32 protein-coding genes and 1 pseudogene are annotated in these 43,350 nt (G+C 50.2%); 16 read left to right on the top strand and 17 right to left on the bottom strand.

Annotated elements, in window-relative coordinates:
• The first annotated feature begins 196 nt into the window (after nt 1-196).
• The gene (locus Q0R57_RS11680) at nt 197-310 is read left to right on the top strand and encodes a smalltalk protein (protein WP_294745044.1); all 114 of its coding nucleotides are present in this window, start codon (nt 197-199) and stop codon (nt 308-310) included.
• Nucleotides 311-532: 222 nt separating this feature from the next.
• Nucleotides 533-688 (top strand): hypothetical protein, encoded by a 156-nt coding sequence (locus Q0R57_RS14765; RefSeq protein ID WP_366516858.1) that lies wholly within the window; start codon nt 533-535, stop codon nt 686-688.
• A 55-nt stretch (nt 689-743) separates the two neighbouring features.
• Here Q0R57_RS14765 and Q0R57_RS11675 read toward each other — a convergent pair whose 3' ends face one another.
• From Q0R57_RS11675 to Q0R57_RS11655, 5 genes are read right to left on the bottom strand one after another with little or no spacing between them, the layout of a single operon-like run.
• A complete protein-coding gene (locus Q0R57_RS11675) occupies nt 744-2,501 on the bottom strand; it encodes a leucine-rich repeat domain-containing protein (protein ID WP_294747799.1) in 1,758 nt (585 codons plus the stop codon).
• Nucleotides 2,502-2,517: 16 nt separating this feature from the next.
• A complete protein-coding gene (locus Q0R57_RS11670; RefSeq protein WP_294747796.1) occupies nt 2,518-3,999 on the bottom strand; it encodes a family 10 glycosylhydrolase in 1,482 nt (493 codons plus the stop codon).
• 3 nt (nt 4,000-4,002) lie between these two features.
• Nucleotides 4,003-6,843, bottom strand: coding sequence for a homocysteine S-methyltransferase family protein (locus Q0R57_RS11665; protein ID WP_294747793.1), 2,841 nt, complete (start codon nt 6,841-6,843; stop codon nt 4,003-4,005).
• Nucleotides 6,840-7,322: an SsrA-binding protein SmpB gene (smpB, locus tag Q0R57_RS11660; RefSeq protein ID WP_294747790.1), complete on the bottom strand. Its 483-nt coding sequence runs from the start codon at nt 7,320-7,322 to the stop codon at nt 6,840-6,842. The genes Q0R57_RS11665 and smpB overlap by 4 nt, the downstream gene beginning before the upstream one ends.
• Nucleotides 7,319-7,825, bottom strand: a complete 507-nt coding sequence (locus Q0R57_RS11655; protein ID WP_294747788.1) for a DMP19 family protein — start codon at nt 7,823-7,825, stop codon at nt 7,319-7,321. The genes smpB and Q0R57_RS11655 overlap by 4 nt, the downstream gene beginning before the upstream one ends.
• A gap of 226 nt (nt 7,826-8,051) precedes the next feature.
• Between Q0R57_RS11655 and Q0R57_RS11650 the strand changes: the two genes are divergently transcribed.
• The 7 genes from Q0R57_RS11650 to Q0R57_RS11620 all read left to right on the top strand — a co-directional run bounded on the left by Q0R57_RS11650 (nt 8,052) and on the right by Q0R57_RS11620 (nt 16,201).
• Nucleotides 8,052-9,227 carry an aldose epimerase family protein gene (locus tag Q0R57_RS11650; protein WP_294747785.1) on the top strand — a complete coding sequence of 392 codons (1,176 nt, stop codon included), beginning with the start codon at nt 8,052-8,054 and terminating at the stop codon, nt 9,225-9,227.
• Nucleotides 9,228-9,250: 23 nt separating this feature from the next.
• Nucleotides 9,251-10,720, top strand: a complete 1,470-nt coding sequence (gene xylE / locus Q0R57_RS11645) for a D-xylose transporter XylE (RefSeq protein WP_294747782.1) — start codon at nt 9,251-9,253, stop codon at nt 10,718-10,720.
• Nucleotides 10,721-10,749: 29 nt separating this feature from the next.
• Nucleotides 10,750-12,429, top strand: a complete 1,680-nt coding sequence (locus Q0R57_RS11640; RefSeq protein ID WP_294747780.1) for a sodium:solute symporter — start codon at nt 10,750-10,752, stop codon at nt 12,427-12,429.
• Nucleotides 12,430-12,443: 14 nt separating this feature from the next.
• Nucleotides 12,444-13,118, top strand: coding sequence for an NUDIX domain-containing protein (locus Q0R57_RS11635; RefSeq protein WP_294747777.1), 675 nt, complete (start codon nt 12,444-12,446; stop codon nt 13,116-13,118).
• Between the two features lie 5 nt (nt 13,119-13,123).
• A complete protein-coding gene (locus tag Q0R57_RS11630) occupies nt 13,124-13,834 on the top strand; it encodes an L-ribulose-5-phosphate 4-epimerase (protein ID WP_294747773.1) in 711 nt (236 codons plus the stop codon).
• 28 nt (nt 13,835-13,862) lie between these two features.
• Nucleotides 13,863-15,401 (top strand): L-arabinose isomerase, encoded by a 1,539-nt coding sequence (gene araA, locus Q0R57_RS11625; RefSeq protein WP_294747770.1) that lies wholly within the window; start codon nt 13,863-13,865, stop codon nt 15,399-15,401.
• 248 nt (nt 15,402-15,649) lie between these two features.
• Nucleotides 15,650-16,201, top strand: coding sequence for an outer membrane beta-barrel protein (locus Q0R57_RS11620; protein WP_294747766.1), 552 nt, complete (start codon nt 15,650-15,652; stop codon nt 16,199-16,201).
• Between the two features lie 73 nt (nt 16,202-16,274).
• Here Q0R57_RS11620 and Q0R57_RS11615 read toward each other — a convergent pair whose 3' ends face one another.
• The 8 genes from Q0R57_RS11615 to ligA form a co-directional block, all read right to left on the bottom strand.
• Complete coding sequence (locus tag Q0R57_RS11615; protein WP_294747763.1) at nt 16,275-16,943, bottom strand: SGNH/GDSL hydrolase family protein; 669 nt, start codon at nt 16,941-16,943, stop codon at nt 16,275-16,277.
• Nucleotides 16,944-16,982: 39 nt separating this feature from the next.
• On the bottom strand, nt 16,983-18,134 hold the full coding sequence (locus Q0R57_RS11610; protein ID WP_294747761.1) for a sodium ion-translocating decarboxylase subunit beta: 1,152 nt from the start codon (nt 18,132-18,134) through the stop codon (nt 16,983-16,985).
• Nucleotides 18,135-18,174: 40 nt separating this feature from the next.
• Nucleotides 18,175-18,621: a biotin/lipoyl-containing protein gene (locus Q0R57_RS11605; protein WP_294747758.1), complete on the bottom strand. Its 447-nt coding sequence runs from the start codon at nt 18,619-18,621 to the stop codon at nt 18,175-18,177.
• 35 nt (nt 18,622-18,656) lie between these two features.
• Nucleotides 18,657-19,685 (bottom strand): OadG family transporter subunit, encoded by a 1,029-nt coding sequence (locus Q0R57_RS11600; RefSeq protein WP_294747755.1) that lies wholly within the window; start codon nt 19,683-19,685, stop codon nt 18,657-18,659.
• Nucleotides 19,686-19,721: 36 nt separating this feature from the next.
• Nucleotides 19,722-21,440 (bottom strand): putative transporter, encoded by a 1,719-nt coding sequence (locus Q0R57_RS11595; RefSeq protein ID WP_294747753.1) that lies wholly within the window; start codon nt 21,438-21,440, stop codon nt 19,722-19,724.
• A gap of 10 nt (nt 21,441-21,450) precedes the next feature.
• Entirely contained in the window at nt 21,451-24,159 is a 2,709-nt protein-coding gene (locus Q0R57_RS11590; protein WP_294747750.1) for a valine--tRNA ligase, read from the bottom strand.
• Between the two features lie 110 nt (nt 24,160-24,269).
• Complete coding sequence (locus tag Q0R57_RS11585; RefSeq protein ID WP_294747748.1) at nt 24,270-24,935, bottom strand: phenylalanine--tRNA ligase beta subunit-related protein; 666 nt, start codon at nt 24,933-24,935, stop codon at nt 24,270-24,272.
• On the bottom strand, nt 24,932-26,929 hold the full coding sequence (gene ligA / locus Q0R57_RS11580; RefSeq protein ID WP_294747744.1) for an NAD-dependent DNA ligase LigA: 1,998 nt from the start codon (nt 26,927-26,929) through the stop codon (nt 24,932-24,934). Before ligA ends, Q0R57_RS11585 begins: the two co-directional genes overlap by 4 nt.
• A 125-nt stretch (nt 26,930-27,054) precedes the next feature.
• On the opposite strand from ligA, the gene Q0R57_RS11575 reads away from it, so the two are divergent.
• Nucleotides 27,055-27,525, top strand: a complete 471-nt coding sequence (locus Q0R57_RS11575; RefSeq protein WP_294747741.1) for a hypothetical protein — start codon at nt 27,055-27,057, stop codon at nt 27,523-27,525.
• Nucleotides 27,526-27,562: 37 nt separating this feature from the next.
• On the opposite strand, the gene Q0R57_RS11570 is transcribed toward Q0R57_RS11575, so the two are convergent.
• From Q0R57_RS11570 to Q0R57_RS11555, 4 genes are all read right to left on the bottom strand, one after another.
• Nucleotides 27,563-29,716: a peptidylprolyl isomerase gene (locus Q0R57_RS11570; protein WP_294747738.1), complete on the bottom strand. Its 2,154-nt coding sequence runs from the start codon at nt 29,714-29,716 to the stop codon at nt 27,563-27,565.
• A gap of 91 nt (nt 29,717-29,807) precedes the next feature.
• Nucleotides 29,808-31,088, bottom strand: coding sequence for a hemolysin family protein (locus Q0R57_RS11565; RefSeq protein ID WP_294747735.1), 1,281 nt, complete (start codon nt 31,086-31,088; stop codon nt 29,808-29,810).
• Entirely contained in the window at nt 31,085-31,699 is a 615-nt protein-coding gene (gene lptC, locus Q0R57_RS11560) for an LPS export ABC transporter periplasmic protein LptC (RefSeq protein WP_294747732.1), read from the bottom strand. The genes Q0R57_RS11565 and lptC overlap by 4 nt, the downstream gene beginning before the upstream one ends.
• A gap of 26 nt (nt 31,700-31,725) precedes the next feature.
• Nucleotides 31,726-33,033, bottom strand: a complete 1,308-nt coding sequence (locus Q0R57_RS11555; RefSeq protein WP_294747730.1) for a hypothetical protein — start codon at nt 33,031-33,033, stop codon at nt 31,726-31,728.
• Nucleotides 33,034-33,120: 87 nt separating this feature from the next.
• Here Q0R57_RS11555 and Q0R57_RS11550 point away from each other — a divergent pair, with 87 nt between their 5' ends.
• The 6 genes and pseudogenes from Q0R57_RS11550 (at nt 33,121) to Q0R57_RS11525 (ending at nt 42,318) form a co-directional block, all read left to right on the top strand.
• A complete protein-coding gene (locus Q0R57_RS11550) occupies nt 33,121-34,290 on the top strand; it encodes a DUF4105 domain-containing protein (RefSeq protein ID WP_294747727.1) in 1,170 nt (389 codons plus the stop codon).
• Nucleotides 34,280-35,860, top strand: coding sequence for an alkaline phosphatase family protein (locus Q0R57_RS11545; protein WP_294747724.1), 1,581 nt, complete (start codon nt 34,280-34,282; stop codon nt 35,858-35,860). The genes Q0R57_RS11550 and Q0R57_RS11545 overlap by 11 nt, the downstream gene beginning before the upstream one ends.
• Nucleotides 35,861-35,964: 104 nt before the next feature.
• Nucleotides 35,965-39,336 carry a preprotein translocase subunit SecA gene (secA, locus tag Q0R57_RS11540; RefSeq protein ID WP_294747722.1) on the top strand — a complete coding sequence of 1,124 codons (3,372 nt, stop codon included), beginning with the start codon at nt 35,965-35,967 and terminating at the stop codon, nt 39,334-39,336.
• 58 nt (nt 39,337-39,394) lie between these two features.
• Entirely contained in the window at nt 39,395-40,093 is a 699-nt protein-coding gene (locus tag Q0R57_RS11535; RefSeq protein ID WP_294747719.1) for an ABC transporter ATP-binding protein, read from the top strand.
• Nucleotides 40,094-40,213: 120 nt separating this feature from the next.
• A pseudogene (locus Q0R57_RS11530) lies at nt 40,214-40,495 on the top strand (HU family DNA-binding protein); the annotation flags it as partial.
• 245 nt (nt 40,496-40,740) lie between these two features.
• A complete protein-coding gene (locus Q0R57_RS11525) occupies nt 40,741-42,318 on the top strand; it encodes an Rne/Rng family ribonuclease (protein ID WP_294747716.1) in 1,578 nt (525 codons plus the stop codon).
• Nucleotides 42,319-43,350: the final 1,032 nt, after the last annotated feature.

The following is a 43,350-nucleotide window of genomic DNA, read 5'->3' as shown; positions in this document are numbered from 1 at the left end:
GTGAGCAGACTAGACCGTAGGTCAAAGAGAATAGACCAAGGGGCCCCGAAGGGGTTAAATAACCTAGCATAGGGGCTTGCCCCTATGATTAAAGGGGCCCCACCCGCCCACCTATATCCAATAACCATTCTTGGACGAGCCAAGCGGCGAAGCCGAGCGACCATGAATCATGAACCATTAAAAAATTTAGTAAGCTATGAAGAAAGAAAGTTGGAAGACCATTATTCAGGTGATTGTGAGCATCCTCACAGCAGCGCTAACTGCGCTGGGTACAACCTCTTGCATGGGGCATGGACCTATTGCAATGTAAGAGGGAAACAGAAATGAAGTGCATCAGAAATGGTGCACTTCATTTTTTTATAAGAAACGAATTAGAATAATTAGCCATAATTATAATAATGTATATGTATTGTCACCCCCTCAAAAATAACATCAAAAATAAAAATACTCCTCCTTTTATTTGTTATAAGCGAAATTTTCTATATCTTTGCAGAAAAATATAACTTAAGTAAAACCTAAAACGAAAGAAATTATGACTAAATGGGAATACTCTCGTGTTTTTATTAATAGCGAACAAGAAGACGGTATAGACGTGCTTAATCGCCATGGTTATGATGGTTGGGAACTTGTAAGTGTTATAGAACAGTACTCCGGTTGTTATGCATGTTACTTCAAGAGGCCAATGTAAAATATAATGTACCCGGATTCTTAAGTCACACAGATAGCACAGATAGCACAGATTTCTACTTCACCACTGTCTTGCGACCTCCGTGGATATAGAGTCCCTTCTTCGTGGGCTTGCCTTGGAGCTTGCGTCCATCGAGGCTATGCCAGGAGTCGATGGAATTGAGAATCGAGAATTGAGAATTTAGAATTGAGAATTTAGAATTGAGAATTCCGGTTTCGTCTAATTCCACGATTTCCTTGAACTCATACCAATAATCGGCGTTGAGATAGGCTTGCTTGGCGCTCTTAAGCACATAGAGCGTGGCGTGCATTCGGTTGGAGAACACATCGCGGGTAATGGCGACTGGCGTAGGATTAAGAACGGTGACGGAGGTAAGATGAGTACAGCTGAAGAAGGCATAGTTGCCAATGGCGGTGACGCTGTGGGGGATGGTGACGGAGGTGAGGGCGAAACATTTCCAGAAAGCGCCCTCGCCTATGCTATCAACGCCATGAGGGATGTCGATGGAGGAAAGACCATAACAGCCGCAGAAAGCTTCCTCGCCGATGATCCTCACGCTATTGGGGATGGTGACGGAGGTGAGACCATAACAGCCCCAGAAGGCGTAACTGCCAATGGTGGTCACGCCGTCAGGGATGGTGACGGAGGTAAGGGCGGCGCAATCCTGGAACAGATGGTCGCCAATAGTGGTAATGCCATTGGGGATGGTGACGGAAGCGAGGGCGGCGCAGCCATCGAAAACGCCAACGCCAAGATGCGTCACGCTATTGGGGACGACAGCGGAGGCAAGGCTATAACTGCCTGAGAAGGCCCAGTCGCCAATGCTCGTCACGCTGCTGGGTATGGTGACGGAGGTGAGACCTGCGCAATAGCCGAAGGCCCACTCGCCAATGGTGGTCACGCCGTCGGGGATGGCGATAGAGGTGAGGTCTGTGCAATAGCCGAAAGCCCAGTCGCTGATGCTGGTCACGCCGCTGGGGATAGTGGTGTTCTTGCAACCAGTCATCAACTTATTGCTGCCCGTGAGGATGATGGCATTACAATCATCGCGGGAGTCGTATCTCGTATTACCCGCCGTCACCTGGATAGAAGCCAGGCCGGAGCAATGCAGGAACGCCCATTCACCAATATTCATGACGCTTTGGGGAATGGTGAGCGAGGTAAGACCAGTACACCAGGTGAAGGCACTATTGCCAATATTGGTGACACCCTCGGGGATGGTGATGGAGGCAAGGTCGGCGCAATAGCCGAAGGCCCAGTCGTCGATAATGGTCACGTCGCTGGGGATAATGGTTTCCTTACATCCCTTAATCAACTTATTGCTGGCCGTGAGGATGATGGCATTACAATCATTGCGCGAGTCGTAACGCTCATTCCCCTGCTCCACCGCTATCGAGGTAAGACGTTCGCAATGCAGGAACGCCAGATAGCCAATGTTCACCACGCTGGCGGGGATGGTGATAGAGGCGAGGGTGTCGCAATGCCAGAAGGCATAGTCGCCAATGGTGGTGACACTGTTGGGGATGGCGATAGAGGTGAGCTTAGAACAGCCATCGAACGCCTTGCTGCCAATAGCTGTCACCTTCAGGGTCTTGTTATCAAAGGTCACCTCCTCGGGGATGACGAGGTCGCCCGAGTATTTCCTTTCTTCGGAACTGATTCTTTCATCACAGAGCGTAACCGCCAACTCGGTACTATCATTTATAAAGTTGTAAAAGATAGTATCGCCATCAGCATTCCTTGCCTCAATATCGTAGGCGCTCGCTGCCAGAGGCAACAAGGTGGTTAATAGTAAAAGGATTAGTTTTTTCATAAGCTTTTATGATAGATCACAACTTGATAGTCTTCTTCACAGGCTTGCTCTCGTTTTGCAGGCGGTTGAGAGCGGTAACCACATAGACGTATTTCTGAGAACCGTCCTTATAGGGCAGCTTCATATACGTGTTGGAGGTCACGCCGACAATCTTAGAGGGGTTGTCGAGGTTGACACGCTCGCCCTTGTCGAAACGATAGACGACATAACTGGTGGCGACTTCGTTCCATTGCTTGCCACGAGGGGCTGTCCAGAACAGGATATAGCCGTCGCTGGTCCACACGGGCTTCACCTTGCGGGGCTTCTTGGTGGTCTTCTTGTCGATGAAGGGCATCTCGGGCTGCAGGGCGGGATAGCGCCAGTAGTTGTTGCGCAGCATGGTGCCGTAGTTGCCGGTATTGTCGACAGCGGCCTTAGCATACCACAGCACGGTGCCCTTGACATGCGGCATCTGCTGGTGAAGCTGGTGCTTGGCAGGCTGCTGGTTCTGGCTGGGGTTCTTGGGGTCGGTGGCCTTCACCGTGCGCTCAATGTCCTCGCCGATAAAGAGGGGACGACCGCCAGCATACTGGTCCCACCAGCGGATAAGGGTGTCGTAGTCGGCTGCCTTGTTGCCTATCTCCCAATAGATCTGAGGCACGCAGTAGTCGAGCCAGCCGTTGTTGACCCACAGCAGCACGTCGGCATAGAGGTCGTCGTAGTTCTGCAGGCCGTTGGTATTGCTGCCAATGGCCGAGCTCTTCTTGTTGCGATAGATGCCGAAGGGCGAGATGCCCACCTTGACCCAAGGCTTGGCGGCGTGGACGGTCTCGTAGAACTGCTTGATGAAGAGGTTGACGTTATAGCGGCGCCAGTCGCCACGATTCTGAATGCCGTTATTGTAAAGGCGGTACTGCTGGTCATCGGGGATGGTCTGTCCCGCTGCGGGATAGGGATAGAAATAGTCGTCCATGTGGATGCCGTCGACATCGTAGCGTGTGACGATATCCTTGGCCACAGCGCAGATATAGTCGCGGTTCTCGGGAATGCCGGGGTTGAGGATGAGCAGGTCGTCGTAGGTGAAGCAACGCTCAGGATGCTGGATGCCCACATGACTGGTGGCCAGCATGGTGGTGCCCTTGGTCTTGGCGCGATAGGGGTTGATCCATGCGTGCAGCTCCATGCCACGCTGGTGACATTGCTCAATCATCCATTGCAGAGGGTCCCAATAGGGCGACGGCGCCTTGCCCTGCTGTCCTGTGAGAAAACGGCTCCAGGGCTCAAGACTGCTCTGATAAAGGGCGTCGCACTCTGGACGCACCTGGAAGATGATGGCGTTGACACCATCTTTCTGCAGCTCGTCGAGCTGATACAGCAGGGTCTGCTGCATCTTCTGTGTTCCCATGCCCTGAAACTGTCCGTTGACGCATTGTATCCACGCGCCACGAAACTCTCTCTTAGGTTGTGCGCTGACGCTCATCGTCAGCAGCAAGGCTAATAATAAAAACAGTTTTCTCATATTCTAGTTATTCGTATTTTTCTTTCGTTTTCGGGCTTCTTCGAGCGACACCAGCTGGCGTTGCTCTTCTTGATAATGTTTGCGCATCTGCGCATATTCCTGACTAAGCTCCTCGGAGTAGAGAGCGGCGTCGGCCATGAGGCGCTGGGCCACCAACGGGTTCTGCGAGGCATCTTTCAGCCACACCACAGGACCGCCATAGACGGGCGCAATCTTCAGGGCCACATGCAGCTCGCTGGTGGTGGCACCGCCTATCATGATGGGGATATTGAGTCCGGCCTTCTCTAATTCTCGCGCTACGTTGACCATCTCCTCAAGACTGGGAGTGATGAGTCCTGAGAGCCCAATCATATCGACCTGCTCCTCACGTGCTTTCTGAACAATCTGCTCAGCAGGCACCATCACGCCGAGGTCGATGACCTGGTAACCGTTGCAGGCCATGACCACACCTACGATATTCTTGCCGATGTCGTGAACGTCGCCCTTGACGGTGGCCAGGAGGATTTTCTTGCCTGAAGAGCCAGATTGTGCGGTTTCATCGGTCTTACCGGCTTCTATGGCAGGCTGCAGAATCTCGACGGCCTGCTTCATGGTGCGTGCCGTCTTCACCACCTGCGGCAGGAACATCTTACCCTCGCCAAAACGACGGCCCACCTCGTTCATGCCTGCCATCAAGGGACCCTCGATAATATCGACAGCACGGGGGTATTTCTCAAGGGCTTCATGGAGGTCGGCCTCGAGGTTGGTACCTATTCCTTTAATCAGAGCCTCCTGCAGTCGCTCCTCGAGACTAAGCACTCTGATTTCGCCCGTTTCATCGGTCTTCTGGGTAGTATCTTCCAGTTCCATAAGCTGGTCGGCAGACTCAGGGTGGCGGTTCAGAACAACATCCTCAATAAGTTGAAGCTGTTCTTTCGGAATATCATCATAAGTAACTTTCGATGAAGGATTTACAATACCGAAGTCCATGCCTTTCTGAATGGCATGATAGAGGAAAACGGCATGCATGGCCTCGCGCAGATAGTTGTTGCCTCGGAACGAGAACGACAGGTTGCTGACGCCTCCGCTGACATGAGCGCCAGGCAGGTTCGTGCGAATCCATTCGGTGGCTCGGATAAAGTCGAGGGCATAGGCATTATGTTCCTCCATACCCGTGGCGATGGCAAGCACGTTAGGGTCGAAAATGATATCCTGTGGTGGGAAGCCCACCTGCTCGGTCAGCAGCTTATAGGCACGCTGCGCAATCTCGATGCGACGCTCGTAGGTAGTGGCCTGTCCCTGTTCATCGAAACACATCACCACTACGGCAGCACCCATGCGCAGCACGTCGCGAGCATGACTAAGGAACACCTCCTCGCCCTCTTTCAGCGAGATGCTGTTGACGATGCTCTTGCCCTGCACGCACTTCAGTCCTGCCATGATGACATCCCACTTGCTGGAGTCGATCATCACTGGCACACGGGCTATCTCGGGCTCTGAGGCGATGAGGTTGAGGAACGTCACCATCTCGGCCTTGGCATCGAGCAGACCATCGTCCATATTGATGTCGATGACCAATGCGCCATCATCCACCTGTTTGCGGGCTATCTGCAGCGCCTCCTCGTAGTTGCGCTCCTTGATGAGTCGCAGGAACTTGCGCGAGCCAGACACGTTGCAGCGTTCGCCTATATTGGTGAAGGGTGAAGGGTGAAGGGTGAAAGGTGATTGGTGAAGGGTGAAGGGTGAAGGGTGAAGGCTGCGATTAAGCGAGAGCAATGACAAACTCGTTTGGTCATTGTCGAGCGTGAGCAGACTAGACCGTAGGTCAAGGGTGAAGGGAGATTTGATCTCTAATAAGTCGAGGCCGCTCAACAGCATGCTTTCAGACTTCGGCGCTGGCTGGTGAGGCTGCTTGCCTACCGTCAGCGGCACATATTTTGCGATGAAATCGGGCGTTGTGCCACAGCAACCACCCACGACATTCACCAGTCCTTCGTCGATGAATTCGGCAATTTGCGGCGCCATCGTCTCAGGCGTCTCGTCGTAGAGTCCTAACGAGTTGGGCAGTCCGGCATTGGGATGAGCGCTGATATAATAGGGGGCCCTGCGGGCCAGCTCTTTCAGGTAGGGTTTCATCTGACGGGCTCCGAACGAGCAGTTCAGGCCGATGCTGAAGATGGGGAACGACGACACGCTGGCCAGGAAGGCATCGAGGGTCTGACCACTCAGCGTGCGACCAGCAGCATCGCTGATGGTAACACTCAGCATGATGGGAATATCGCGCTCACCACGGGCATGGACGGCTGCATCGACAGCTACCTTCGCGTTGAGCGAGTCGAAGATGGTCTCGATGAGGATGACATCCACCCCACCCTCTATCAGGCCTTCCATCTGCTCGAGATAGGCGTCGTAGAGCTCGTCGTAGGTCAGCTCGCGGCGGGCAGGGTCTGACACGTCGGGCGACATAGAACAGGTCTTATTGGTGGGGCCCACAGAACCTGCCACAAAACGTGGACGGTCGGGTGTGGAATAGCGGTCGGCAGCCTCGCGAGCCATTCGGGCCGAGGCGATGTTCATCTGCTTGGCAAAGTCCTGAAGATGATAGTCGGCCTGCGAGATGCGCTGAGCATTGAATGTGTTGGTAGAGATAATGTCGGCACCAGCCTTCAGATAGCGTTCGAAGATATCCTGAATCACATCAGGGCGCGTCAGGTTCAGGGCGTCGTTGTTGCCTTTCATCTGACCAGGCATATCTTCAAAAAGACCTTTCCTGAAGTCTTGTTCCTGAAGGCCATATTCCTGGATGACGGTGCCCATGGCACCATCCAACACTAGTACTCGTTTTTGTATTTCGTTGCGTATCATTTGTAAACCTTCATGGCGCGATCCATCTCGCGGCGGTCTTCTTTTTCCTTCAACGTCTGACGCTTGTCGAAAGCTTTCTTACCCTTGCAAAGCGCCAAATCCATCTTGGCTCGCCCGTTTTCATCGATAAAAACCAGCGTTGGAACGATGGTGTAGCCCGTCTGCTTCGTGGCACTCTCCAGACGGTTGATCTCGCGACGGGTGAGCAGCAGCTTACGGTCTCGCTTCTGTTCGTGGTTGTTGTACGAGCCGTAGAAATAAGGACTGATGCTCATGCCCTTGACCCACAACTCGCCACGGATAATGGTGCAGTAGGTATCGACCAGCGAAGCCTTGCCGGCACGGATAGACTTTATCTCTGTACCCGTGAGCACGAGGCCTGCCGTGAACTCCTCGATGAAGAAGTATTCGAACGACGCCTTCTTGTTTTTTATCTGTACGGGACTCTTCTTACGGAGCTCCTCTTGCTGTTTGTTCATTCTATTACTGCAAATTTTTCAATGTTGTTGTCCACATAACGGGCTATCTGCTCCGTCCATTGCTCTTCGTTCTCAACGAACATATCGTCGTAGTCGTCGAACTGCGGATACTGCTCGAAGAGTGCCATGAAAGCCTCATCAGAGCATTCGGCCTCAAGCGCCTCACGATGTTCGAGCCACAGGGTGTGAACCTCGTAGAGCATCTTGGAGAGGTCGCGCATGTGCCATAATTTGTTCAAAGCCTTGGCAAAGGGATTCTTGAAGATAAAGGGGCCATACCCATTGTGTATCAGCTGGATAAAACCACCATCCATCACCTCCTGATGCAACGTATCCCAGCAGAGCAGCGTCATCTGGTCGGCATTCAATTCCTGCATCGTCTCGGCTGTCGGCTCACCACCCACAGCCTGGCGAAGGGCGTCGATAAACACCTGAAGGAAGGCGTCCATACCCTCCATCGCAGCACGGCTCAATTCACTATCTTTGACTACAATCTGTTTCATACGCCTGCAAAGGTACAACTTATTTTTCATTCCACCAAATGTTGATAGCGTTGACATGCATTTTTTCTACTCAGCAAGACAACGAAAGGCCTCTTTTGTGTTAAAATTACACCTTAACGCAAAATACTTATTAATTAATTTGGTAGTTTCAGGGAAAAGTTGTAACTTTACACCCAAATTTCGAAGCAATAACTAAAAGTTTAATTTTTTAACCCAAAAAACTACAATGAAAGCATTAAAAGCATCTTTCTTGGGACTGAGTGCCATGATGGCATTCACAATGATGTCGTGCGACCCCATGCCTGCCGCACAAGAATTAACGGCTTCGGGCCTTAACCCTGCCAAGTTTGACACTGTTGTCAATGGTGACACCGTGAAGCTCTACACGCTGAAAGGCGACAAGGGCATGGAGGTTTGCATCACCAATTACGGCGGACGCGTGGTATCGCTGATGGTACCCGACAAGAACGACTCGCTGGTTGACGTCGTTCTGGGCTTCGACAACATTGCCCAGTACATGGAGAAGACTACCGACTACGGCTCAAGCGTAGGACGCTATGCCAACCGCATCAACATGGGTCGCTTCGTGCTGAATGGCGACACCATACAGCTGAAGCAGAACGACAAGCACGACGGACGCGACCACTGTTTGCACGGTGGTGGCGATACAGGTTGGATGAACCAGGTTTACAAGGCCGAGCAGATTGACGATCAGACGCTGAAGCTGACCATCGTGGCCGAGGACGGCGAGAACGGATTCCCTGGCACCGTGACGGCTATTACCACTTATAAGATTGTCAACGGCAACACGCTCGACATCACCTGGGAGGCTGAGACCGACAAGCCAACCATCATCAACCAGACCAACCACAACTACTACAACCTCTCTGGCGACTTGGAGAACCCTGCTTACGACCAGGTACTCTATGTCAATGCAGACAGCTTCACCGAGAGCGACGAGAGCTACATGCCTACTGGCAAGATCCTCGCTGTTGAGGGTACTCCTATGGACTTCCGCACACCTCACGCTGTAGGCGACAGCATCCACTCTGAGTACTATCAGATTAAGAATGCTCACGGCTACGACCACAACTGGTGTCTGAACACCAACGGCGACGACACACAGGTTTGTGCTTCTCTCTATAGCCCCAAGACCGGCATCTTCATGGAGATGTTTACCAATGAGCCTGGTGTACAGGTTTACAGCGGCAACTTCCAGGGTGTTGACGGCGAGGAGAACGTGGTTCGCAAGTTGGGTAAGAAATATCCCCAGCACGTAAGCGTTTGTCTGGAGAGTCAGAAGTATCCCGACAGCCCCAACCATCCTGAGTGGGCAAGTCCTGTGCTGAATCCTGGTGAGAAGTACTACAGCCACGCTGCCTATAAGTTCTCAACGAAGTAATTGAAAGTTGACAGTTGACAATTATGGCACAGAACGAAAATGGTAGCAGAGGCTACTTGATAAGTATTGTCATGGTAGCAGTATTGGGCGGACTCCTGTTCGGTTACGATACTGCCGTCATCTCTGGAGCAGAAAAGGGACTCCAGGCGTTTTTCAAAACAGCAAATGATTTTGACTACACCGACGGTTGGCACGGTTTCACCTCTGCCTCGGCCCTCATCGGCTGTATCATCGGCTCGGCTCTCTCAGGCTTCCTCGCCACGAACCTCGGACGTAAGAAGTCACTGATCATCGCCGGTATTCTCTTCTTCATCTCAGCCCTCGGCTCGATGGATCCTGAGTTCTTGTTCTTTGAGTATGGACAGCCTTCTTATTCGCTGGCACTGATGTTCAACTTCTACCGTATCATCGGTGGTGTCGGCGTAGGTCTGGCTTCTGCCATCTGCCCGATGTATATCGGCGAGGTGGCTCCTTCTGGCATCCGTGGCATGCTGGTTTCTTGGAACCAATTTGCCATCATCTTTGGTCAGTTGGTGGTTTACTTCGTCAACTTCTTCATCCTAGGCGACCACATCCAACCAGCAGTAGAAGAAATGGGAAAGACTCTAGCCTCTCTTGATCCAAAAGCGGTATGGACAGTGGAAACCGGATGGCGCTATATGTTCGGTAGTGAGGCAGTGCCCGCAGGCCTCTTCGCCCTGCTTATCTGCTTCGTGCCCGAGACCCCACGCTATCTTGTATCAATTGGTCAGGACCAGAAGGCTCTGGGCATTCTGTCGAAAATCAACGGCAGCAGCAAGGCCCAGCAGATTCTGCAGGACATCAAGGACACCATGGTGGTGAAGACCGAGAAGCTGATGACCTATGGCTTCGTTTGCATCTTCGTAGGTATCATGCTGTCAGTATTCCAGCAGGCTGTGGGTATCAACGCCGTGCTGTACTACGCTCCGCGTATCTTTGGCGATATGGGTATGGACGATCCTATGATGCTGACCGTGTTTATGGGTATCATCAATATCTCGTTTACACTCGTGGCTGTATTCACCGTGGAGAAGTGGGGCCGCAAGCCGCTGCTTATCTCGGGTTCGCTGGGTATGGCGCTGGGTGCCATCGGCGTGGCTATCACCTTCGGTAACGACAGTCTGGCCTTAGTCACCGCTGCATCGCTGCTGATTTACTCTGCCTCGTTCATGTTCTCGTGGGGCCCCATCACCTGGGTGCTCATTGCCGAGATATTCCCCAACACCATTCGTGGCGGTGCTGTGGCTATCGCCGTGGCCTTCCAGTGGATTTTCAACTTCATCGTTTCTTCGACCTTCGTGCCTATGTTCAACATGCACCTCACCGACGGCGATGACTTCGGACACTGGTTCACCTATGGTCTCTACGGCCTCATCTGTCTGCTGGCTGCCCTCTTCGTATGGAAGATGGTGCCCGAGACCAAGGGTAAGACTTTGGAGGACATGACCAAGATGTGGAAAAACAGAAAGTAAAACAATAATAACTTAAAAAACTACTATTTATGGCATTTTTAGATTGGCTTGTCATTGGCGTATTTGCAATAGCGCTTATTGGCATTGTGCTGTGGGTTGTCAGTCAGAAGAACAACAACTCTGCAGACTATTTCTTGGGTGGTAAGGATGCAACATGGATTGCCATCGGTGCATCAATCTTCGCATCAAACATTGGTTCCGAGCACCTCATCGGACTCGCTGGCGCTGGTGCTTCGTCAGGTATGGCTATGGCCCACTGGGAGATTCAGGGTTGGATGATTCTGATTCTGGGTTGGGTGTTCGTACCTTTCTATACGCGTAGTATGGTTTACACCATGCCTGAGTTCCTGGAGCGTCGCTTCAACAAGGAGAGCCGCACCATTCTCTCTGTCATCTCACTCATCTCTTACGTGCTCACCAAGGTGGCTGTAACGGTTTATGCAGGTGGTCTGGTGTTCCAGCAGGTGTTTGGCATCGAAGAGCTGTGGGGCATCGACTTCTTCTGGATTGCCGCTATCGGCCTGGTGCTCATCACTGCCCTCTACACCATCTTCGGTGGTATGAAGAGCGTGCTCTACACCTCTGTGCTCCAGACTCCTATCCTGCTCCTCGGTTCACTCATCATCCTCGTGCTGGGCTTCAAGGCTCTGGGCGGATGGGATCAGATGATGTCTATCTGCGGTGCTGTTGACGCCAACGAGTATGGCGACAAGATGACCTCGCTCATCCGCGACAACCGCGACCCCAACTATCCTTGGCTGGGTGCCCTCATCGGTTCTGCCGTTATCGGTTTCTGGTATTGGTGTACCGACCAGTACATCGTTCAGCGTGTACTCTCTGGTAAGAACGAGAAAGAGGCTCGCCGTGGTACCATCTTCGGTGCTTATCTGAAGCTGCTGCCCGTGTTCCTATTCCTCATCCCCGGTATGATTGCATTCGCCATGAGCACCAAGGGTGTTACCCTGCCCAACGGCGAGGTATTCGTGCTTTCTACCCCCGACGCTGCCTTCCCCACCCTCGTGGCCAAGTTGCTGCCTGCTGGTGTAAAGGGTCTGGTGGTCTGCGGTATTCTGGCAGCCCTGATGTCTTCACTGGCATCTCTGTTCAACTCTTCAGCCATGCTGTTCACCATTGACTTCTGGAAGCGCCTCAAGCCCGAGACTCCCGAGAAGCAGTTGGTGCGCATCGGTCAGATTGCCACTGTTGTCATCGTGATCCTCGGCATCCTGTGGATTCCCATCATGCGCTCTGTAGGCAACGTGCTCTATAACTACCTGCAGGACGTTCAGTCTGTGCTTGCTCCTGGTATTGCCTCTGCCTTCCTGCTAGGTATCTGCTGGAAGCGTGCTTCTGCCAAGGGTGGTATGTGGGGCTTGCTCTCAGGTATCATTATCGGTCTCACCCGTCTGGGTGCCAAGGTGTACTACAGCAACGCCACCGACGCTGCCGACTCATGGTTCAAGGCTGTGTTCTATGACTTCAACTGGCTGTTCTTCTGCGGCGCCATGCTGGTTGTCTGCTGCTTGGTTGTCATCGTCGTGTCTCTCATCACCGAGGCTCCCGACGAGAAGAAGATCCAGGGCTTGGTATTCGGCACCTCTACGCCAGAACAGCGTGCTGCCACACGTGCCAGCTGGAACAAGTGGGATGTTATCCACACGGTTATCATCCTGGGCTTCACCGCCGCATTCTACTATTACTTCTGGTAATCCGTTAGAAGCAGATGACATACTATAAAGAATATTCGAAAGTCTGGGTGTCGGTCGACGTCATCATCTTCGGTTTCGATGAAGGAAAACTGAAGGTGCTCATCGGCCGACGCCAGATGGATCCCGGACGCGGAGAGTGGAGCCTCTACGGAGGCTTCGTCTCTGCCGACGAGAACATCGACGAGGCTGCTCAGCGCACACTGAAGAAGCTCACTGGACTTAACAACCTGTATATGCGACAGGTGGGAGCTTTTGGAAGCATTGACCGCGATCCTGGCGAACGCGTCATCTCGATTGCTTACTACGCTCTCATCAACGTCAAGGACTACGACGAGAAGCTGCGCGTGGAACATGGCGTAGAATGGATAGACATCAACAAGATTCCAACACTCTACTCCGACCACAACCTGATGATTGAGCAGGCTCTGCGCATCATGCGCCAGAAAATCAAGACTGCACCCATCAGCTTCCGTCTCTTGCCGTCGCTATTCACCTTAACCCAGCTGCAGCGCCTCTATGAAGCCGTTATCGGCGAGGAGGTTGACAAACGTAACTTCCGCAAGCGCATCAAGGAGATGGACTTCATCGAGAAGACCAACCTCATCGACAAGAAATCGTCGAAGCGCGGAGCGGCTCTCTATCGCTTCAATACGAAGGCATATAATGAAGACTCTAACTTTAAACTATAATCACTATGTTGGAAGAACTGAAACAAAAAGTATTCAAGGCCAATCTGGACCTTGTGAAGCAGGGGCTGGTCATCTTTACATGGGGTAACGTCTCTGGTATCGACCGTGAGAAGGGACTCGTCGTCATCAAGCCTTCAGGCGTGAGTTACGACGAGATGAAAGCCGAAGACATGGTTGTGGTGGATCTGGAAAGCGGTAAGGTGGTAGAGGGCGACCTGAACCCATCGAGCGACACACCCACACACCTTGTATTATATAAGGCCTTCCCCAACATCCAGGGCGTGGTTCATACCCACTCTACCTATGCCACCGCATTCGCTCAGGCTGGCAAGGACATCCCCAACATCGGCACCACTCATGCCGACTATTTCTATAAGGATATTCCTTGCACCCGCGATATGACCGAGGCCGAGGTAAAGGGTCAGTACGAGCTGGAAACGGGTAACGTCATCGTTGACGAGATCCTGAACATCCGCAAGATCAATCCTGACCATACTCCCGCTGTGCTGGTGAAGAACCATGGTCCATTCTCATGGGGAACGTCTCCTGACAACGCTGTGTACAACGCCAAGGTGATGGAGCAATGCGCCAAGATGGCCTTTGTGGCCTTCAGCGTCAATCCCAACCTGACGATGAACCCGCTCCTCATCGAGAAGCACTATATGCGTAAGCATGGTCCAAACGCTTACTATGGTCAGAAAGGCCAGAAGCACTAATACTAATCGCTAAAATAAATACACAATTATGAAAGCATTTGAGAATTTAGAAATTTGGTGGGTAACAGGTGCACAGCTTCTGTACGGAGGCGACGCCGTTGTTGCCGTTGATAGTCACTCTAAGGAGATGGTTGACGGTCTGAACAAGAGCGGTAACATCCCCGTGAAGATTGTATATAAAGGTACTGCCAACAGCTCGAAGGAAGTAGAACAGGTGATGCTGGCTGCCAACAGCGATGAGAAGTGCGTGGGTATCATTACCTGGATGCACACCTTCTCGCCTGCTAAGATGTGGATCAAGGGTCTGCAGAAACTGCAGAAGCCCCTACTCCACTTCCATACACAGTATAACGCTGAGATTCCCTGGGACACCATCGATATGGACTTCATGAACCTGAACCAGAGTGCCCATGGCGACATCGAGTTCGGACACATCTGCACTCGTATGCGCGTAGCTCGCAAGGTTGTTTGCGGCTACTGGAAGGATCAGGAGGCTCAGAAGAAGATTGCCGTTTGGGCTCGTGTGGCTGCTGGCGTGGCCGACGCTAAGAACGTTCGCTGTCTGATGTTCGGTATGAACATGAACAATGTGGCTGTAACTGATGGCGACCGTGTGGAGTTCGAACAGCGCCTCGGCTATCATGTAGATTACTACCCCGTATCATCTCTGATGGACTACTTCAAGAAGGTCACCGACGCTGAGGCAGACGCTTTGGTTGAGGAGTATAAGAAGCTTTACACCATCAAGATTGACGAGAGCGGCGAACAGGTTTACTGGGAGAAGGTGAAGAACGCTGCCAAGGCCGAGATTGCCCTGCGCCGCGTACTGAAGGATGAGGGCGCTACTGCCTTCACCACAAACTTTGACGACCTGGGCGATGCTGACATCGATGCACCCGACTTCTGTGGTTTCGACCAGATTCCTGGTCTGGCTTCACAGCGTCTGATGGAAGAGGGTTACGGCTTCGGCGCCGAGGGCGACTGGAAGACCGCCTGCCTCTATCGCACACTATGGGTTATCCAGCAGGGTATGCCTATCGGATGCTCGTTCCTCGAGGACTATACGCTGAACTTCGCTGGTACACAGTCGTCTTGCCTGCAGAGCCACATGCTCGAGATTTGTCCGCTGATTGCTACCGACAAGCCCAAGCTCGAGGTTCACTTCCTTGGCATCGGCATCCGCAAGCAGCAGACCGCCCGCCTCGTCTTCACCTCGAAGACAGGTCGTGGTATCAAGGCTACTGTTGTTGACCTTGGCAACCGCTTCCGCCTCATCTCTCAGGAAGTGGAGTGCATCGAGCCCAAGCCCATGCCTAAGTTGCCCGTAGCTTCTGCCCTGTGGATTCCTCAGCCTACATTCGAGATCGGTGCTGCCGCATGGATCCTGGCTGGTGGTACTCACCACTCTGCCTTCTCTTACGATATCAACGAGGAGTACTGGGAAGACTTCGCCGAGATGGTGGGCATCGAGTATGTCAAGATCAATAAGGACACTAAGACCTACGAGTTCAAACAGCAGTTGCAGAACAACGAAATGTACTACATGCTGAACAAGGCCCTGAAGTAATTTCGGATCGTAATTAATAAAATAAGGAGCACCCGACTTTCGGATGCTCCTTTCTTTTGCTTCATTTTCATTTTTAGCATTTTTTCTTATCATAAATCAAGGTATCAGGCCAAATAACGAAAAAACACGACAGAAAACCATTGTTGTATCCAAGGTTTTAAATACCTTTGCACCCGAAATCAATGAACCCCGCTAGGTTTCAGAATGAATCGAGACGGGAAATGTTAAACATTTAATTATAAATTACAATGAAAAAAATTTTAATGACTTTGGCAGCAGCTTTTGTTGCAGTTTCAATGAGTGCTCAGGTTTATGTTGGTGGTAGCTTAGGCTTCACATCATTCGACGACTCAAACAAGTCTCACAGCGCATTCAAGTTCATGCCTGAAGTTGGTTACAACCTCGATGAGAATATGTCACTTGGTGTTGCTCTCGGTTACAAACAGGGTAGCACATCACTGGCTTGGGAATTGAAGAACCCCAATGAGGATCTGAAGACCTTCTCAATTATGCCTTATCTCCGTTATAAATTCGTGAATTTCGGTCCTGTGACAGTATTTGCCGATGGTGCACTTGAGTATGAGCACATTGACGATAATGGTGCTAAGGCTAATGCTTTTGGTCTGGCCGTTCTGCCTGGTGTTGCTGTAAATCTGACAGAGAAGCTGAGCTTCGTGTCTCACGTTGGTCGTCTGGGCTATTCTCAAGCAAAGGCTGATGCTGATGGCGCAAAGGCTATCTCTACCTTCGGTCTGGATCTCGACAATTCTTTGAGTTTCGGTCTTTACTACAACTTCTAATAACTGATATTATTAAAAAGTTATGGGGTCGGAGTATTTCTCCGGCCCCATCTTCTTTTGTTCTTATGATAACTTACATGGCCTCTGCCACCTGTTTGGCTATTTGCTGCATGCCTTTGACAGAGGGATGACCTGCCATCTTGTCTATCTGTTGAAGCTCAATACACTTCACACCATAATGCTCACAGATAGTCTTGACCGATGTATTGATGTCAGCGCTAAGGCCATCGTTCAACAGGAAATAAATATCTGACTGGGCATAGTGTTCTTTCATCCAAGCCAGCATCTTGGCCATAGCGGGACGGAACGACCAGAGATCATCTGTCGTGATATCATCATACTTATATTCACCAATAGGTGAGTGTGCCCAGCTGTCGTTAGTAGCTCCAAAGATAAAGATAATATCCGGATTACCCAGATTTACCATGCGCTTAGTGAACGAGCGGTCACTATAGTCGTCTTTGTTATAGCCCGTATTGCAGATTGTAGAACCACTATAGGATTCGTTCATCTCCAACTTCCAGCCCTTATCAGCAATGAGTAGCGACCACCAGGTCTGCTCTACCCTATTGACATCGGTCTGATTAGGGTTATTCCTTTTGAAGTACCAAATGGCATTACCCTTGGGAATGGCTCCTTCAAAGGTAGAATACGAGTCGCCCAGGACTGACACAGACTTTGTTTGAGCTCCTGCCAACACGCAAACGAAAAGCAAGCAGAGCAACGAAAGCGTCTTCTTCATATTTCTAATAATTCCGACGATTAAAAACATGTATTATGCTTACGACAGGAAGCCCAACAGGGCACCAGCAGCCACAGCCGAACCGATGACACCAGCCACGTTAGGACCCATGGCGTGCATCAACAGGAAGTTATGGCGGTCGTACTCCAATCCAAGGTTGTTAGAGATGCGTGCAGCCATAGGCACAGCACTTACGCCGGCATTACCAATCAGCGGATTGAGCTTCTTATCCTTAGGCAAGAACAGGTTCATTATCTTAACGAAGCATACACCCGAGGCTGTAGCGATGGCAAAGGCAAAGGCGCCGATGGCAAAGATGAACACCGTATTCAGAGTCAGGAACTCAGAAGCCTGCGTAGAGCAACCCACGGTGAGACCTAACAGTACAACCACGATATCATTCAACGCGTTACCTGCAGTCTTGGCCAAGCGGGTGGTCTTACCACTCTCCTTCAACAGATTGCCAAAGAACAGCATGCCCAACAGAGGCAGCGCCGACGGCACGATGAAAGTGGTGATGAGCAATCCGATAATAGGGAACAGAATGCGCTCGGTCTGGCTGACCTGACGCGATGGCTTCATCTTGATGACACGCTCATTCTTGGTGGTGAGCAGACGCATAAGAGGAGGCTGAATCAGCGGCACTAGCGCCATATAGCTATAGGCACACACGGCGATGGCTCCCATGAGGTTAGGCGACAACTTGCTTGACAGGAAGATGGCGGTAGGACCGTCAGCACCACCGATGATAGCAATACCAGCAGCCTGATTAGGCTCAAAGCCCAATGCCAGCGCCAGCATATAGGCACCAAAGATGCCAAACTGAGCTGCAGCACCGATAAGCATCAACTTGGGGTTGGCCAGCAGTGCCGAGAAGTCTGTCATGGCTCCGATACCCAGGAAGATGAGTGGCGGATACCAGCCCTGACGTACACCCTGATAGAAGATATTAAGCACAGAGTTGTCTTCGTAAAGACCAATCTCCAAACCAGCATCAGCACGGAAAGGAATGTTACCGAGGATAATACCCAATCCTATAGGCACCAACAGCAGCGGCTCGAAGTCTTTCTTGATGGCAAGATAGATAAACACCGCTCCTACGACAATCATAATCAAGTTACCCACCGAGGCATTGGCAAAGCCCGTATAGGTGAGAAACTCGTTAAAGTTCTGAATAATGAAATCCCACATAGTAATTGTCAATTTTCAATTATCAACTACAATTATCCAATTACCCAATGGTGAGCAGGACGGAGCCTTCCATTACCGTCTCGCCCTGTTTCACTAAGATAGATGTGACCTGACCAGCAGTCTCGGCCTCGATGTTGTTCTGCATCTTCATAGCCTCGAGCACCAACACAGTATCGCCAACGTTGACTTGCTGACCAACCTGAACCTTCACCTCGGTGATGGTGCCAGGAAGTGGAGCCTTAACAGGAGTGCCTGCACCAGCTGCCTGGGCGGCAGGAGCCGGCTGGGCAGCGGGTTTCTGAGCGACAGGCTGAGGAGCCTGTACCTTGGGATTGTTCATGGTGGGGTGCTTGGCAGCATTGATAGGCTTCTGCAGCTCTACTTCAAAGGGAATACCATTAACGTTTACCTTTGCGATGTTGCCTTCTACTTCGGCGATTTCTACTTCGTAGTCAACGCCCTTAACTTTATATTGATACTTGTTCATTTCCTTTTAGGTTTTGAGGTTTTGATTATTGAGGATTATCTTAGCTCGGGCGTCGTGGGAATACGCGGAGCGTTATGGTCAGACGGCAGGAACGGATCGTGGAGATGAGTCATCTGACTGTACTCATCGTCCCAGCCTGTATCCTTTGGCTTGATGGTGATGATGCCACTTTCCACATCATGCACATCATCCTCGTACTGACGCAGAGCCATACCGATGACAGCCATATAGACCTCCATGTCGATGCCCTTCTTGTCGAGACCTTCCTGCAGGATATTGCTAGTCTTTCGACCAATCTCGGCAGTCATCTCTACCGTCTTTGTGATAGGCTTGATGGGCTGCGTGTTGGCCACTTTCTTGGCTGTGTCGATATGACGCATTACGATACCGAAAATAGTGAAGAAGATAGACAGCAAAGCCAAGCACAGGAATACGATACCCATTGCCATGATGGCCATAGCGAAGCCGTAGGGGTCGTTTTCCTTGAACTGATCAATCTTACGTGCCGTAGAGTTCGACTGAATCAGATTGTCGTGACCAGGGGTCACCTCGTCAGCACTCAGTTTCTTCCAAGTGTTGCCAAAACGGGCATAAGACTCATTGTCGGCCAACACAGGAACTGTGACAGAGTCAATCAGTTCAACACCATTACCATTGTAAAGCGCCACAAACACAGAGCCGGTGCTATCAACAGGTAGCGAGAGATACAACTTGCCCAAGGCAGGGTCAGAGTTGCAATGGAACAGCAGGAACTTTCTGGCTCCCAGATTAGTACGGTCATCGCCATTGGGGATAACCGTCATCAGGCTGATACGTTGGGGTGCCGTAAGCGACTCATCAAGCACCTGGCGGTTGGTGGTCAGATACATCCCTCTCACATTATACGTAGAGAAAGAGGTGTTGGCCAACTCCACCCAGGCCTCATGATGCCCATACTCATCCTGAATGCTCTGCGTATTGCGAGTCAGCACCTCGTTGATGACGATGTTACGGGCACCTTGTCCAAACACCGACATAGAACCAAGTACTGCCAGCGTACCGAGCAATAGTCTTAAGTTAGTCATATTGGTTAAAAATGTATTATTATATAAGTCTATTTGTTAGAACAACTGCCCGCAACAGAACAGCACTATGAGCTGAGCCGTCAGGATGCGCAGGAACATGGCAAACGGATAAACCGTTGAGTATCCCACAGCAGGGGCCTCCTTCGAGCAGATGCTGTTGGCATAGGCCAATGCAGGAGGATCGGTATAGGTACCTGCCAACATACCTGCAATAGTGAAGTAGTTGAACTTCATACGACGGGCAATGGGGCCTATTATCAAAATAGGTATAATGGTTATCAGGAAACCGGTGAACACATAAAGCACACCATCGCCTGTCATCACCGTGTCGAAGAAGTTGGCACCAGCCTTAATACCTACTGAAGCAAGGAACAGCACCAAACCAATCTCACGCAACATCATATTGGCTGAAGTTGTGGTATAGGTCACCAATTTCATCTTATAGCCATAACGGCCAATCAGGATGGCGATGATCAGCGGTCCACCGGCAATACCCAGTTTCATAAGCGGCATACCAGGGATGAAGGGCAGCGAACCAAAGATAATACCAATGATGATACCCACAAAGATGGTAGCAATGTTGGGGGCATCAAGGCGCTTGATACTGTTGCCCATCATATTGGCCACACGGTCCACATCGTCCTGAGGACCAACCACCATGATACGGTCGCCTACCTGCAAAGGCAGCGAGGGTGAAGCGAAGATATCCATACCATGACGGGTTACACGAGTAACGTTGACACCATAGACACTGGAGAAGTGCATATCGCCAAACGACTTACCATTGATTTTGGGATTAGTAACCAGCACGCGCTTCGACACGAGTGGCTGGTCCTGCTGTTCCCAGTTGACCTCGATAACCGGACCAATGAAAGCAACAATAGCTTCGTAGTCGGCTTCTGCACATACAATGTACATCTGGTCGCCAACATGAAAGATTGTATCACGATTGGGAATGCTTACATGGCCATCGTGCAGGATTCGCGAAACCACGAAATCACGATTCAGGAAGTTGTGCACCTGAAGCAGCGTCTTACCCTCCAGGTATTTGTTTGTCACCTCCAAATGCATATGGTGAGGCTTCTGATTAGCTTTAGCACCAGCCATTTCCTCTAAGGCAGCCTCCTCCTTCTCCAGTTTAACCCTACAGATATAGCGTACCAGAATGGTTGCACCGATAATGCCCAGCACACCAAGAGGATAAGCACAGGCATAAGCTGACGCAATCTGAGGTACTGGCAGCCCTTTCTGTCCAAACACAGAGTTCAGGGCTTCGTTGGCAGCACCAAGACCAGGGGTATTGGTCACAGCGCCATAAAGAGTACCCACCATCATAGGCAGGTCATTGACAGAATGCTTCTGATAGAAGAAGATGAAATAGCAGGCAAACATCACTACTATGTTGAGCACAATGGCCGAAGCTGCCAAACCATTCAACTTGATGCCAGCCTTGCCGAAACTCTCGAAGAAACCTGGACCTACCTGCAAACCTATCATAAAGACGAACAGTATCAGTCCGAAGTCCTGAATGAAAGTAAGTGTGGCACCAGGAGCAGCAAACTCCGACTCTGGGCAGTAAATCTTGTAGATATGACCTACAAGAATACCTGCGAAGAGCACGAAGGTGACACCCAGCGAGATGCCGAAAATCTTAATCTTGCCAAGATAGACGCCTACGGCAATCACAATGGCATAGATCAGCGCGATATGTGCGACAGAACTGGTGTTTGAGAAAAGACTAACAAACCATTCCATACTTCACTCTTTACTTTTTAAGGGCGGCAATCGATTCCTTCAAAGATGCAATCTTCTCTTCAGAGTCGGCCAGCTTCTTACGCTCCAAGGCAACAACAGCCTCTGGGGCATTCTGGACGAAACGCTCGTTGGAGAGTTTCTTCTCCACACCAGCCTTGAAACCTTCGAGATGCTTCAGTTGAGCCTCCATCTTCTCAATCTCGGCAGCAACGTCAATCAGATCGCCAAGGGGTACGGCAAACTCATCAGTACCCACCATAAAGGCTGAAGCCGTAGAATCTTTAGCCTCAACAACTTCAATGGCACTGAGGTTACCCATTTTCATGATGACAGCGTTATAAGCCTCGAACTTGTTTTGGCCAACAGCCTGCAGCGTGAGTTGCTCCTTGGGAGCAATGTTTTTCTGACTGCGAACGGTGCGCACACCTGAGACTACCAGCTTCACCTTCTCGATGTCGTTAATCAGTTTCAACTCATCTTCAATGGGTGAATCAAGATCCAAGCTGTCGCGCATGATACTCTCACCAGCCTTGCGCTCGTAGAGAGCCTGCCACAACTCCTCAGTAATAAACGGCATGAAGGGATGCAGCATCTTCAACAGCAACTCAAAGAAGTAAAGCGTATCCTTATAGGTCTGTATGTCAATGGGCTGCTGCTTACCATCCTGATAAGCAGGCTTAATCATCTCGAGATACCACTGTGAGAACTCGTCCCAGAACAGTTTATAAACCGTCATCAAAGCGTCGTTGATACGATACTTCGAGAAGTGATCCTTCAGTTCCTCGTTAGCCTGCTTGATGCGGGCTGCCATCCAGGCAACAGCAAACTTATTAGTCACGGGCATCTCTTCTTCAGCAACCTGCCAACCCTTCACCAGACGGAAGGCATTCCAAATCTTATTGTTGAAGTTACGTCCTTGCTCGCAGAGTGCCTCGTCAAAGAGGATATCATTACCTGCAGGAGCGCTGAGCATCATACCCATACGCACGCCGTCGGCACCAAACTTCTCGATGAGGTCAATAGGGTCAGGAGAGTTACCCAATGATTTTGACATCTTACGACCCAACTTATCACGAACGATACCTGTGAAGTAAACGTTTCTGAAAGGCATATCGCCCATATATTCCTCACCAGCCATAATCATGCGGGCCACCCAGAAGAAAATGATATCAGGACCTGTCACCAAGTCGCTGGTGGGATAGTAATACTTAATCTCCTCGTTGCCAGGATTGTTGATGCCATCGAACAGCGACACAGGCCATAGCCAAGAACTGAACCAAGTATCAAGGGCATCCTCATCCTGACGAAGATCAGAAGCCTGCAGGTTGGCATTGCCACTCTTCTCGCGAGCCAGTTCAAGAGCTTTTTCTGCTGTCTCAGCTACAACGTAATCATCGTTATCGTTGTAGTAATAGGCAGGAATGCGATGTCCCCACCACAGCTGACGACTGATACACCAATCCTGAATATTCTCAAGCCAGTTCTTATAGGTATTCTTATACTTAGCAGGATAGAACTTCAACTCGTCGTTCATCACTGGGGGCAGGGCGATGTCGGCAAAGTGCTGCATTTTGAGGAACCATTGCAGCGAGAGACGGGGTTCGATAGCGGTGTCGGGGTTACGCTCTGAGTATCCAACTTTATTGACGTAATCCTCAATTTTCTCCATCAGGCCAGCATCCTGCAGGTCCTTGGCAATCTGCTTACGGCAGTCCATACGGTCCATACCGACGTAGATGGGCGACTGCTCGCTGATAGTACCATCAGGATTGAAGATATCGATGGTCTCGAGGTTGTGGGTCTTACCCAGCATATAGTCATTGGTATCGTGGGCAGGAGTAACCTTCAAGCAACCAGTACCAAACTCGATATCCACATAGCGGTCCTCAATCACAGGAATAATGCGATTCACCAGGGGCACAATCACCTTGCGACCCTTCAGCCACTGGTTCTTGGGGTCTTTGGGGTTGATACACATAGCGGTATCACCCATGATAGTCTCAGGACGGGTGGTAGCAACTACTGCATAGTAACCTTTTGAATCCTTGTGAATAACGTTGCCCTCGGCCTTCAGAGACTCCTCGTTGTCAAGTGAAGTCAGACCATCCACATAGTATTTCAAGTGGAACAAATGACTCTGCTCCTCTTTGTAAATCACCTCCTCTGTAGAGAGGGCGGTCAGAGCCTTAGGATCCCAGTTCACCATGCGGAGACCGCGATAAATGAGTCCTTTATTATAGAGGTCAACGAAAACCTTGATGACGCTCTCAGAGCGTTTCTCATCCATAGTGAAAGCGGTGCGGTCCCAGTCGCAAGAAGCACCTAAGCGGCGCAACTGCTTCAGGATAATGCCACCATGCTCGTGGGTCCAGTCCCAAGCGTGCTCCAGGAACTGCTCACGCGTCAGGTCACGCTTCTTAATGCCCTGCTCAGCCAGTTTCTTCACGACCTTGGCCTCAGTGGCGATAGATGCATGGTCAGTACCAGGTACCCAGCAGGCATTCTTGCCTTCCATGCGGGCACGACGAACTAAAATATCCTGAATTGTATTGTTCAGCATGTGTCCCATGTGGAGCACGCCCGTCACATTGGGCGGTGGAATAACAATTGTGTAGGGTTCGCGGCCATCGGGCTTAGAACTGAACAATTTGTTGTCCAACCAATACTGATACCATTTACTTTCGACCTCTTTTGGGTCGTACTTACTTGCAATTTCCATACCTATTTAATAATGCTTTCTCTTTACAGCCTGCAAAGGTACGAATTATTTTGGAAAAAAGAAAATCTAAGCACCGCTTTATGAGTTAATCGGTGTTAAACTTTCAACCATTACGGATAAAGCGTAATGGAGCAATCGGTACCTGAAGCAAAGCGTTCCACCAGCTGCTGTATATACTGAGCATTAGCCATAACTCGCTCTCTATCACCATCATAGCCATTGACCAGCACCACCAAATGAGTGGTTTCCATTGTCATCTTTGTACGTTCATTATCACTGGTAGGCGTCCCCACACCACCAATAGCATCACGATACACCGGAAGACCAGCAATATTGAGTGGACCACGTCCGATACCCTCATAAGGCTCACCTTCACGTCCGACACCCAACGTCAGCGTGTCGCCTACAAACTTATCGGCATCGAAGCCACCAATGCTGTAACCATAGGCAATAGAAGCCAGATTCACCAAGTCAACCAGCGTATCTATCTGATACAATTCCTTACCCTGCAGCATCCTGCGAATGAGTTGCTCACTGGCAGGACGATAGCGCGAAGGATCCTTGCCGCAATCCTTATAAACTCGTCGAGTAGCCGCAATACTCGGCATATCTTTCAGCGAGTCGGTCGTCAGCGATGCACGAAACTTCTCCTCCAAGAGATGTATCTCATCCCATAATTCTTGACTATAGGCACTATTCTTCACCCATGCCTCAACGGCAGCTCCCACAAACTCAGGACATACCGATGCTATTTCTTGTGATACAATGATTTTCATTTGATTAAGTCAAGGAATTCATCCTCGTTCATGATTTTTATTCCCAGTTTCTGGGCTTTCTCCAATTTCGATGGACCCATATTATCGCCAGCAAGGATAAACGAGGTCTTACCGCTGATAGAACCCACATTCTTGCCGCCATTCTGTTCGATAATCAACTTATATTCATCACGGCTATGATGGGTAAAGACGCCACTGATAACGATGCTTTGACCAGCAAGCTTATCACTCGTTGCAGCGGTCTGTGATTCAGATAGTTGCATCCGCAGTCCAACCTCACGCAGACGATTGACGATACGCAGGTTTTCCTCGTTATGGAAATAAGCAATAATGCTCTTCGCCATCACCTCGCCAACGCCTTCAACCTCCTGCAAATCCTCGAGGCCGGCAGCCATCAGCGCATCTAAGGATTTAAAATGACGAGCCAGCAATCTGGCAGTCGTTTCGCCCACAAAACGAATACCAAGAGCAAAGACAACTCGCTCGAATGGCACCTCCTTCGATTTCTGAATGCCATTCACTATTCTCTGTGCCGACTTTGTGCGACTGCCATCGCCATTAATCTGCTGAACATCAATAGAATACAGGTCGGCCACATTCTTTACAATACCACGACGATAATACTCATCGACCGTCTCTGGTCCTAAAGAATCAATATTCATAGCCTTGCGGGCAATGAAGTGTTCTATCCTACCTTTTATCTGAGGTGGACAGCCAGCATCGTTAGGACAATACCAGGCAGCCTCACCCTCATAGCGCACCAAAGGCGCACCACACTCTGGACACTTCTTAATGAACTGTACTGGCTGGGCAATGATGGGACGTTCGTCGATGTTCACACCTACTATCTTGGGAATAATCTCACCACCTTTTTCAACATAGACCATATCGCCGATATGAAGGTCGAAACTACGAATGAAATCCTCATTATTCAGGGTGGCCCGCTTCACGGTGGTGCCTGCCAACTGCACAGGTTCCATATTGGCCACAGGCGTCACGGCACCAGTACGACCCACCTGATAAGTCACCTCCAACAGGCGCGTACACTCACGTTCTGCCTTGAATTTATAGGCGATGGCCCAACGGGGACTCTTAGCTGTATATCCTAATGAGCGTTGCTGTCGTAACGAGTTTACTTTCAGTACGATACCATCAGTTGCAACGGGCAGGTTCTTACGTTCTTGATCCCAGTAATTGATGAAATCCATAACCTCCTCAACGCTGTGCGCCTTGCGCATTCCTTCCGATATTTTAAAGCCCCAAGAACGAGCCGCTTCCAAGTTCTCAAAGTGACCATCGGCAGGCAACGACTCACCCAAGAGATAATAGAGGTAAGCATCCAACTGGCGCTGAGCTACCACATGCGAATCAAGACTTTTCAGCGTACCACTGGCAGCATTACGAGGATTGGCAAACAGCGGTTCTTCTGCGGCCTCGCGTTCTTTGTTCAAGCGCTCAAAACTACTCCAAGGCATCAGTATCTCACCGCGAATCTCAAACTCATGAGGATAACCTGTTCCAGGCAAAACCAAAGGGATAGAACGAATGGTCTTGACATTAGTTGTTACATCATCGCCCTGAACACCATCGCCTCGTGTGACCGCTTGCGTCAAAGCACCATCGACATAGGTCAGAGAGATGCTCAAGCCGTCATATTTCATCTCGCAGCACACCTCGAAGTCTTCACCAGCCAAGCCTTTCTTAACACTCTCATACCAATCGCGTACATCCTGTTCGCTATAGGTATTAGCCAGAGAGAGCATGGGATAGCGATGCTTCACCTGACGAAACTCCGACTGAAGATCGCTACCTACGCGCTGAGAAGGCGAATTGGCATCATAAAGCTCAGGATGACGGGCTTCCAGTTCCTGTAGCTCCTTCATCATAAAGTCGAACTCCTGGTCGCCTATCGTGGGCTGGTTCAACACATAATAACGATAATTATGCTCATGCAACTCCTTTCGCAGTTGCTCTATCCTCTGTTTGTCGTCCATTGTCTTTGTTATTAATACGCCTGCAAAATTACAAAAAAAAACGGATAACATCATATTCAATTCTATTTTTTCATGCCATCCATTTGCCTAATTCACTTTTTTTATTTAAGTTTGCAGCCAGAATTATGGACAATCCATTCTGCATACTCTCCATTTTCTGGCATTCACGCAGGCCTAGCCGCACTGAGAACATGCCAGTGGTTCGCAACAGTTTCTGGTTGCGCAAGGGCTATGCGGCACTTACATTCTTCGGCACCGTTATCGCCTCGACCAAAGAGGATGCCAAAGAATTTGAAAACAAAAAGAGTACGCTGAGAAACCACGAGATGATTCACCTGCGCCAAGCACAGTCCACCCACGACTCTTGGCTGCTGTTCTATCTGCTTTATATCTGGTACAGCATCAAGCTACTGCCACAAAACAGGAAGACCAAAAACGCCATCTACTGGCTGAACCCTTTCGAGATGGAGGCTTACGACCATCAGGACGACCTGCATTACCTGGACAACAACGAAGCCACAGAATGGCGACAGTATGCCCGCATGAAGCCCTCAGAAAGACTCGAAATAGCAAAACAAAAACGGATGTATCTTTAAGACACATCCGTTTTTAGTGTATAGTCAATCTTCCCGATTAGAAGAAGATATAACGGTTATCCTTGATTTCCATCTTGTCGCGCAGTTCCTGCATAGCCATGCCAACGGTCTGCTGGATTGACTGCTGACGGAGTGTAGCCTCTGAAGCCTTTGCATCGAACTTCACGCCTTCGCGCAAGCTACGATCGAGCACCTGGAACACATAAGCACCAGCATTACCCTTAACAATGCCCTTGCTGAAAGCACCCTTGTCGGCACCAGCAACAGCACCGCTCAAAGCAACCTCAGGCATAGCGATTGAAGGCACGTAGGTAGGAGTACGGAAAGTGATGTGAGAAACGCTGTCGACACGAGCGCCCTTAGCCTGAGCCTCGGCAATGCTCTTCACGCCAGCAAGCTGCTCAGCAAGCTTAGCGAACTTCTTATCGCGAATCACCTCCTGCTTCAAGGTCTCTGACACAGACTCCTGTGAGGCATAGCCCTTAGGATTAATCTTGCTAAGACCAACTACCAGCAGACGGTCGTTATCGCCACAGCGGTCGTAAACCTTAGAGATATGTCCCTCCTCAGCATCGGTGAACAGCCATTTCAGAGCATCGTGAGAAGAACGGATGTTGGCGATGGTATGACTGGTGTTTGCCACCTTGGTGTCGAGTACCATATAGCCAAATTCAGCGCACTTAGCCTGCAGGCCTTCGATATCCCGGCTCTCGCTAACAAACTGGCTGAACTTGTTGTAAGCATCGTTATAAGTCTCGTTAGAGAAATCGATGACACGCTTCACGATAGCCACATCATACTTCTCAACGCTACCCTTACGGCCAGTAACCTCGACAATCATATTACCCTGAGTCAGCGTGAGGTTCTTCACCTCACCAACAGGCTGGTTGAGCAGAGCACGATAAACTTCCTTATCGTCGGCAGCCATCATATTGGCACCTTCGTAAGACTTAGAAGAAATCCAAGTCTTCTCACCACGCTGGTTGTACTTCTTAGCAATAGAGTCGAAAGGCAGACCACTCTTCAACGACTGCATGATGCTGTCAGCAGTAGCTGCAGCAGCTGCAGGCTGCATGCCGATGAGTGAAATCAGGCGATACTCGATAGAGTCTGCCACATTATCCTTAGAAATAAGCTTCACCACATTGAGGGTGTTATCGCGGCTCTGGAAAGGATCGGTCACCTGACCTACAGCCATCTTTGTGATGCTGTCAGCCAAGTCGGTGGGAAGAGCATCGCGAGAAACAGGAAGACCCAGATAAGAAACCTGCGACTGAGACACACGGATAACCTCGCTGGCAGAGATGCTGTCGCCCTTCAGGTTCTTAGAAGCCTCAGACATGATAGCCATCAGATTATCACGGTCCTGCTTAGAAGGAGTAACCTGAGCAACTACATACTTCACGTCGCGAGTCTCTTCCTTAGTCTTGAAGCGCTCTTTCAGCTCCTCGTACTTGGCCTTCAGGTCAGCATCGCTCACCTCGATGTCATTGTCGTTAATGCTGCTATATGCCAGAGAAGCAACGACAGCCTGGCTCTCAACATTCTGATTGTCGAAAGCGGCTTTTGCAGAAACGCTGTTCGACAGCATACATCCTGCGAGCAGAGTCTGATACTTCACCTCCAGCAGTTTCTTTGCCAGCATCTTCTCAGCACGGGGCCAGCAGCGCTCGAAGAGAGCCAGCTGCTCAGCAGCCTGTGCGTTGGTCTGAGCCTGCTGCTTCAGATACTCACGAGACGCAGCCACCTGACTAGCATCGAAGACACCAGTCTGAGGGTTCACGAAGTCTGAGAGCAGAGGAGTCTGGCTGATAGCGGGATGAGTACCATCCTTCAGCACGTTGACAATTTCCTCTTCAGTAACGGTAATACCGAGAGCCTTAGCTTCTTTCTCGTAGATAGCATTGTTGACATACTCGTCCCAGATATAGTCACGCAGACTATTTACCTGCTCTTCGTTGAGGTTATCACGACCCTGCAGTTTCAGGAACTCCTGATATTCACCAACAAGTGTCTGATAATCCTGATAGTCAACTTTCTCTCCGTCGATCATACCTGCGGTATTGCTATCCATCTGGGCATGACCCTTACAAGTGCTAAAGCCATCTTGTGCAATAAAGCCTACGAGACCCAAGCCCAATATTGCGACAAGGCCTGGTCCCCAGCTTCTGATTTTTCCAATTGCTGCCATTTTAATTTTTGTTTTTTATGTTCTTGTTTTTTGATTATTCTAAATTACAGCCCGCAAAGTTACAAAGAATTATTGAATTAACGGCAAATTTTTACGAAAAATTGGTATTTTCATTGACTTTTAGTCTTACCAATTCGATTTTCGTTGCTGTATTCTTGAGTATTTTAAACTCCCAATTCCCTATTTTCACGACCTCGTTGAGTTTTGGGAAACTCTGATATTCGTGGAGTATGAGTCCACCGATAGTCATGTATTCATCGCTTTCAGGCAACTCTAAATCAAACAGTTCGTTGACTTTCTCTATCTCCAGACGAGCCGACAACAGGTATTCGCCGCTGTCGAGACGCTTTGCCACATAATTCGTGGAATCATGTTCATCTTCGATATCGCCGAATATCTCTTCCACGATATCCTCCAGAGCAATCAATCCGCTGGTGCCGCCAAACTCATCGACAACCACTCCCAGCGACTTTTTCTGCGACAGGAAGGTCTGCATCATCTTGCTGGCAGCCATCGTCTCGGGCACAAACGTCATGGTCTGCAGATGCTTCGTCCAGTCTTTGGGATTACGGAACATCTCCGACGAATGAATATACCCTACGATATGGTCGATATCCTCATGGTAAACCACGATTTTGGAATGTCCACTCTCTATGAATTTCTGTTTCAGTTGCTCTATATCGCAGGTATCCTCAACGGCATCAATCTCCGTACGGGGCACCATACAGTCGCGCACCTTGGTATCTGAGAAATCTAAAGCGTTCTGAAAGATGCGCACTTCCTCCTCAATATCGTCTTCACTCTTGGCATTATCGATACTGGTCTGCACCAGAAAGTCCAAGTCCACCTTTGTAAACTCCTTGTCTTCCACCACCTTATCCATCTTCACACCCACCAGTCTCAACAGTCCTTTTGACAACAGTGCAGCAAAACGGGAGATAGGATACAGCAGCACATAACAGAGGAATGCCGGAATGGCAAAGAATGTCAACATGCTGTTGGCATTACTCTTGAAGATGGTCTTTGGAAGAAACTCGCCAGTAAACAATACCACCAGCGTTGACAGCAGCGTGTCGAGTGTTACTCGCGTGGCGGCATTGTCAATCAGTCCATCGAAAACATAATTATCGAAAATCTGCGCAAATAGAATACCATAGATAACCAACGCAATATTATTGCCCACCAACATCGTAGAAACGAAGTTGTTAGGATGTCGATAGAACAAGGCAATGGCGCGCTGTGACAGTCCATTCTTCTCACGCGACATCTCAGCCAGCATCCTATTGCTTGACACAAAGGCTATTTCCATGCCTGAGAAGAAGGCAGAGAACAACATGGAGATGGCGAGTCCTATGAGCAATGTAGTCATCATGGTGCAGTTTGTGTGGTGTCTGGTTCAGCGTCTATGTCGTTAGCCAGGAACGAGCCCTGAGAGTTACTCACCATATAGTGGTCCATCTTCTCATCGCTTCTAAAATACGTGCCTTCAATGGTACGTTCCGGCGTCACCACCTTCGAGTAACAGTTAGAATAGAACTCATGCTTGATGCCGTCCCAATACAGTTCCTCGCTGGTATATATCAATCCATTGATATTGCGCAGATTAACTCTTCCTCTCAATTTCCACAGGCGTTGCTGGTCAAAGTACCATGCTGTATCGGCCTGGATATAGCCTTGCACATGAAACTGCTCATCAAATTGCTCGAAGAAGATGCCTTTCATAAACTCCCATCGCGACGGCTGTCGCACGGTATTGACATCCCATTGTTCTGTAACGATACGGTACTTGATAACGCCCGAGTCGCTAATCAACGTATTGACGCCATACGACGTCATCATCGAAACAGAATCCTCTGGATTAATGGCAGGTGCGGTATGCTCCTTAGCTTCTGTACAGGCAAATAGTAGCAGGAAGGCAAAAAAGGTAAAGGGTAAAAGCCATCTTGCCTTTACCGCCACCTTTCTACACCTATAGCGCATCATCACTTTTTTACTTTTTTACCTTTAAATTACTCCACCTTCCACTTGGCGAACCAACGCTCGTTGAAAGTCAATCCAACGTTGATACGGAATGTGTTCTCAGTAATTAAGTCCTTGGCTGATGTATGTGCCCACTGAGCACTGATATTCAGAAGAGGACGCATGTGTCCGCGAGAGTTCCAGGTCACCCTCTGCAGAGGAATACCAAAACCGGCACTGACACTCAGCTCCTTAGGACCTTCCTTTCCATTTATATAATAATAAGGTGTAGCATAGCCTGCTCCGAAACGATAGTGAACACGTCCCAACATGTGCTGACCAGAAGGACTTGGCACATAATCGAGACCAACATTCACCTTATATCTGTCTTTCAGCAAACCACTACGCAGGGCATAGGTCATATCGCCGTTGGCCGTTTTATAATAGTCAGGGAAATCCAGTTTACCCCACTGTTCCAAAGTAAAGTCGGCTCCCACAAACAACTTATCGCCACGCGACCATGAAGCACCAAAACCATAGCTCATAGGCAGCTTCAATCCATTGTCAACCACAAATCTGGTGGTATCACTTGTAGCTGCCTGGGTATTGATATTCACGATATCACAGGTGGGATTGGAGTTAAGATCATGTCCCAGCCCCACAGTAGCACCCAACGTCAGCACATCAGTAGCGTTCAAGGGTTTCGCCCACTGTGCACCCAGCTTGATATAATAGCTGTTGACATTGCAGGTATAGTCTTTCGACAACGTATTAACATAGGAGCTCGAACTGGTAGATACCGAACGTTCGTAGGTTCCCCAGACGTATGACACGTTAGCACCTACCGACAGATTCTTGACAGCCTCCCAGCCCAGACCAATAAAAGCCTGATGCAGACCGCCCGAGCCGCTATAGGTCTCTGAAACGGTACCATAAGTATCACTCAGATAAGTTTTCGAGGAATAGCTATATCCAATATTCGACAACGGAAGAACGCCAAAACTTGCGCCAACCTTTGGCAACAGGCGGAAACTACCCACCAGATATTCAAAGTTAGCATTCTTGGCATTGATTTTGGTGTTACCTTCCTTGAAATTCGTAATTTGTCCTGACAGGCCCACGTCGAAGATCATCGTCAGCGAGTCAATGGAAGAATACGATGCAGGGTTGAGCGTGTTAACCGCATTACCCTTACGATAGGCAAGACCCACGCCATTCATACCACGACTGAATCCTTGCGACTGGTCCGACAACACACCTATACCATATTGGCTGTAAGGTGAGTTCGTGCCACTCTGAGCATAGCCTGAAAAGGCAAGAACAACTGCAAAAGCAGTGCATATAATTTGTTTGTTCATATTCAATTTTTCTATCAGGGTGCAAAATTATTAAAAAAAATCGAACTAAACGCACCGAAAGTGGAAAATATAGATTAATTTTGCATCGTGAAACAATTCGAAAACATTTTTAGGACTATTTTTGTTGCTTTAATTTGTTTTTTCACCAGCAACAACATCTCTGCTCAGGAGGACCTGAGCCCCCTTGACAGCGTTGAGATAGGACTCATCACTTGCTCACCGCACAACGAGATATACAGTCTCTATGGACATACCGCCCTGCGCCTTCACGATTTGCGAAATGGCGTAGACTGCGTGTTCAACTATGGTGTATTCAATTACGCTGCGCCCCATTTTGCCTCACGCTTTGTTTTCGGACTGACAGACTATGAGTTAGGCATAGCACCCACAGCGCCCTTCTGCAAATACTATCAAGACTGGGGCTGTCAGGTTACAGAGCATGTGCTGAACCTCACTAATCAGGAGAAAGTCAATATCTATAACGCTCTGCGTATCAATTACTTACCAGAGAACCGCATCTACCGCTATAATTTCTTCTACGACAACTGTTCCACACGTCCACGAGACATTATCGAGCGAAACGTGAGTGGAAAGATTATATACACGCCAAGGGAAGACTACACCCCCACCTATCGCCAGATGCTGCACGAGCACCTGACAGACTATCGTTGGACGGCCTGTGGCATCGACCTGCTGCTGGGCGTGAAGTCCGACCTCAAGACAACGATGCGCGAACAGGAGTTTCTGCCCGAGAACCTTCGCTACGACTTCGACCACGCTTTCATTGAGCACGATGGTCGCAAGGAGCCGTTAGTGAAAGAGCGCCGCGAGCTGGTGGCACCAGGTGTACAGGTCACAGATCCCAGTCTGCCCCTCACTCCCACGCATTGCGGCATCATCCTGCTGGTCATCTCTTTGATAGTCCTTGCCTACGAATACACCAAGAAAAAGACGTTGAAGTGGTTCGACATCATGTGGATGACAGCCACCGGCATCGTAGGCATCGTGTTGTTCCTGATGATTTTCTCAGAACATCCCACCACCAGCCTCAACCTGCAGATTCTTATATTCAACCCGATGTCGCTGTTCTATATCTGGCCTGTATGGAAAGGTCGCAAAACCGTATGGTTCACCCACAGCATGGTGCTCACGATGGCCTTCTTCCTGGGCAGCTACTGGCAGGACTACGCTGAGGGTATGGAATTTGTGGCATTATGTTTGCTGCTAAGATATTGGAGACATCACAATGACAAATAGGTACATCTACATCACATTGCTGGCCGTTCTGGGATTTCACGCAGAAGTGGTAGCAGAAGAGGCTCAGCCCAACGGAGCCCCGAGACTGGTAGTCAGTATAACCATCGACCAGTTGCGAAGCGACTATTTGGAAGCTTTCACGCCTCTGTATTCAAACAATGGCTTCCTGCGCCTGCTGAAAGACGGCAAGGTCTATACGAATGTCTCCTACCCTTTCACCCCAATCGACAGAGCATCGGCAACGGCAGCCATCACCACTGGCGTTACACCTTATTATAATAATATATCAGGTTTGCACTGGCTGAACCGTGAGACGCTGCGCCCCATCGGATGTGTTGACGACCCCAAGCATACAGGTATCAACACCGCTGAGACAGCCTCGCCCGACAAGATGATCACATCGACTATCGGCGACGAACTCAAGGTGGCCACGGGCGGCAAGGCAGTTGTCTATGCCATCGCCCCCTTCCGCGAGTCGGCAGTGCTCTCAGCAGGCCACGCTGCCAACGGTGCCCTGTGGATTGACGATGTGCAGGGCAACTGGTGCTCTTCGCGCTATTACTACACCGCCCTGCCCACGTGGGCCCAGGCTTTCAACAGAATCGTGTCGCCTGGTCAGAAGGCCGACGCTACAGAATGGACGCCCTTCTCGCTGCTGGCCAGCAACTTCAGCTATTTCATGCAGACTGGCGAGCAGAAGCCTTTCAAGCATCAGTTTGAAGGTGTGGGACGCTTCCGTCAATACAAGACCAGCGCCCTTGTCAATGGCGATGTAACGGATATGGCCCTGCAATGTGTAACGAGCACCGGCATGGGCAACGACAAGATTACGGACATGCTCTGCATCACCTATTATGCCGGCACCTACGACCATCAGGCCGTGACAGATTGTCAGTTGGAGATGCAGGACACCTATATCCGTCTTGACAACGAGCTGGGACGCCTTATCGACACCCTCGAGGAGAAACTGGGCCACGATAATGTGCTCTTCGTGCTGACCAGCACAGGCTACAGCAACGAGGAGATGGCTGACTATCAGGCATATAAGATACCATCGGGCACGTTCTACATGAACCGTTCCATCAACCTGATGAACATGTATCTGGGAGCCACCTGGGGTCAGGGCAACTATGTAGAAACGGTTTACAAGAACCAGATATTCCTGAACCGTAAATTACTGGAAGCCAAGAGAATCAGCATGACCGAAGCCTTAAGCCGCAGTCAGGAGTTCCTGGCTATGATGTCGGGCGTGAGAAATGTCTATACCTCGCTGCAGCTGCTGACCAGTCAGAACGAACTGATACAGAAGGTGCGCAACGGATTCAGTCCCGACAACTGTGGCGACATCTTCATTGAGACGGCACCCGGATGGCGCATCCTCCACGAAGACACACAGGAGAGCGAGCTCTCAAGGGCAGCATTCGTACAATTCCCCATTATATTCTTTGGCGCAGGCATCTTGTCAGAGCAGGTTCAACTGCCCGTCACCATCGACCAGATTGCGCCAACCATAGCCAAATGCATCCGCATCAGGGCGCCTAATGCGTGCTCTTCGAAGCCATTATTCTGACATCTTTGACAAATAATGGATATTTTTTGCTATTTATTGGCAAAAAATGACTAACTTTGCACCCCAAATTATCATTTTGAAATCAGTAACTCATTAATAATAAGATGAATTTCAATAGTATTCTGAAGGCGCTGTTTGGCGACAAGTCGTCGCGAGACATGAAGAAAATTCAGCCTTTCGTAGAAAAAGTATTGGCAGTTTCGCCTCAAATAGAAGTGCTCGACAACGATGCCCTGCGTGCCCGTACGCAGGAGATTCGCCAGCAGGTGCAGGCTGCCGCCAAAACCCAAAAAGAAGAGATAGAGAAACTGAAAGCCACCATCGAGGACACCCCGCTGGACGAGCGTGCCGACATCTTCGCCAAGATTGACAAGAAGGAGAAGGAAGCACTCGACGAATACGAGAAGGCCCTCGACGAGGTGATGCCCGAGGTATATGCCATCGTGAAGGAAACGGCTCGCCGCTTTGCCCAGAACGAGGAGACCATCGTTACTGCCAACGACTTCGACCGCGAGCTGGCAGGCGACCCCCGCAAGGACTTTATCACTATCGAAGGCGACAAGGCCTACTACCACAACCACTGGACGGCAGGCGGCAACGACCTGAAGTGGGAGATGATTCACTACGACGTGCAGCTCTTTGGTGGTGTGGTTCTGCATCAGGGTAAGATTGCCGAGATGGCCACAGGTGAAGGTAAGACCCTTGTGGCTACCCTCCCCGTGTTCCTGAATGCGCTCACTGGCAATGGTGTTCACGTAGTGACTGTGAACGACTATCTGGCCAAGCGTGACTCTGAGTGGATGGGACCGCTTTATATGTTCCACGGTCTGAGCGTCGACTGTATCGATAAGCATCAGCCCAACTCCCCAGCCCGTCGTCAGGCTTATCAGGCCGACATCACCTTCGGTACCAACAACGAGTTTGGTTTCGACTATCTGCGCGACAATATGGCCATCTCGCCAGCCGACCTGGTGCAGCGTGCCCATAACTACGCCATCGTCGACGAGGTCGACTCTGTGCTGATCGACGATGCCCGTACACCTCTTATTATTAGTGGCCCCGTGCCCAAGGGCGAGGTTCAGATGTTCGAAGAGTATCAGCCTCTCGTTGAGAAGCTCTTCGGCGTGCAGAAGCAGCTGGCCACCCAGTTCCTGGCCGACGCCAAGCAGAAGATTACCGAGGGTCAGGCCACCAACAACAAGGAAATGATTGAAGAGGGCTTCCTCTCTCTGTTCCGCTCTCACAAGTCGCTACCTAAGAACAAGCCCCTCATCAAGTACCTCTCTGAGGAAGGTATCAAGGCAGGCATGCTGAAGACTGAGGAGAAATATATGGAAAACAACAACCGCAAGATGCCCGAGGCCGTAGAGCCCCTGTATTTCGTGGTTGACGAGAAACTGAACTCCTGCGACCTCACCGATAAGGGTACAGCGTGGCTGGCCAAGCAGGTCAACGACTCTGAGCTCTTCGTGCTGCCCGACATCGCAGGACAGCTGTCGGCTCTCGAAGCCGAGACCGGTCTCTCTGACGAGGAGCGCCTGAACAAGAAGGACGAGCTGATGAGCCACTATGCCGTGCAGAGCGAGCGTGTGCACACCCTGCAGCAGTTGCTCAAGGCCTACACCATGTTTAATAAGGACGACGAGTATGTGGTCATCGATGGCGAGGTAAAGATTGTTGACGAGCAGACGGGCCGTATCATGGAGGGTCGTCGCTGGAGCGACGGTCTGCACCAGGCAGTCGAGGCCAAGGAGCACGTGAAGGTGGAGGCTGCCACACAGACCTTTGCCACCATCACCCTGCAGAACTACTTCCGCATGTACCACAAGCTGGCAGGTATGACAGGTACCGCTTCTACCGAGGCTGGTGAGTTCTGGGATATCTACAAGCTCGACGTGGTGGAGATTCCCACCAACAAGCCCGTGGCCCGCAACGATATGGACGACCGTGTCTATAAGACCGCCCGCGAAAAGTATCGTGCCGTCATCGAGGAGGTAGTAAAGATGCGTAAGGCAGGCCGCCCCACCCTGATTGGTACTACCAGCGTTGAGATTTCAGAGCTCTTGAGCCGCATGCTCGATATGTATGTTGACCCCGAGACAGGCAAGCGCGAGGGGATCCCCCACCAGGTACTGAACGCCAAGTTGCACCAGAAGGAGGCCGACATCGTGGCACTGGCTGGCCAGCAGGACTCACAGGGTCGTGGTGCCGTCACCATCGCCACCAACATGGCAGGTCGTGGTACCGATATTAAGCTTTCACCCGAAGTGAAGGCCGCCGGCGGTCTGGCCATCATTGGTACAGAGCGCCATGAGAGCCGCCGTGTGGACCGCCAGCTGCGTGGTCGTGCCGGACGTCAGGGCGACCCGGGCTCTTCTGTGTTCTACGTCTCTCTCGAAGACAAGCTCATGCGTCTGTTCGCCTCAGAGCGTATCGCCTCTGTCATGGACCGCTTAGGCTTCAAGGAGGGCGAGATGATTGAGAGCCCCATGATTTCAAAGAGCATCGAGCGCGCCCAGAAGAAGGTCGAGGAAAACAACTTCGGCATTCGTAAGCGCCTGTTGGAATACGACGATGTGATGAACAAGCAGCGTACCGTCATCTACGAGAAGCGCCGCCACGCCCTGATGGGTGAGCGCATCGGCATGGATATCGCCAACACCATCTGGGACCGCGTCAGCACTATCATCGAGCGCAACGACTACGAAGGCTGCAAGGAGGAGTTCCTGCACCTCTTCGCTATGGAGGCACCCTTCACCGAACAGGAGTTCGTCAACGAGAAGCCCGACGAGCTGGCCGAGAAGTCGTTCCAGGCTGCCCTGGCCAACTTCAACCGCAAGACCGACCATATCCGCGAGGTGGCATGGCCTGTCATCAAGCGCGTATATGAGGAGCAGGGACAGATGTACGAGCGCATCATGGTGCCCATCACCGACGGACGCCGCGTCTATAACATTGCCTGCAACCTGAAGGAGGCCTACGACACCGAGTGCAAGGCCGTGGTGAAGGAGTTTGAGAAGCAGATGCTGCTCCACATCATCGACGAGTCGTGGAAAGAGAACCTCCGCGAACTCGACGAGCTGCGCCACTCTGTGCAGAACGCCAGCTACGAGCAGAAAGACCCGTTGCTCATCTTCAAGCTTGAGAGCGCCAAGGTGTGGGACAACATGATCAACGAGATGAACAACCGCACCATGTCTGTGCTGAACCGCGGACAGATTCCCGAGATGCAGCAAGAGGTGCGCGAGGCTGCTCCCGAGGAGCACACCAACCGCCAGCAGTACACCGAGAACAAGCAGAGCGTGCAGGAAGAGCAGCTCGTTGACAGAGGCCAGCAGGCTGCCGCCCAGCGCGACACCCGCGCCCAGCAGAACCGCACGCCTATCGTCCGCGACAAGATGCCAGGCCGCAACGACCCCTGCCCCTGCGGCAGCGGCAAGAAGTTCAAGAACTGCCACGGACGGGGCTTAGTGTAAATAATTGTCGAAATATCGTAATATCGTAATAACGTTATAACGTCATAACGAAATAACAATGATCAAGATAGAAAACCTTAAGAAGCAGTTCGGCCAGACCGTGGCTTGCGACATCCCCTCGTTCACCATCAACGATGGCGACATGCTGGGACTCGTGGGCAACAACGGAGCCGGCAAGACCACCCTGTTCCGCATGATGCTCGACCTGCTGCAGCCAGACGCTGGCACCGTAGAAATCAATGGCATCAACCCCGCCCAGTCGGAAGACTGGAAATACATGACTGGCGCCTATGTCGACGAGGGCTTCCTCATCGACTACCTCACGCCCGAAGAGTATTTCTCGTTCATCGGAAAAATCAGCGGCACGTCACAGAAGGAAATAGAAAACCGCATGCAGCAGTACGAGCACCTGGCTGGCGGCGAGGTCTTCGGACAGAAAAAGCTCATCCGCAACCTCTCGGCAGGCAACAAGCAGAAGGTGGGCATCATCTCCGCACTCATCCGCGAACCCAAGTTGGTCATTCTCGACGAGCCCTTCAACTTCCTCGACCCCACCAGTCAGAACGTGCTGAAGCGCACCCTTAAGGAATACTCCGAGCGCACGCATGCCACCATACTTATTAGTAGTCACAACCTGCAGCACACCGTCGACATCTCGTCGCGCATCGCGTTGCTTGAAAAAGGTGTCATCATTCGCGACCTTTATACCGCCGATTCCGACGTCGAAAAGGAACTAACCGAGTATTTTAGTGAATAATAAACACCAATTTTGAATGTTTTTTCTAAAAAACAGCAAAAAAATTTTCATATCTGACTGAAAATGAGTATCTTTGCAGTCCGAAATTAAGAACATCAATTAAAACAACAAAGAAAGACCAATATGACCAAGGCAGAAATAGTAAAGACAATTGCCATGCAAACAGGCGTTAATGCCAAAGAAGTTTCAGTAGTTGTGGAGTCATTCATGGAGGAAATCCGCACGAGTCTTGCCAACAACAAGGAGAACGTTTATCTCCGCGGTTTCGGTAGCTTCATCGTCAAGCACCGCGCCCAGAAGACGGCTCGTAACATCTCCAAGAACACTACCCTCGTCATCGAGGCTCACGACCTTCCCGCATTCAAGCCCTGCAAGAGTTTCATCGACCGCATGGACAAGTAATAAGAAGGAACAACAAGAATTTAGTATCAAATAAACATTTTTAAAACTATGCCAAACGGAAAAAAGAAGAAGGGTCACAAGATGGCCACACACAAGCGTAAGAAGAGACTGCGCAAGAATCGTCATAAGAGCAAGTAATCGTTACTGACGAAAGAAAAAGATGGAAGGAGTGTACCAAACAACATTTTGCGTTTGGTGCACCCTTTTAGTTAAAGCAAATCAAGACAAATAATCCCAACAAGAGAATGACAAGCGAAGTAATTATCGATGTCCAGCCAAAAGAGATATCTATCGCGCTCCTCGAAGACAAGAGCCTGGTAGAATATCAGAACGAGCCCCGCGAGGCCTCGTTTGCCGTTGGCAACATCTATGTGGGCAAGGTGCGCAAGCTCATGCCCGGACTCAACGCTTGCTTCGTCGATGTTGGCTCGGAGAAAGATGCGTTTCTGCATTATCTTGATTTAGGGCTTCAATTCAGCTCATACGAGAAATACCTCAAGCAGGTAGTAAGCGATCGCAAGAAACTCTATCCCATCCAGAAAGCCACCAGCCAACCTGTGCTTCCCAAAGACGGAAGTATTCAGAACGTACTCAAGGTTGGACAGGAAATCATGGTCCAGGTCGTCAAGGAACCCATCAACACCAAGGGTCCCCGCCTCACGTGCGAACTCAGCTTCGCAGGCCGCTTCATGGTGCTCATACCCTTTGGCGAAAAAGTTTCAGTATCCAGCAAGATTAAGCGAGGCGAGGAGCGCAGCAGGCTCAAGCAGCTTGTACAAAGCATGAAACCGAAAAACTTCGGAGTCATCGTACGCACCGTGGCCGAAGGCAAGAAAGCCGCCGAACTCGACACTGAGCTCAAGGTGCTGCTCAAACGATGGGAAGACGCCATCAGCAAGGTACAGAAGACCACCGAGCGTCCCAAGCTCATCTTCGAAGAACAGACACGCGCCGTAGCCCTCCTTCGCGACCTATTCAATCCCACTTACGACGGCATCCACGTCAACGATGCCGAAATCTACGACCAGATTCGCAACTACGTCACACTCATTGCCCCCGACAAGGCCGACATTGTCAAGCTGTACAAAGGCACCGTGCCCATCTTCGACAATTTCGACGTCACCAAGCAAATCAAGTCAGGTTTCGGACGCACCGTCAACTACAAACGAGGAGCCTACCTCATCATCGAGCACACAGAGGCCATGCACGTGGTCGACGTCAACAGCGGGACACGCATCAAGAAAGAAAACGGACAGGAAGCCAACGCCCTCGAGACCAACCTCGGCGCTGCCGACGAACTGGCACGCCAGCTGCGTCTCCGCGATATGGGCGGCATCATCGTCGTCGACTTCATCGACATGAACCTGGCAGAGGATCGCCAGCTACTCTACGAACGAATGTGCGAGAACATGAAGAAAGACCGTGCTCGCCACAACATTTTGCCACTATCCAAATTCGGACTCATGCAAATCACCCGTCAGCGCGTACGCCCTGCCATGGACGTCGCCGTCGAGGAAAGCTGTCCCACTTGTCACGGTACGGGCAAAATCAAAGCCAGCATCCTGTTCACCGACCAGTTAGAGAGCAAGATTGACCGCCTTGTCAACAAGATTGGCATCAAGCGCTTCACACTCCACGTCCACCCCTATGTCGCTGCCTACATCAACCAAGGCGTCATCTCACTCAAGCGCCGCTGGCAGCTGAAATACGGGCTGGGCATCCGAGTCGTTCCAAGCCAGAAACTGGCATTCCTGCAGTACGAGTTCTACGACTCCAACCGACAATTCATCGATATGCAGGAAGAAAACGAAGTAAGCAAGTAACAACAAGAGGGTGCGTCATCATTTTGATGCACCCTCTTTTCTTGTTCCTTTTCAATTTTCCGCTCGGCTTCGCCGCTTAGAATGTACAAGAATTTTCACCTTTCACTTTGACCTTCGGTCTAGTCTGCTCACGCAACCTTCACCTTTCAGCTTTCACCTTTCCCCTTTCAACTTTTGTAAAAAAAAATGGTAGAAATAGAAACGGCAGCTAATCCAAGAGACAGCAATAGAAAGGCATCTACCAGAGTATGGTTCAACATCGGAAGAAGACCACTGCACGCAAAACATGCAATTGTGGACACAATCGCAATTATCCTCCAAATCTTTACAGACAGGAGTGAATCCTTATGAAGCCCATATAGTGTGATGACAGCCAAAAGAGTTATGATAGAGAATCGGATAGCCAGTTTGCGGCCATCTCTATCCAAATCCCCATCGCTACTCAGAGACAGCATCATTAAAGTGAATCCCACTTCAACAACCAAGGCAGCAAGCACAACCCACCATCTGTTAAGATACCATTTGCTCATAATTGTTTAGTTTTTAGTTCGTAAAATAATGTATCATATCTCGTTTCAGGTTGACTGCAAAAATAATATTTAATTCTTTAACAACAAAAAGATTTCGTATTTTTCTATCAAAAAAGGCACAGGATTGCTCCCGTGCCCGATTGTCAGATGATTTCACCAATCTTATTGCCTAATACAATAATCTCTCACTTTCTCAATTATGACAGGAAGGTTTTCAACAGGAAAGCTCGACGAAGTCAGGTCTTTTACAGGTACAAGTATAATATTATATTACTTATTATATATTATATATAATATATAATAAGTAAAAATTCTGCTAAATAAAATCGAGAAATGCTCTTGTCATAATTGAGAAAGTGAGAAAGTTGGACAAAGGTAAAGGGTGAAGGGAGGATAGACTCAAATACTCCCCCACTTCGCGCCACAAGAAACGGAAGGCACCGACTCAAATGAAATGAACCCCGAAAGTTAGACAAAAAACTTTCGGGGTTCATTATGTTAG

Origin of the sequence: uncultured Prevotella sp. (assembly GCF_946407605.1) — a bacterium.
GTDB lineage: Bacteria > Bacteroidota > Bacteroidia > Bacteroidales > Bacteroidaceae > Prevotella.
The sequence above is the reverse complement of the archived record's forward strand: the minus strand, read 5'-3'. Positions and strand labels throughout refer to the sequence as shown.

What these genes read in the sequence shown, in the direction of transcription:
- Q0R57_RS11595 (WP_294747753.1), bottom strand. Translation starts at nt 21,440, where the DNA reads ATGGAATGGTTTGTTAGTCTTTTCTCAAACACCAGTTCTGTCGCACAT.
- Q0R57_RS11655 (WP_294747788.1), bottom strand. Translation starts at nt 7,825, where the DNA reads ATGAAACAGATTGTAGTCAAAGATAGTGAATTGAGCCGTGCTGCGATG.
- secA (WP_294747722.1), top strand. Translation starts at nt 35,965, where the DNA reads ATGAATTTCAATAGTATTCTGAAGGCGCTGTTTGGCGACAAGTCGTCG.
- Q0R57_RS11545 (WP_294747724.1), top strand. Translation starts at nt 34,280, where the DNA reads ATGACAAATAGGTACATCTACATCACATTGCTGGCCGTTCTGGGATTT.
- Q0R57_RS11615 (WP_294747763.1), bottom strand. Translation starts at nt 16,943, where the DNA reads ATGAAGAAGACGCTTTCGTTGCTCTGCTTGCTTTTCGTTTGCGTGTTG.
- Q0R57_RS14765 (WP_366516858.1), top strand. Translation starts at nt 533, where the DNA reads ATGACTAAATGGGAATACTCTCGTGTTTTTATTAATAGCGAACAAGAA.
- araA (WP_294747770.1), top strand. Translation starts at nt 13,863, where the DNA reads ATGAAAGCATTTGAGAATTTAGAAATTTGGTGGGTAACAGGTGCACAG.
- Q0R57_RS11665 (WP_294747793.1), bottom strand. Translation starts at nt 6,843, where the DNA reads ATGATACGCAACGAAATACAAAAACGAGTACTAGTGTTGGATGGTGCC.
- Q0R57_RS11620 (WP_294747766.1), top strand. Translation starts at nt 15,650, where the DNA reads ATGAAAAAAATTTTAATGACTTTGGCAGCAGCTTTTGTTGCAGTTTCA.
- Q0R57_RS11570 (WP_294747738.1), bottom strand. Translation starts at nt 29,716, where the DNA reads ATGGCAGCAATTGGAAAAATCAGAAGCTGGGGACCAGGCCTTGTCGCA.
- Q0R57_RS11650 (WP_294747785.1), top strand. Translation starts at nt 8,052, where the DNA reads ATGAAAGCATTAAAAGCATCTTTCTTGGGACTGAGTGCCATGATGGCA.
- Q0R57_RS11640 (WP_294747780.1), top strand. Translation starts at nt 10,750, where the DNA reads ATGGCATTTTTAGATTGGCTTGTCATTGGCGTATTTGCAATAGCGCTT.
- Q0R57_RS11590 (WP_294747750.1), bottom strand. Translation starts at nt 24,159, where the DNA reads ATGGAAATTGCAAGTAAGTACGACCCAAAAGAGGTCGAAAGTAAATGG.
- Q0R57_RS11630 (WP_294747773.1), top strand. Translation starts at nt 13,124, where the DNA reads ATGTTGGAAGAACTGAAACAAAAAGTATTCAAGGCCAATCTGGACCTT.
- Q0R57_RS11605 (WP_294747758.1), bottom strand. Translation starts at nt 18,621, where the DNA reads ATGAACAAGTATCAATATAAAGTTAAGGGCGTTGACTACGAAGTAGAA.
- Q0R57_RS11600 (WP_294747755.1), bottom strand. Translation starts at nt 19,685, where the DNA reads ATGACTAACTTAAGACTATTGCTCGGTACGCTGGCAGTACTTGGTTCT.
- Q0R57_RS11535 (WP_294747719.1), top strand. Translation starts at nt 39,395, where the DNA reads ATGATCAAGATAGAAAACCTTAAGAAGCAGTTCGGCCAGACCGTGGCT.
- smpB (WP_294747790.1), bottom strand. Translation starts at nt 7,322, where the DNA reads ATGAACAAACAGCAAGAGGAGCTCCGTAAGAAGAGTCCCGTACAGATA.
- xylE (WP_294747782.1), top strand. Translation starts at nt 9,251, where the DNA reads ATGGCACAGAACGAAAATGGTAGCAGAGGCTACTTGATAAGTATTGTC.
- ligA (WP_294747744.1), bottom strand. Translation starts at nt 26,929, where the DNA reads ATGGACGACAAACAGAGGATAGAGCAACTGCGAAAGGAGTTGCATGAG.
- Q0R57_RS11670 (WP_294747796.1), bottom strand. Translation starts at nt 3,999, where the DNA reads ATGAGAAAACTGTTTTTATTATTAGCCTTGCTGCTGACGATGAGCGTC.
- Q0R57_RS11675 (WP_294747799.1), bottom strand. Translation starts at nt 2,501, where the DNA reads ATGAAAAAACTAATCCTTTTACTATTAACCACCTTGTTGCCTCTGGCA.
- Q0R57_RS11525 (WP_294747716.1), top strand. Translation starts at nt 40,741, where the DNA reads ATGACAAGCGAAGTAATTATCGATGTCCAGCCAAAAGAGATATCTATC.
- Q0R57_RS11680 (WP_294745044.1), top strand. Translation starts at nt 197, where the DNA reads ATGAAGAAAGAAAGTTGGAAGACCATTATTCAGGTGATTGTGAGCATC.
- Q0R57_RS11565 (WP_294747735.1), bottom strand. Translation starts at nt 31,088, where the DNA reads ATGATGACTACATTGCTCATAGGACTCGCCATCTCCATGTTGTTCTCT.
- lptC (WP_294747732.1), bottom strand. Translation starts at nt 31,699, where the DNA reads ATGATGCGCTATAGGTGTAGAAAGGTGGCGGTAAAGGCAAGATGGCTT.
- Q0R57_RS11555 (WP_294747730.1), bottom strand. Translation starts at nt 33,033, where the DNA reads ATGAACAAACAAATTATATGCACTGCTTTTGCAGTTGTTCTTGCCTTT.
- Q0R57_RS11635 (WP_294747777.1), top strand. Translation starts at nt 12,444, where the DNA reads ATGACATACTATAAAGAATATTCGAAAGTCTGGGTGTCGGTCGACGTC.
- Q0R57_RS11575 (WP_294747741.1), top strand. Translation starts at nt 27,055, where the DNA reads ATGGACAATCCATTCTGCATACTCTCCATTTTCTGGCATTCACGCAGG.
- Q0R57_RS11585 (WP_294747748.1), bottom strand. Translation starts at nt 24,935, where the DNA reads ATGAAAATCATTGTATCACAAGAAATAGCATCGGTATGTCCTGAGTTT.
- Q0R57_RS11610 (WP_294747761.1), bottom strand. Translation starts at nt 18,134, where the DNA reads ATGTGGGATTTCATTATTCAGAACTTTAACGAGTTTCTCACCTATACG.